At 65.5% G+C, this 57,138-nt stretch carries 56 protein-coding genes (1 of these 56 only partly in view); 24 read left to right on the forward strand and 32 right to left on the reverse strand.

Features of this window, described 5'->3' with window-relative positions; all coding sequences use genetic code 11:
- Positions 1–316: 316 nt before the first annotated feature.
- Together lpdA and HQ354_RS21820 are read right to left on the reverse strand one after the other, a co-directional pair.
- Complete coding sequence (gene lpdA / locus HQ354_RS21815) at positions 317–1,720, reverse strand: dihydrolipoyl dehydrogenase (RefSeq protein ID WP_068422197.1); 1,404 nt, start codon at positions 1,718–1,720, stop codon at positions 317–319.
- Positions 1,721–1,794: 74 nt separating this feature from the next.
- Positions 1,795–2,439, reverse strand: a complete 645-nt coding sequence (locus HQ354_RS21820; protein ID WP_222635583.1) for a GAP family protein — start codon at positions 2,437–2,439, stop codon at positions 1,795–1,797.
- A 36-nt stretch (positions 2,440–2,475) separates the two neighbouring features.
- On the opposite strand from HQ354_RS21820, the gene HQ354_RS21825 reads away from it, so the two are divergent.
- Positions 2,476–4,506, forward strand: a complete 2,031-nt coding sequence (locus tag HQ354_RS21825; protein ID WP_222635582.1) for a prolyl oligopeptidase family protein — start codon at positions 2,476–2,478, stop codon at positions 4,504–4,506.
- Here the strand turns inward: HQ354_RS21825 and HQ354_RS21830 are convergent.
- The 3 genes from HQ354_RS21830 to HQ354_RS21840 form a co-directional block, all read right to left on the reverse strand.
- Positions 4,496–5,335, reverse strand: a complete 840-nt coding sequence (locus HQ354_RS21830) for an alpha/beta fold hydrolase (RefSeq protein ID WP_068422314.1) — start codon at positions 5,333–5,335, stop codon at positions 4,496–4,498. The genes HQ354_RS21825 and HQ354_RS21830 overlap by 11 nt on opposite strands.
- 697 nt (positions 5,336–6,032) lie before the next feature.
- On the reverse strand, positions 6,033–6,944 hold the full coding sequence (gene ppk2 / locus HQ354_RS21835; protein WP_068422188.1) for a polyphosphate kinase 2: 912 nt from the start codon (positions 6,942–6,944) through the stop codon (positions 6,033–6,035).
- A 107-nt stretch (positions 6,945–7,051) separates the two neighbouring features.
- Complete coding sequence (locus HQ354_RS21840; RefSeq protein WP_167678528.1) at positions 7,052–7,192, reverse strand: hypothetical protein; 141 nt, start codon at positions 7,190–7,192, stop codon at positions 7,052–7,054.
- 204 nt (positions 7,193–7,396) lie between these two features.
- Between HQ354_RS21840 and HQ354_RS21845 the strand changes: the two genes are divergently transcribed.
- The 3 genes from HQ354_RS21845 to HQ354_RS21855 all read left to right on the forward strand — a co-directional run bounded on the left by HQ354_RS21845 (position 7,397) and on the right by HQ354_RS21855 (position 12,457).
- On the forward strand, positions 7,397–7,600 hold the full coding sequence (locus HQ354_RS21845) for a PspC domain-containing protein (protein ID WP_068422182.1): 204 nt from the start codon (positions 7,397–7,399) through the stop codon (positions 7,598–7,600).
- 60 nt (positions 7,601–7,660) lie between these two features.
- Positions 7,661–10,930, forward strand: coding sequence for a BTAD domain-containing putative transcriptional regulator (locus HQ354_RS21850; protein ID WP_222635581.1), 3,270 nt, complete (start codon positions 7,661–7,663; stop codon positions 10,928–10,930).
- Between the two features lie 162 nt (positions 10,931–11,092).
- Entirely contained in the window at positions 11,093–12,457 is a 1,365-nt protein-coding gene (locus HQ354_RS21855) for an FAD-binding oxidoreductase (protein WP_222635580.1), read from the forward strand.
- 63 nt (positions 12,458–12,520) lie between these two features.
- On the opposite strand, the gene HQ354_RS21860 is transcribed toward HQ354_RS21855, so the two are convergent.
- Positions 12,521–13,912 carry a glucose-6-phosphate dehydrogenase (NADP(+)) gene (locus tag HQ354_RS21860; RefSeq protein ID WP_374107353.1) on the reverse strand — a complete coding sequence of 464 codons (1,392 nt, stop codon included), beginning with the start codon at positions 13,910–13,912 and terminating at the stop codon, positions 12,521–12,523.
- Between the two features lie 48 nt (positions 13,913–13,960).
- Here HQ354_RS21860 and HQ354_RS21865 point away from each other — a divergent pair, with 48 nt between their 5' ends.
- Positions 13,961–14,545, forward strand: coding sequence for a hypothetical protein (locus HQ354_RS21865; protein ID WP_068422308.1), 585 nt, complete (start codon positions 13,961–13,963; stop codon positions 14,543–14,545).
- Here HQ354_RS21865 and HQ354_RS21870 read toward each other — a convergent pair.
- The 4 genes from HQ354_RS21870 to aspA all read right to left on the reverse strand — a co-directional run bounded on the left by HQ354_RS21870 (position 14,542) and on the right by aspA (position 18,948).
- Entirely contained in the window at positions 14,542–15,114 is a 573-nt protein-coding gene (locus tag HQ354_RS21870) for an isochorismatase family protein (protein WP_222635578.1), read from the reverse strand. The genes HQ354_RS21865 and HQ354_RS21870 overlap by 4 nt on opposite strands.
- A 96-nt stretch (positions 15,115–15,210) precedes the next feature.
- Positions 15,211–16,071, reverse strand: a complete 861-nt coding sequence (locus tag HQ354_RS21875; protein ID WP_084423562.1) for an asparaginase — start codon at positions 16,069–16,071, stop codon at positions 15,211–15,213.
- A gap of 4 nt (positions 16,072–16,075) precedes the next feature.
- Entirely contained in the window at positions 16,076–17,503 is a 1,428-nt protein-coding gene (locus tag HQ354_RS21880; RefSeq protein WP_222635577.1) for an amino acid permease, read from the reverse strand.
- 5 nt (positions 17,504–17,508) lie between these two features.
- Positions 17,509–18,948, reverse strand: coding sequence for an aspartate ammonia-lyase (gene aspA / locus HQ354_RS21885; RefSeq protein ID WP_222635576.1), 1,440 nt, complete (start codon positions 18,946–18,948; stop codon positions 17,509–17,511).
- A 153-nt stretch (positions 18,949–19,101) separates the two neighbouring features.
- Between aspA and HQ354_RS21890 the strand changes: the two genes are divergently transcribed.
- Positions 19,102–19,797, forward strand: a complete 696-nt coding sequence (locus tag HQ354_RS21890; protein WP_068422168.1) for a FadR/GntR family transcriptional regulator — start codon at positions 19,102–19,104, stop codon at positions 19,795–19,797.
- A 3-nt stretch (positions 19,798–19,800) separates the two neighbouring features.
- Here the strand turns inward: HQ354_RS21890 and ligD are convergent, their stop codons facing one another.
- From ligD to HQ354_RS21905, 3 genes are all read right to left on the reverse strand, one after another.
- Positions 19,801–20,748 (reverse strand): non-homologous end-joining DNA ligase, encoded by a 948-nt coding sequence (ligD, locus tag HQ354_RS21895; RefSeq protein WP_167678518.1) that lies wholly within the window; start codon positions 20,746–20,748, stop codon positions 19,801–19,803.
- A gap of 181 nt (positions 20,749–20,929) precedes the next feature.
- A complete protein-coding gene (gene groL, locus HQ354_RS21900) occupies positions 20,930–22,555 on the reverse strand; it encodes a chaperonin GroEL (protein ID WP_068422162.1) in 1,626 nt (541 codons plus the stop codon).
- A 225-nt stretch (positions 22,556–22,780) separates the two neighbouring features.
- Entirely contained in the window at positions 22,781–23,656 is an 876-nt protein-coding gene (locus HQ354_RS21905; protein ID WP_068422159.1) for a DMT family transporter, read from the reverse strand.
- Between the two features lie 182 nt (positions 23,657–23,838).
- Here HQ354_RS21905 and HQ354_RS21910 point away from each other — a divergent pair, with 182 nt between their 5' ends.
- Complete coding sequence (locus tag HQ354_RS21910; protein ID WP_222635575.1) at positions 23,839–25,710, forward strand: BCCT family transporter; 1,872 nt, start codon at positions 23,839–23,841, stop codon at positions 25,708–25,710.
- An 80-nt stretch (positions 25,711–25,790) separates the two neighbouring features.
- Here HQ354_RS21910 and HQ354_RS21915 read toward each other — a convergent pair whose 3' ends face one another.
- The 5 genes from HQ354_RS21915 to HQ354_RS21935 are packed head-to-tail and all read right to left on the reverse strand — an operon-like array spanning position 25,791 to position 30,318.
- Positions 25,791–26,465 (reverse strand): GPP34 family phosphoprotein, encoded by a 675-nt coding sequence (locus HQ354_RS21915; RefSeq protein WP_068422156.1) that lies wholly within the window; start codon positions 26,463–26,465, stop codon positions 25,791–25,793.
- Entirely contained in the window at positions 26,462–26,881 is a 420-nt protein-coding gene (locus tag HQ354_RS21920; RefSeq protein ID WP_068422154.1) for a DUF1801 domain-containing protein, read from the reverse strand. The genes HQ354_RS21915 and HQ354_RS21920 overlap by 4 nt, the downstream gene beginning before the upstream one ends.
- A 1-nt stretch (position 26,882) precedes the next feature.
- Entirely contained in the window at positions 26,883–27,233 is a 351-nt protein-coding gene (locus tag HQ354_RS21925; RefSeq protein WP_068422151.1) for a UBP-type zinc finger domain-containing protein, read from the reverse strand.
- Positions 27,230–28,666 carry an ATP-binding protein gene (locus HQ354_RS21930; protein ID WP_068422146.1) on the reverse strand — a complete coding sequence of 479 codons (1,437 nt, stop codon included), beginning with the start codon at positions 28,664–28,666 and terminating at the stop codon, positions 27,230–27,232. The genes HQ354_RS21925 and HQ354_RS21930 overlap by 4 nt, the downstream gene beginning before the upstream one ends.
- On the reverse strand, positions 28,663–30,318 hold the full coding sequence (locus HQ354_RS21935; RefSeq protein WP_068422143.1) for an FAD-dependent oxidoreductase: 1,656 nt from the start codon (positions 30,316–30,318) through the stop codon (positions 28,663–28,665). The genes HQ354_RS21930 and HQ354_RS21935 overlap by 4 nt, the downstream gene beginning before the upstream one ends.
- Positions 30,319–30,704: 386 nt before the next feature.
- Here HQ354_RS21935 and HQ354_RS21940 point away from each other — a divergent pair, with 386 nt between their 5' ends.
- The 7 genes from HQ354_RS21940 to HQ354_RS21970 all read left to right on the forward strand — a co-directional run bounded on the left by HQ354_RS21940 (position 30,705) and on the right by HQ354_RS21970 (position 36,843).
- A complete protein-coding gene (locus tag HQ354_RS21940) occupies positions 30,705–31,502 on the forward strand; it encodes a DUF1206 domain-containing protein (RefSeq protein ID WP_068422137.1) in 798 nt (265 codons plus the stop codon).
- A 64-nt stretch (positions 31,503–31,566) separates the two neighbouring features.
- Entirely contained in the window at positions 31,567–32,079 is a 513-nt protein-coding gene (locus HQ354_RS21945) for a hypothetical protein (protein ID WP_068422134.1), read from the forward strand.
- Between the two features lie 138 nt (positions 32,080–32,217).
- The gene (locus HQ354_RS21950) at positions 32,218–32,673 is read left to right on the forward strand and encodes an SRPBCC family protein (RefSeq protein WP_068422298.1); all 456 of its coding nucleotides are present in this window, start codon (positions 32,218–32,220) and stop codon (positions 32,671–32,673) included.
- Positions 32,674–32,749: 76 nt separating this feature from the next.
- Positions 32,750–33,019: a GlsB/YeaQ/YmgE family stress response membrane protein gene (locus HQ354_RS21955; RefSeq protein ID WP_068422131.1), complete on the forward strand. Its 270-nt coding sequence runs from the start codon at positions 32,750–32,752 to the stop codon at positions 33,017–33,019.
- A gap of 103 nt (positions 33,020–33,122) precedes the next feature.
- Entirely contained in the window at positions 33,123–33,839 is a 717-nt protein-coding gene (locus HQ354_RS21960; RefSeq protein WP_068422127.1) for a phosphatidylserine decarboxylase, read from the forward strand.
- Positions 33,840–33,847: 8 nt separating this feature from the next.
- Positions 33,848–34,708: a CDP-diacylglycerol--serine O-phosphatidyltransferase gene (gene pssA / locus HQ354_RS21965; RefSeq protein WP_068422124.1), complete on the forward strand. Its 861-nt coding sequence runs from the start codon at positions 33,848–33,850 to the stop codon at positions 34,706–34,708.
- Complete coding sequence (locus tag HQ354_RS21970; RefSeq protein WP_068422122.1) at positions 34,705–36,843, forward strand: AAA family ATPase; 2,139 nt, start codon at positions 34,705–34,707, stop codon at positions 36,841–36,843. Before pssA ends, HQ354_RS21970 begins: the two co-directional genes overlap by 4 nt.
- A 44-nt stretch (positions 36,844–36,887) precedes the next feature.
- Here the strand turns inward: HQ354_RS21970 and HQ354_RS21975 are convergent, their stop codons facing one another.
- The 4 genes from HQ354_RS21975 to HQ354_RS21990 are packed head-to-tail and all read right to left on the reverse strand — an operon-like array spanning position 36,888 to position 38,888.
- Positions 36,888–37,640: an isocitrate lyase/phosphoenolpyruvate mutase family protein gene (locus HQ354_RS21975; RefSeq protein ID WP_167678511.1), complete on the reverse strand. Its 753-nt coding sequence runs from the start codon at positions 37,638–37,640 to the stop codon at positions 36,888–36,890.
- Between the two features lie 51 nt (positions 37,641–37,691).
- Complete coding sequence (locus HQ354_RS21980; protein WP_346764459.1) at positions 37,692–38,087, reverse strand: NUDIX domain-containing protein; 396 nt, start codon at positions 38,085–38,087, stop codon at positions 37,692–37,694.
- Positions 38,084–38,554 carry an SRPBCC family protein gene (locus tag HQ354_RS21985; RefSeq protein WP_068422116.1) on the reverse strand — a complete coding sequence of 157 codons (471 nt, stop codon included), beginning with the start codon at positions 38,552–38,554 and terminating at the stop codon, positions 38,084–38,086. The genes HQ354_RS21980 and HQ354_RS21985 overlap by 4 nt, the downstream gene beginning before the upstream one ends.
- On the reverse strand, positions 38,547–38,888 hold the full coding sequence (locus HQ354_RS21990) for a helix-turn-helix transcriptional regulator (protein WP_068422113.1): 342 nt from the start codon (positions 38,886–38,888) through the stop codon (positions 38,547–38,549). The genes HQ354_RS21985 and HQ354_RS21990 overlap by 8 nt, the downstream gene beginning before the upstream one ends.
- A 257-nt stretch (positions 38,889–39,145) precedes the next feature.
- Between HQ354_RS21990 and HQ354_RS21995 the strand changes: the two genes are divergently transcribed.
- Genes HQ354_RS21995 through mnhG form a run of 6 tightly spaced genes read left to right on the forward strand, consistent with a single transcriptional unit; the run spans position 39,146 to position 45,491 of the window.
- Positions 39,146–41,989, forward strand: a complete 2,844-nt coding sequence (locus HQ354_RS21995) for a Na+/H+ antiporter subunit A (protein WP_068422110.1) — start codon at positions 39,146–39,148, stop codon at positions 41,987–41,989.
- Positions 41,986–42,627 (forward strand): Na(+)/H(+) antiporter subunit C, encoded by a 642-nt coding sequence (locus tag HQ354_RS22000; RefSeq protein ID WP_222635574.1) that lies wholly within the window; start codon positions 41,986–41,988, stop codon positions 42,625–42,627. The genes HQ354_RS21995 and HQ354_RS22000 overlap by 4 nt, the downstream gene beginning before the upstream one ends.
- The gene (locus tag HQ354_RS22005) at positions 42,624–44,264 is read left to right on the forward strand and encodes a Na+/H+ antiporter subunit D (protein WP_068422105.1); all 1,641 of its coding nucleotides are present in this window, start codon (positions 42,624–42,626) and stop codon (positions 44,262–44,264) included. The genes HQ354_RS22000 and HQ354_RS22005 overlap by 4 nt, the downstream gene beginning before the upstream one ends.
- Positions 44,261–44,905, forward strand: coding sequence for a Na+/H+ antiporter subunit E (locus HQ354_RS22010; RefSeq protein WP_068422102.1), 645 nt, complete (start codon positions 44,261–44,263; stop codon positions 44,903–44,905). Before HQ354_RS22005 ends, HQ354_RS22010 begins: the two co-directional genes overlap by 4 nt.
- Complete coding sequence (locus HQ354_RS22015; protein ID WP_068422099.1) at positions 44,902–45,159, forward strand: monovalent cation/H+ antiporter complex subunit F; 258 nt, start codon at positions 44,902–44,904, stop codon at positions 45,157–45,159. Before HQ354_RS22010 ends, HQ354_RS22015 begins: the two co-directional genes overlap by 4 nt.
- The gene (gene mnhG, locus HQ354_RS22020) at positions 45,156–45,491 is read left to right on the forward strand and encodes a monovalent cation/H(+) antiporter subunit G (protein ID WP_114328016.1); all 336 of its coding nucleotides are present in this window, start codon (positions 45,156–45,158) and stop codon (positions 45,489–45,491) included. The genes HQ354_RS22015 and mnhG overlap by 4 nt, the downstream gene beginning before the upstream one ends.
- On the opposite strand, the gene HQ354_RS22025 is transcribed toward mnhG, so the two are convergent.
- The 5 genes from HQ354_RS22025 to HQ354_RS22045 all read right to left on the reverse strand — a co-directional run bounded on the left by HQ354_RS22025 (position 45,463) and on the right by HQ354_RS22045 (position 49,674).
- Positions 45,463–46,743, reverse strand: a complete 1,281-nt coding sequence (locus HQ354_RS22025) for a phosphatase PAP2 family protein (protein WP_261769007.1) — start codon at positions 46,741–46,743, stop codon at positions 45,463–45,465. The genes mnhG and HQ354_RS22025 overlap by 29 nt on opposite strands.
- 86 nt (positions 46,744–46,829) lie before the next feature.
- Positions 46,830–47,969 carry a glutamate--cysteine ligase gene (locus tag HQ354_RS22030; protein WP_254303399.1) on the reverse strand — a complete coding sequence of 380 codons (1,140 nt, stop codon included), beginning with the start codon at positions 47,967–47,969 and terminating at the stop codon, positions 46,830–46,832.
- 15 nt (positions 47,970–47,984) lie between these two features.
- On the reverse strand, positions 47,985–48,677 hold the full coding sequence (locus HQ354_RS22035) for a superoxide dismutase family protein (protein WP_068422090.1): 693 nt from the start codon (positions 48,675–48,677) through the stop codon (positions 47,985–47,987).
- An 88-nt stretch (positions 48,678–48,765) separates the two neighbouring features.
- The gene (locus HQ354_RS22040) at positions 48,766–49,302 is read right to left on the reverse strand and encodes a LytR C-terminal domain-containing protein (protein ID WP_174551357.1); all 537 of its coding nucleotides are present in this window, start codon (positions 49,300–49,302) and stop codon (positions 48,766–48,768) included.
- A gap of 42 nt (positions 49,303–49,344) precedes the next feature.
- Positions 49,345–49,674: a DUF3263 domain-containing protein gene (locus HQ354_RS22045; RefSeq protein ID WP_068422084.1), complete on the reverse strand. Its 330-nt coding sequence runs from the start codon at positions 49,672–49,674 to the stop codon at positions 49,345–49,347.
- Positions 49,675–49,886: 212 nt separating this feature from the next.
- Between HQ354_RS22045 and HQ354_RS22050 the strand changes: the two genes are divergently transcribed.
- Genes HQ354_RS22050 through HQ354_RS22060 form a run of 3 tightly spaced genes read left to right on the forward strand, consistent with a single transcriptional unit; the run spans position 49,887 to position 52,263 of the window.
- Positions 49,887–50,477 carry a peptide deformylase gene (locus HQ354_RS22050; RefSeq protein WP_068422291.1) on the forward strand — a complete coding sequence of 197 codons (591 nt, stop codon included), beginning with the start codon at positions 49,887–49,889 and terminating at the stop codon, positions 50,475–50,477.
- A gap of 4 nt (positions 50,478–50,481) precedes the next feature.
- Positions 50,482–51,414: a GNAT family N-acetyltransferase gene (locus tag HQ354_RS22055; protein ID WP_068422081.1), complete on the forward strand. Its 933-nt coding sequence runs from the start codon at positions 50,482–50,484 to the stop codon at positions 51,412–51,414.
- Positions 51,415–51,462: 48 nt separating this feature from the next.
- Positions 51,463–52,263: an exodeoxyribonuclease III gene (locus HQ354_RS22060; protein WP_068422281.1), complete on the forward strand. Its 801-nt coding sequence runs from the start codon at positions 51,463–51,465 to the stop codon at positions 52,261–52,263.
- A gap of 88 nt (positions 52,264–52,351) precedes the next feature.
- Here the strand turns inward: HQ354_RS22060 and HQ354_RS22065 are convergent, their stop codons facing one another.
- Both HQ354_RS22065 and HQ354_RS22070 read right to left on the reverse strand, forming a co-directional pair.
- Positions 52,352–52,675 (reverse strand): GNAT family N-acetyltransferase, encoded by a 324-nt coding sequence (locus tag HQ354_RS22065; RefSeq protein ID WP_068422078.1) that lies wholly within the window; start codon positions 52,673–52,675, stop codon positions 52,352–52,354.
- Between the two features lie 74 nt (positions 52,676–52,749).
- On the reverse strand, positions 52,750–53,082 hold the full coding sequence (locus HQ354_RS22070; protein WP_068422076.1) for a GNAT family N-acetyltransferase: 333 nt from the start codon (positions 53,080–53,082) through the stop codon (positions 52,750–52,752).
- 267 nt (positions 53,083–53,349) lie between these two features.
- On the opposite strand from HQ354_RS22070, the gene thiD reads away from it, so the two are divergent.
- Positions 53,350–54,204 (forward strand): bifunctional hydroxymethylpyrimidine kinase/phosphomethylpyrimidine kinase, encoded by an 855-nt coding sequence (gene thiD / locus HQ354_RS22075; RefSeq protein ID WP_068422075.1) that lies wholly within the window; start codon positions 53,350–53,352, stop codon positions 54,202–54,204.
- On the opposite strand, the gene HQ354_RS22080 is transcribed toward thiD, so the two are convergent.
- The 3 genes in view from HQ354_RS22080 to HQ354_RS22090 are tightly spaced (at most 32 nt apart) and all read right to left on the reverse strand, a layout consistent with a single transcriptional unit that may run on beyond the window.
- On the reverse strand, positions 54,166–54,972 hold the full coding sequence (locus HQ354_RS22080) for an adenylate/guanylate cyclase domain-containing protein (protein ID WP_068422074.1): 807 nt from the start codon (positions 54,970–54,972) through the stop codon (positions 54,166–54,168). The genes thiD and HQ354_RS22080 overlap by 39 nt on opposite strands.
- A gap of 32 nt (positions 54,973–55,004) precedes the next feature.
- Positions 55,005–56,483, reverse strand: a complete 1,479-nt coding sequence (locus HQ354_RS22085; protein WP_222635572.1) for a M28 family peptidase — start codon at positions 56,481–56,483, stop codon at positions 55,005–55,007.
- Between the two features lie 25 nt (positions 56,484–56,508).
- Positions 56,509–57,138, reverse strand: partial view of an ABC transporter permease gene (locus HQ354_RS22090; RefSeq protein WP_222635571.1) — the 3' portion only. It continues 168 nt past the right edge of the window; the window shows 630 of its 798 coding nt (coding positions 169–798); its start codon lies beyond the right edge, outside the window; it ends in the stop codon at positions 56,509–56,511.

Genomic DNA, 57,138 nt, shown 5'->3' on the forward strand with positions numbered 1-57,138 from the left:
ACGACACCCCCTCCGCCTCCGCATCGGACACATACCACTCCGGCACCGACGGCACCTCCGACGACCAATCAACGCCCCCACCAACAGCATTCACCGAAACCGCCCCCATCGACTCGTCCCCCACGACTATGAGCCACACCATAGCCGCACCCACCGACAAGATGTAGAACACCAGTTCGAGTGACCGTAACCAGCAGCGCCACAATCGGTTACGGATTCAACTGTCGGAACACTGCCCATGCGTTTCGGACGCCCCCAGAAAACACGAACGGCGGCAACCACCGAAGTGGTTGCCGCCGTTCGCAGAAGAGCTTGATCAGAAGTTGATCATGTGTCCCGCGAGACCGTGGATCGCTTCCTGCAGAGCCTCCGACAACGTCGGGTGCGTGTGGACGTTGCGCGCCAACTCGTTGACCGTCAGGTCCCACTTCTGCGCCAACGTGAGCTCGGGCAGCAACTCGGAGACATCGGGACCGATGAGGTGTCCGCCGATCAGCTCGCCGTACTGGTTGTCCGAGATCAGCTTGACGAAGCCGGTGGCGTCACCGAGTCCGTGTGCCTTGCCGTTCGCGGCGAACGGGAAGTTCGCGACCTTGATGTCACGACCCTCGGCGCGAGCCTGTTCCTCGGTCAGACCGAAGCTGGCGACCTGCGGCTGGCAGAACGTCGCGCGCGGCATCATGCGGTAATCGTCGATCGGCAGCGTCTCGGCTCCACCGATCGTCTCCGCTGCGACGACGCCCTGCGCCTCCGCGACATGCGCGAGCTGCAGCTTGGCCGTCACGTCGCCGATGGCGTAGATGTGCGGCACGTTGGTCTGCATGGTCGAGGTGATGCCGATGGCACCGCGGTCGGTCAACGCGACGCCGGTGTTCTCGAGACCGTAACCCTCCACGCGCGGCGCGAAGCCGACGGACTGCATGACCTTGTCGACGGTGACGGTCTCGACGTCACCGGACTTGTTGTTCTTGATCGACACGGTCACCTTGGAGCCGTCGTCGTCGATCGACTGCACGGCAGCGCCGGTCATCACCTTCACGCCGAGCTTCTTGTACTGCTTCTCGATTTCCTTCGAGACGTCGGCGTCCTCGTTGGGGAGCGCGCGATCGAGAAACTCGACGATGGTGACGTCGACTCCGTAGTTCTTCAGGACGTAGCCGAACTCCATGCCGATGGCGCCCGCACCGACGATGAGGATCGATCCGGGCAGGTCCCGGGTCATGATCTGCTCTTCGTAGGTGACGACGTTCTTGCTCAGCTCGGTGCCGGGCAGCAGCTTGGTGGTGCTACCGGTGGCGATGATCGCGTTGTCGAACGTGACCGTCTCCGTGCCGCCCTTGCTGAGCTCGACCTCGATCGTGTTGGCGTCGGTGAACTTACCGAGGCCGTCGTACTCGGGGATCTTGTTCTTCTTCATCAAGAAGTGGATGCCCTTGACGCGTCCCTCGGCCACCTTGCGGCTGCGGTCGAATGCGGCACCGAAGTCGAAGCTCGCCTCTCCCGAGATACCGAAGAGCTTGGCCTCTTTGGTGAAGAGGTGCGCCAGCTCGGCGTTACGGAGAAGAGCCTTCGACGGGATGCAGCCGACGTTCAGGCACACACCACCCCAGTACTTCTTCTCGATGATGGCGGTGCTCAGGCCCAGTTGTGCCGCGCGGATAGCAGCGACGTACCCACCGGGGCCGGCTCCGAGGACAACGACGTCATAGTGTGAGGTCACGAGTCCCCAGGGTAGTCCCGTCGCGTATCACTGTCTCGAGATGGTCCCGTTACTCACGGGTAGCCCCCACGACCTCATACCGACATTCCACCTTTGACGATCAACACCACCGACACCGTACCGAGCACCACGGAGATGATCGTCGAACTGTGCTTGACAAGCCATTCCCGCCAGGACCGTTGCATCGCTTCGGCTTTCGCGCCTGCCATCGCGAGCACGACCAGCGGTGCGACGACTCCGAGCGTCGCGACCAGCACCCAGAGGACGGCGGCACCGACCGCTTCGGGTCCGTGCAGTTCGAGCAGCGTCAACTCCGCGACCGCCACGGTCACCAGCGCGTAGTTCGGCACCCACAACCCGAGCAGGAACGCCGCGACGACGCCGACGCGGTCGAGCCCGCTGAGCCATTTCGGTGTCGTCGGTTCGTGTCGTCGCCGACGAATCCAGAACACGAGTACGAACAGCGCAAGCAGGATCCCGACGACCAGTTCGATCCATGCCACGAGATGTCCGGTGGACTTCGCTCGCGGACCGGGAGGCAGCAACGTCGCGGCGAGAATCATGACGACGGCCAAGGCGAGAACGTAACCGGCCGCATACGCGGCGACTTTCACCGGGCCGCGATCGGTGGCCGCGAGAAGGAACGCGGGCACGAGGGACCACGGCCACACCATGACGACCAGACCCACGAGTGCGAACGTCAGCGCATGGCCCGTCATCTTCGGAGACAGTACCCGCGCAGGTAGAAATGACGCATGAGCAACACCGAAGACCCGTACCTGTGGCTCGAGAAGGTCACCGACGACGCGGCCCTGGACTGGGTGCGCACCCGCAACGCGGCAACCACCGAGTTCATGAAGAGCGACGAGTTCGACGCCATCCAGGCGCGCGTTCGCGAAATCCTCGACACGGACGCCCGCATTCCGTACGCGCGTCGCCGCGGCGACTACCTCTACAACTTCTGGCGCGACGCGACCCACGTGCGCGGGCTGTGGCGTCGGACCACGATGGAGGAGTACCGCAAGGACTCCCCCGAATGGGACGTCCTGCTCGACCTCGATGCCGTCGCCGACGCCGAAGGCGAGAACTGGGTCTGGAGCGGCGCACAGGTTCTGCGCCCGGACCAGAAGATCGCGCTGGTGACGCTGTCCCGCGGCGGCGCCGACGCGACCGTCGTGCGTGAATTCGACCTGGAGACAAGGACTTTCCGCAATGCGGACGACGGCGGCTTCTACGTCGCCGAAGCGAAGACCGACATCGGTTACATCGATTCCGACGCCGTCTACATCGGTACCGATTTCGGCGACGGCTCGCTCACCGACTCCGGCTACCCGCGGATCGCGAAGCGGTGGCAGCGCGGCACCGAACTGTCCGAGGCGACGACCGTGTTCGAGGGCAAGCCGTCGGACATCTCGATCTCTGCATGGCACGACCGGACTCCCGGATTCGAACGCGACTTCGTCCAGCGCGCCACCGACTTCTACAACGCCGAGCTCTATGTGCTGGAGAGCGACGAACTCGTCCTCGTCGACGTGCCGACGGACGCGACGGCGTCGGTCCACAAGGATTGGCTGCTCGTGCGCACGATGACGGACTGGACCGTCGGCGGCACGACGTACCCGGCCGGCGCGCTGCTCGCCACGAACTTCGACGCGTTCGTGCGCGGTGAGCGTGATCTGACGGTCCTGTTCGCGCCGGACGAGCACCGCTCGCTGCATCAGTGGGCGTGGACCGAGAATCACCTGCTTGTCGTCACGCTGTTCGACGTCGCCACCGAGGTACGGGTCTACACACCGGGCGACGACGGCTGGAGCGACCGACCGATGACCGGTCTGCCCGAGCTGACGTCGATCGAGATCGTCGGCACGGATTCGGAGGAGAACGGCGACGAGTTCTTCCTGTCGTCGAGCGGCTACCTCACGCCCGCGACGCTGCTGTACGGCACGGTCGGGGGAGAAATCGAGGCGCTGAAGCAGGCGCCGTCGTTCTTCGACACCACCGGTTTGGCCGTCGCCCAGCATTTCGCGACGTCCGACGACGGCACGAAAATTCCATACTTCGTCGTGCGCCGCGACAATGCAGAGCCAGGACCTACCCTGCTCTACGGCTACGGCGGCTTCGAGATCTCGATGACGCCGTCGTACAGCGGCGCGACGGGCCTCGCATGGCTGGAACGAGGCGGCACGTACGTCGTCGCCAATATCCGCGGTGGCGGTGAGTACGGCCCCGAGTGGCACACACAGGTCCTGCGCGCCGGTCGGCACAAGGTCCACGAGGACTTCGCGGCTGTCGCCCGGGATCTCGTCGAACGTGGCATCACGACGCATCGGCAGCTCGGCGCCCAGGGCGGCAGCAACGGCGGTCTGCTGATGGGCATCATGCTGACGAAGTACCCCGAGCTGTTCGGAGCCATCGTCTGCCAGGTGCCGCTACTGGACATGAAGCGCTACCACCTGCTGCTGGCCGGAGCCTCGTGGGTGGCCGAGTACGGCAACCCCGACGATCCCGACGAGTGGGCGTTCATCTCCGAATACTCGCCCTACCAGAACGTCGTCGGACCCGCGGACAAGGAATATCCGCCGATCCTGATCGCGACGTCGACGCGGGACGACCGGGTCCATCCCGGCCACGCCCGCAAGATGGCCGCACGCCTCGAAGAGCTGGGCCAGGACGTTCGCTACTTCGAGAACATCGAGGGCGGCCACGGCGGTGCCGCAGACAACGCCCAGATGGCGTTCAAGACGACACTCGCGTTTCAGTTCCTGTGGACGACCCTCAACGCTTGAACCACTCGACCACCTCGGCGACGACCGAGCCCGGCTGACGGATCCATTCGATATGACCACGCGGTGACTCCAGATGCCGTGTGGTGATATCGGCGCGCGGAAACTTCTGCAGCAGGTTGTCCATGGAACTCCGGGGGGCCATGTCGTCGCCGGCCAGCGTGACGGCGAGGATCGGCAGCTTCAGCCTGCCGATCCTCTCCTCGTAGTCGATGTCGGCGCCCGACGGCTCGATCCTGCCGGTGCGTGCGAATCGCGACCAGTCGTCGATCAACACCTTCGACTGACGGCCGAAACCGCCGATGTCGATACGATCCCCTGGCCAGAAACCCGCGATGCTGCTGGTCAGCGACATGGCCGCCGCACCGACGAACAGCGAAGCACCTCGCGCGACGCCGAAACCGCGGTGGTACGGCGATCCCGATGCCACCAGGATCAACCCGCCGAGGCGGCCACGGATGCGCGACGCGTACAGCGACGCGAGTTGACCGCCCATGCTGTGGCCGAGCGCGTACGGCGTCGCGTCGGGAAATCGCTCCCGGACCACTTCGAAGACCGCGGGGAAGTCGACCGAGACGAGTTCCTGATAGCCGTACCTGCTGGCGCTGCTGGGCTTGGGCCTACTGTCACCCTGGCCACGCAGATCGGCGAGCGCGACGTGCATGCCCTCGTCCGCCAGCCGCTCGGCGAACAGCTGGTAGTAGCCGGCCGGGATACCGAGACCCGGCAGCACGACGACGACGGGAACATCCCACTTGGGAGGGACAGCGGACTCGAACAGCCTTACCGGGACGACGTCGCCGCCGGGCATCTGAATCGGAACGGTCTCCACGACCGCCAAGACTAAGGCCTACACGAACGAACGTCGGCCGGGGCCAACCTGTGCGGTTGGCCCCGGCCGACGTAGGAGGCTTGAAGCAGACGTTGACTCAGCCCGCTGGCGTCTCGGGTGCCTCTGCGCTGCCGGAGAACAGCAATGCGAGCAGGGCGAGCAGGCCGGAGGTGTCGAGTTCGCTGGACATGAAATGAGCTCCTTCTATTCGAGGGTTCTATTCCGATGGAGTGACGATCACGAAACAATCACTGCCACTTACGTTTCTATCAAGCGAATCGAAACTCCGCCAGGGGCTCGGCGATAAAAGTCCAAAAGCAGCAAAGCGTCGACCAAACCAGAATACAGCTTTTACAAAAGCGAACGAGGCGCCGCGACTCGAGTGAGTCGCGGCGCCTCGTTCGAACCTGGCCGGAGCCCTATCAGGCAGCGCTGCCCGAGGTCAGAGCACCGACGATCTGGTCGACGATTGCGTCGACGATTCCGTCGTAGACGCCGGAAACGATGTCACCAAGGAAGGTTGCTGCGGAACCCATGAATTACTCCTCCAGTTGAACTGCTCGGCCGCCACGTCACGACCCGCCTCCTTCTTACCTCATATGCATCGACGAGGTAACAGCGGGACCATGAAATCGGGAAATAAACCTGATTTGCCGACATTTCGACGACGGATTCGCGGCGACCGGTTAGGAGAGGATCATTCTCCGATCACGTCACGCGCACGTCCGACCAACAACGGGTCTGTTTCTCCGACGACTTCCTGATCCTTGTTTGCGTAATCGAACTTGTTCAGAACGAAGCGCATCGCGTTGAGCCGGGCGCGCTTCTTGTCGTTGCTCTTCACGATGGTCCAGGGCGCGACGTCGGTATCGGTGGCACGGAAGTTCTCCTCCTTCGCCGCCGTGTAGGCATCCCACTTGTCCAGCGAGGCCAGGTCCATCGGCGACAGCTTCCACTGCCGGACCGGGTCGACCTGACGGATGGCGAAGCGCGTGCGCTGCTCGAGCTGGGACACCGAGAACCAGAACTTGGTGAGGCTGATCCCGTCGTCGACGAGCATTTGTTCGAAGAGCGGCGCCTGCCGAACGAATCGCGCGTGCTGGTCTTCGTCGCAGAATCCCATCACACGCTCGACGCCTGCGCGGTTGTACCAGGAGCGGTCGAACATGACTATCTCGCCGGCAGCGGGGAGGTGCTGAATGTAGCGCTGGAAGTACCACTCCGTGGACTCGCGCGCCGACGGCTTCTCCAGCGCGACGACGCGTGCGCCGCGCGGGTTCATGTGTTCCATGAAGCGCTTGATGGTGCCGCCTTTGCCTGCGGCGTCGCGGCCTTCGAACACGATGACGTGGCGTCGGCCGGTCTCTTTCGTCCACATCTGGAGCTTGAGCAGTTCGATCTGAAGCAACCGCTTCTGCATTTCGTACTCGGCGCGGGACATGCGCTCGTCGTAGGGATATCCCTCGCGCCAGGTGTCGACGACTCGCCCGTCGGGGACCGTCAGCAGGATGGGATCGTCGTCGTCGCTGTCGTCGACGACGAAACCGCTGGTATCCGTGAGGTCCACGGCTGCGTCGAGATTGCCGACCGAGCTGAAATCGTGAGTCATGGGCCGAAAGCTAGCCCCCGGCGGCAACAAGATGGTGACAAGAAGGTGAACTCGGTCGTGCGCCCTCTGCGGTTTCGTCGGTCACGCAGAAGGCGCACGGAGAGCAACTACGAGCTGGATCCGGCGCTTCCGGTTCCGTCTCCGAGGAGGCCGCTGAGGATAGCGCCCAGGCCTGCGCCTGCAGCAGCGTCGTCGCCCGTGCCGCCGAGAATTCCGCCGAGCACTGCGCCGAGGAGGGTTCCGAGCATGAGAAAAGTCCTTTCGAGGGGTGATGAGCAGTCGAACGAGCACACACTATCCGGCGAAACCCGCTGTGTCCTAGCTGGTTTCGAAAAAAGGCCGTACGGGTGTTTCGGGCCGGATTCCATGCTTACGGTCGGTGAAGACTTCGGGGTCGAGATGGGGGAAATTCCCGATGTGCCGGGAGGTCTCCGCCGAGCAGACTCTTTCTCATGACATACACCAACGCCCCGAAAGAGTTCGTCCGCTCCGATTCGCAGAAGATGGTCGCCGGTGTCTGCGGCGGCGTCGCCGAGTACTTCGGCATCGACGTCAATCTCGTTCGCGTCCTGACGGTGATCGGCGCCTTCGTGTCCTTCGGCACCGTCGCCCTCGTCTACCTCGCGGCCTGGATGCTCATGCCCGAGCGATCCTGAGGTGTAGGCGGGCGTACTGCTGGGCGCCCCGGGATGGATGCCGTTAACCTACCGATCATCATGATTCAGCCAGCAGTGACGATTCGCGCCTTCGGGCCGATCCGTGCGGACGTCGACGGGCGGCCCGTCTCGTTGGGCAGCCGCGGCCAGCGCACCGTGCTCACGCGCCTCGTACTGGCGCGTCGGCGCGTCGTCAGCACGGACCTGTTGATCGAGGATCTGTGGGCGGGCGATCCGCCGCCGAGGGCGCTCGGTGCGCTGCAGGTGCACGTCTCGAATCTGCGGCGCGTGCTCGAACCGAACCGTCCACCGCGCTCGCCCGCGACCGTGCTGATCAGCGCGCCTCCGGGATACGCGCTGACCCTGCCCGACGAGGCCGTCGACGTCTGGCAGTTCGAGCATCTCGTCGACCGGACCGACCGCTACACCGACGCGTTGGCTCTGTGGACCGACGGCCCGTACCGGGAGGTTTCCGACGCCGCATGGGCCGCGTCGGAAGTCACCCGGCTCGAGGATCTCCGTCGCACCGCGGTCGAACGCCGAGCCGCCGACATGATCGCCCGCGGCAACCACGCTGCCGTCGTCAGCGATCTCGAATCCGTGATCGCCCTCGCGCCCGACCGCGAGGAATCCGTCCGACTCCTCGCCCTCGCGCTCTACCGCGGCGGCAGGCAATCCGACGCGCTCGCCGTGCTCCGGCGTTCCCGCGACTATCTGGCCGACGAGTTCGGGATCGATCCCGACCCGACACTTCGCACCCTGGAATCGGACATCCTGGCGCACAGCGTGGACGAGGTGCAGGTCGAGGAGGTTCACGCCGTCGTCGCGCCGGTCGTTCCCGCTGAACGCTCGACCGCGCAGGCCGATCCTGAGGTCGCCAACGGTCGACCGGACGATCTCGCGGCGCTCGTCGCGGCAGCAGACACGGCGGCCGCGTCGGGACTCGGGATCGCGTGGATCGGCGGCGAGGCAGGCGAGGGCAAGAGCACGTTGGCGTCGATGCTGAGTGCCGAACTGCGGCAACGACAGTGGAACATCGGGTGGGGTCGCTGCCCCGAGGTCGACGGCGCCCCTCCCGGGTGGGCGTGGAGCGAGGTCCTGCAGTCGCTCGCGAACGTCGCGGGCATGGACGACGACGTCCGCGACAAGCTGGCCCCGATCCTTCCACGATCATCGGAAATCGATACAGCACAACCATTCTGGCTCGGCAAATGGGTTGCGGACTACCTCTGCCGGCTCGCCGAGTCGTCGCCCATCCTCGTGGTCCTCGACGACGTCCACCGCGGCGACGCGTTGACGCTCTCGGTGCTGCGGCAACTCGCGACGGACGCACGCGGGGCGCACATCCTGGTCGTCGCAACGTTCCGATCGTCGGAAATCACCGAGGATCTCACGTCCGCGTGGGCGACGCTGCTCGACGTGCCGAGCACACGACTCGAACTCGCGGGCTTGCCGCCGGATCGAATGGCCGCCGTCGCAGCTGATTTCGGTCTTGTCGATCCGAGTCCGGACACACTGGCACTGCTCGCGACGCGCACCGAAGGCAACCCGCTGTTCCTGCGCGAGCTCGTCCGCCTCATCGTGTCCGAAGGCGCGCCTGCCGCGCGCGAAGCGATCCCGACCGGTATCGGAGAAGTACTGCGCCGCAGACTTTCCCGACTTCCCGAGCACACGGTCACCACCCTGCGACGGCTGTCCGTCCTCGGCCGCGAATCCGACCTCGACACGCTGCTCGAGATGACCAAGGCCGACGAAGACCAACTGCTCGACGATCTCGAACCCGCGGTGCTTGCAGGCTTGTTGACCGAACGAGCTGCCGACCGACTGCAGTTCACCCACGCGCTCGTCCGCGACACGCTGTACCTCGACCTGCCCAAGTTGCGACGCAGGCGACTGCACGCGCAGGCGTATGCGGTGCTGCGCGATCGCGCGCCCGAGGACCTCGCACTCCTCGCGCATCACGCCGCACTCGGCGCGACCTCGACGACAGCCATCGAGTCGACGCACGTGATCGCCGCCGCCGCGCACCGAGCGGAGTCTCTGTCGTCGCACAAAGATGCTCTCGCCCTGTGGAATTCCGCACTGGAGACGCTCGATCTCGACCCGATGGCACCGGCCACCGAACGACTCGCCCTGCTGATCAGGGTCGTCGCATCGCTCGCACGGGCGGCGAACACCCGGGAAGCACGGGTGCGTCGGCAGGAGGCGATCGACATCGCGTGGGCACTCGACGACCGTCGCGCGCTGCTCGACGCCGTGACGTCGTGGCGCGCACCCGTCATCTGGCACATCCGCGAAGGCATCGCCGACGAGGGAATTCTGCGCCACGTGAACGCGCTCCTCGCCGATCCCGATGTGGGAGAAGCCGATCGGACTCGTCTCCTGGTCACGTCGGTGTTCGAGATCGAGGGTCTCGACTCCGCGACCGCAAGCAAACAGGCCGTCGACGCGGTCGCACTGGCCGAGCGGCTGGGGGACCCCGAACTGCTGTGCCTGGCCTTGAATGCGTTCGGCTACATTGCATTCGGACCCGATCACGACGACGAACGCGTCGCACGTGCCGAGCAGCTGCTCGCCGTCGCCACCGACATCGGTTCGGCCGAATACCAAGCGCTCGCCCACTTCCAGCTGTTCCTCGCGTGCAACGCCGTCGTCGACCTCGAAGGGGCCCGGTCGCACGTGCGTGACGCCATCCAACTCGCCAGTGGTGCTGCACTGACGCAGTTGCTCGGCGTGTTGACGATCTTCGGTGGCCTCGTCGATGTGCTCGCCGGTCGATACGGCGTCGCCGCCGCCCGCTACGAAGCCGTCGCCGACTACATGGACGAGCAGGGCACGTCGCACGGATTCGAGATCCGCTACATCGGACGCCTGGCGACCGCCATCGCGACCGACTCGTACGACGGCATCCTCGACGACTTCCCGACGCTCGACGGCGACCTCCCCGTCCGGATTCACAACCCGTGGGTGCTGGCGCTGGCACGCAGCGGCAACATGAGCCGTGCACGAGAGATCTGGGCTCGAACCGAGCCGTACCAGCGGGACTACTACTGGCGCGGGATGACGGCCGTGCGAGCGCTCGCTGCCGCCGCCCTGGGCGACATCGACGTGTGCCGCGAGTGCTACGACGAATTGCTGCCGTTCGCAGGCACCTTCGCGGGCGTCGACAGCGGGTCCCTGTACTGCGGTGCCGTCGACTCTGCACTCGCCGCCACCGCCGACGTTCTCGGGATGCACGACGCGGCCGCCGACCATCGCGCCGCCGCCGAGCGTCTCGTTGCGTCGACGAAGGATCTACTGGCCGATCCTCAGTGGATGGACGCTCGCTGATCGCTGTTCATCCGAACGGGTGAATTTGCGCTTTTCCGCTGGTCCGGCCCGGCGTCGACCCCGATGATCGACTCGGTCCAAGAGTTCTCCAAGTCGACTGCAATCCCCCGGTGGTCAGCTGTGCTCACACCACACCAGCCCAGAGAAGGACGAGCGAACACGATGACCACCACCGAATCCAACGCCGTACCCACCGAACTGAACCTCGCGACCCGCGGCCTCGTGCTGGAGCCCGGCTCGGCCGACTACGTCGTCGAGGTATCCGGCTTCAACGTCGCCGTCGACCACCAACCGGCCGCGGTCCTCGTCGCAGCCGATGCCGACGACGTCGCCGCAGCAGTGCGCGTCGCCGCGCGGGCCGGGATGAAGATCGCGGTCAAGTGCACCGGCCACAGCGCCGTTGCCGCAGGTCCGGACACGATTCTGATCAGCACCCGCGCGCTCGAGACGCTGACGATCGACCACCACGGGCGAACCGCCACGATCGGCGCGGGCGTCGTCTGGCAGCAGGTTCTCGACGCGGCCGCGCCCTACGGCCTCGCCGGACTCGCCGGCTCCTCGACGACCGTCGGCGCCGTCGGATACACCCTCGGAGGCGGACTCAGCCCGATCGCTCGGACATACGGTTTCGCCGCAGATCACGTCCGCAGCATCGAGGTCGTCACCGCCGACGGAGTCGTGCGCCGAGCGGACGAGCACCAGAACGCCGACCTGTTCTGGGCGTTGCGCGGCGGGGGTGCCGCGTTCGGCATCGTGACCGAGATCGTCGTCGACCTGTTCCCGATTCAGACCGTCCTCGGCGGCGGGATCTTCTTCGACATTGCCGACGCGCGTGCCGTCGTCCAGGCGTGGCGGTCGTGGGTTCCGACGCTCCCCGATTCCGTGACGACGTCCGTCGCCGTCCTGCATCTGCCACCCGTCCCGGAACTGCCGGAACCGTTGCGCGGCCGGACCGTCCTGCATCTGCGGTATGCGCACGTCAGCTCGACCGAGGACGGGTACGCGCTGCTGGCCCCGATGCGAGGCGTCGCTCAGCCGGTCATGGACACCGTCGGCGAGATCCCGTTCGCTGCGATCGCCGCCGTGCACATGGACCCGACCGATCCGATGCCCGCGATGGAACGCGGGCTGCTGCTGACCGAACTCACCGACGACGCGGCCGAAGTCTTCCTCGGCGCAGCCGAACTACCGCTCGCCGTCGCCGAACTGCGTGCGATGGGCGGTGCGCTGGGTCGTCGGCCGGCGAGTGCGAATGCCGTCGCCGGACGCGACGCCGCGTTCAACCTGTTCGCCGTCGGCGTCCTCGTCCCGCCGATCGCCGACGCCGTCCCCGCCGCTCTCGACGGGTTCGTCGATCGGTTCGAGCCGTGGACCTGCGGCGCATTCGTCAACATGGCAGGTGCAGCCACCGGCGTCCCGGCCGACCGGGTGCGCAGCGCATGGTCCGCCGACACCCGGGACCGTCTGGAGTCGATCCGAGCCGAGGTCGATCCGCAGGGAGTCTTCTCGGCGGCCTCGCGCTGGTAGGGCGGCTACGCCGCCCGTGCGCGGAACGTTGGCCCAGGGTGCAACTTTCCGCGTACGGGTGCGTCAGCGCACCAGCCACCCACACGGCGACGCCAGGTCGTCCGCGCTGTCGGGGCCCATCGTCCCGGGAGCGTAGTTCTCGACGCGCGGCGGGTTGTCCAGCAGCGGCGCCGCGACCTTCCAGACCTGCGCGAGACCGTCGGGACGGGTGAACAACGACCGGTCGCCGTTCAGCACGTCCAGGATGAGACGCGAGTACGGCGACAGTGGTTCCGCGTCGGGAACGCATTTGAGCGGCAACGACAGATGCCCGACCGACAGGTCGAAGTCCGGGCCCGGTTCCTTCACCGTCATCGACATGTCGATCGCTCCGTTGCCGGACAGGTCGAACGACAGGACGGTGCCGTCGTCGGGGATCCCGGTCAGCGGGCTGTTCGGGGGCTTACGGAACACCAGCGACACACGTTGTGCACTGACACCCAACATCTTTCCGGTGCGGAGCAGGAACGGCACGCCGCGCCAGCGATCGGTGTCGACCCACAGCTTGGCCGCGACGAACGTGTCGACGGTGGAATCGTCCGCGACGCCCTCGACGTCGCGATAGCCGTCGTACTGGCCGAGGACGACCTCCGAGGTGTCGATCGGCCGGAACGACCCGATCACGCTCTCGCGCGCCGATTGAAGATCCTCGGCACTCATCGACGCGGGCGGCTCTATCGCGACCTCCGCTGCGACCTGGAACAGATGCGTCACCAGCATGTCCAGCACGGCGCCGGTCTCGTCGTAGAACTCGGCGCGATCGTCGATGTTCAGCGTCTCGGGGACGTCGATCTGCACCTGCTCGACATGCCGGGAATTCCAGATGCCGTCGACCATGCCGTTCGCGAACCGCAGAACGTGCAGATTCTGCGTCGCTTCCTTACCGAGGAAGTGGTCGATCCGGTAGACCTGCTTCTCGTCGAGCACGCCGTGGACGACCTTGTCGAGCTCCTCGAAATTCTTCTGCGACGTCCCGAACGGCTTCTCGTAGACGACGCGCGCGCCCTCGGCCAGGCCGTGCGCGCCGAGCGCCTTCGTGTAGTCCTCGAACGTGGTCGGGGGCAGGGCGATGTAATGCACCAGCTGGGCGTCGTCGCCGACGTCCTTGCGGGCGGCCTCGATCACGTCGGGCAGCGCGCCCGGATCGTCGACGGTGAATCCTTTGCCTGCGAACCGAATTCGTTCGGAGAACGCATCCCAGTGATCGGTGCCGGACCCGAACTCGTCCAACGCGTCGTGCACGTGGTCGCGGAACTCCTCGTCGGACGTGTCGTGCCGGCCGTTGCCGATCAGCACCCATTTCTCGGGAAGCAGGCCCCCGGCATGCAGCTCGTAGAACGACGGCAGCACCATCCGCTTGGCAAGGTCACCGGTCGCACCGAACAGGACGAAGATCGTGGGTTGCACAGACGCCATGTGGTCCATCATGCACCCGTCGGCGAAAACGTGGTTACAGTCGGGCCGATGGAAAGATCACGGTTTCACGGGGAAATCTACGGGGTAGGTACCGAATCCGGTGTGCGGATCGTCGTCGGCCACTGGACGGATTCGCCACTGGGAGAGTTCACGGACATCATGGTCGAGTTTCCCGACGGCCGCAGACTTCTCCTGGCACCGTCGGACGCCGTGCGCGAATTCGTCACGTCCACCTACACGTTCGACGACACACTCATCACGCCGGTGACGTTCGGACCGGAGATCACGGCCGGGCCCTTGACGCTGCGCGTGGTTGTCGGTGGCGTCACGCCCCTCGGACGATTGTTGCGCGTGATCCCGTCGACGGTGTCGACGGCACCGTGGTTCTGCGCCCTGACCGACCCGATCGCCCGCGTCGTTCTGCGTGGTGTGCGTACCCGCGGCAGCGCAGGCAACGGTCGACGCGAGTACTACGGTGCCCGCGATCAACACCGCATCACCGCGGCATCCGCGTCGTGGGACGGAGAGGACCTGGGCGCACTGACGCCCGTCGATCCTCCCGTCACCTTCGGCTTCGGCAGCACACCCACCTCGCCGTCCGTCACCACCATCACGACGACGATCGACTCCTAGGCGAGTTCCACCCCTGCCGCGGCCAATTCCTCCAAAGAGGCCTTCGAGGACTGGGCGGCCACCCCCGCCACGTACTCGGTCAGCACGCGCACCGACAGCCCCGCCTCGATCGCGTCGAGCGCCGACGCCCGCACGCAGTAGTCCGTCGCGATGCCCACGACGTCGATGTCGGAGACCTCGTTCTGCTTCAGAATGTCCGTCAGCGACGTACCGTTCTCGGCCACACCCTCGAACGCGGAATACGACGGCTTCCCCTGCCCCTTGAACACGTGAAAGTCCACCGACCCCGTGGACAGATCGGGGTGGTACTCGGCGCCTTCCGTACCCGCGACACAGTGCACCGGCCAAGTCGTCGTGAAGTTCGGGGCCTCGTCCGTCGCGAAGTGTCCCCCGTTGTCGCTGTCGGCGTCGTGCCAGTCGCGCGAAGCCACGATGACGTCGTACTCGTCGCCTTCCCGGGCGAGGAGCGTGCTCACCTTTCGGGCGACGTGCGCACCGCCGTCGACACCGAGCGCGCTGCCCTCGGTGAAATCGTTCTGAACGTCGACGATCAACAAAGCTCGAGTCATGGTGTCCAGTATCCCCGCGGACGGAGAGGGGTGCATGGTGCTCCCCAACTCCACGAAATCCGCGGGATCCCGCATATTTCCTGGAATCAGGGAGCGTTATACCCGGGTAGCGATCTGCGCCGCCAGCAGTACCCGCGCCTGACCGGCCCGGAGCACCGGCGAGAACACGGCACCCGCGTCGACGAGGTCTGCCCCGCCTCCCCCGCCGCCGTAGCTCGGCTCGATCTCGCCGACGGGCACGCGCGTGGTCACGACGACCGGAACACCCTCGGCCGTACAGGCTTTCACCGCCGCGACCACATCCGCATTCGTGTTCCCCGAGCCGAGTGCCTGCAGCACGATGCCCTGGGTGCCCGCGGCGCGGTACGCGTCGATCGCCACCGCGTCGACACCCGGGTAGAGCGCGACGATGTCGACGCGGACGCCGGCAATCGCACTGCGCGGCAGCACGGTTCGGGGTTCGGCCGAACTGGCGAACGCGTCGAGCTCGGACGTGTGGCACTTCCACAACCCCCGCGCAGGCAGCGTGCGTCCGCCGAACACCACGAGAACCCCACGGCCTCGGTTCGCCGAATCCGTCACAGCACGCACAGCTGCATCGACATTCGCCGGCCCGTCGGGGTCGGAATGATCGGATGTACGCTGAGCCCCGGTGAACACGACCGGGCGAGGGTCGTCGTGGAACAGATCAACGAGAAGCGAGCTCTCCTCCATGGTGTCCGTGCCGTGCAGAACGACGACGCCGTCGCACTCCGTGTCCTCCAGCGCCTCGGCAACCGCGTCGACGATGCGGTCCATGTCCGCGAAGTCGAAACTCGAGCTGTCCTTGGACATCAGGTCGACGACCTTCACCTCGGCGGCGAGGTCGAACCGCGCTGCGCCGGGGCGGCTGACGCCGTTCTCGTCACGGCTGCTGGCGATCGTGCCACCCGTGGTCAGGAGGGCGATGTAAGACAAGCGGTCATACCTCTCGATCTTCTGCAAGTGTGCGAATCCGATTGCGGCACAGGAACCAGCCGGCAACGAAAAGAGGTGCGATGAACAGGATGGACGCGATGGTCCACGTGCCCACCGGCTTGTCGAACGCCATCAGAATCAGCACGGCGAGCAGGAAGCCCAGTGTTGCGATGCCCGTGTAGGGCGCACCGAACATGCGGAACTTCGGCCGCTCCAGAGTCCCGCGGCGCGCGAGCCACCACAGTTTCAGCTGGCACATGACGATGACACCCCACGCGCTGATGATACCGAGAGCAGCCAAGTTCAAGACGATCTCGAACGCCTGCGCAGGCACGGCCGCGTTCAGTCCGACGCCGGCGAGCGCGACGAGTGCCGTCAACGCGATGCCGCCGTACGGCACACCTGCCTTGTTCATTCGTGCGGCGAACTTCGGCGCCGACCCGGCGACCGCCATCGAATGCAGAATGCGGCCCGTCGAATACAGTCCGGCGTTCAGCGAGGACAGCGCCGCCGTGAGGACGACGAGGTTCATGATCGCGTCGGCACCCTGCACGTCGATCGCACCGAAGAACGTGACGAAGGGACTCTCCCCCGCGTGATATGCGGTGTAGGGCAACAGAAGCGACAGCAACAGAACCGATCCGACGTAGAACACGAGAATGCGCACGATGACCGTGTTGATGGCCTTCGGGATGACCTTCTCCGGCTCGGCCGTCTCACCTGCTGCGGTTCCGACCAATTCGATCGACGCGTACGCGAACACGACACCCTGGATGACGACGATCGCAGGAAGCAACCCGTTGGGAATCAATCCACCGTTGTCGGTGATGACGCTCAGGCCGGGTGACTGCCCGTCGATCGGCGTTCCGAACAGCACGTAGTACACACCGACGGCCAAGAACGTCACCAGGGCAATGACTTTGACCAGTGCGAACCAGAATTCGAGCTCACCGAACACCTTGACCGACACCAGGTTCAAGCCGAGCACGAGCACCAGCCCGATCAGCGCGAACACCCACTGATCGACGTGTCCGAGCGGTGCCCAGTACTTCTTGAAGAAGTTCATGTACAGCGCGACGGCGGTGACGTCGACGACCGCTGTCATCGCCCAGTTCATCCAGTACAGCCAGCCGGCCGCGAACGCCATCTTCTCACCGAAGAATTCGCGTGCGTACGACACGAAGCTGCCCGACGACGGCCTGTGCATGACGAGTTCGCCGAGCGCCCGCAGGATCAGGAACGCGAAGAATCCACACAGGGCGTACACGAGGACCAGCGCGGGGCCTGCATCGTGCAGGCGTCCACCGGCGCCCATGAACAGACCGGTGCCGATGGCGCCACCGATCGCGATCATCTGAATCTGGCGTGGTGCCAGCGACTTTCGATAACCGAGATCTTCCTCGACTATCGGTCTCGTGTTGTCGACGGTCATGGGTCCTACCTTGTCGAGGTTGCTGGGGCGTCGGCGTGCTCGGTCGGCACGACGCGGAGGTTGGCGAGATGTTCGGGGCTGAGCAGGCGATCGAGTTCGTCGCGGGCGAGCAGTTTCTTCTCGAGCACGAGGTCGACGACATTGCGCCCGGTCAGCAGGGCTTCCTTGGCGATTGCCGTCGACTCGACGTACCCGAGGTACGGGCTGAGTGCGGTCACGAGTCCGATGGAGTTCTCGACGCGGTCACGCAGCAGGTCGGCGTTGGCGGTGATGCCGTCGACGCATCGCGTGGCGACGGTGCGGCACGCCGCACCGAGGTGGGCCATGCCCTCCGACAACGACTTCACGATGATCGGCTCGAATGCGTTGAGCTGCAACTGTCCTGCCTCGGCGGCCATCGTGATGGTGACGTCGTGACCGATCACCTCGTAGGCGACCTGATTGAGAACCTCCGGGATCACCGGGTTCACCTTGCCGGGCATGATCGACGAACCGGCTTGCATCGCAGGAAGATTGATCTCGTTGAGCCCGGCGCGCGGACCCGACGACAGCAGACGCAGGTCGTTGCAGATCTTCGACAGCTTCACCGCGACGCGCTTCAGCACGCCGGACAGGTGCACGAACTGGCCGACGTCCTGCGTCGCCTCGATCAGATCGGTCGCCGTGACGAGCGGAAGCCCGGTCTTGCGTCGCAGATGCTCGCAGGCCGACGCCGTGTATCCGACGGGCGCGTTCAGCCCGGTTCCGATGGCCGTCGCACCGAGGTTGATCTCGCCGACGAGCAGCGCGGCTTCCTCCAGCCGCGAGCAGTCCTCGTCGATCATGATCGCGTAGGTGCCGAACTCCTGGCCGAGCGTCATCGGTACTGCGTCCTGCAGCTGCGTCCGTCCCATCTTCACGACGGTGGCGAACTCGACGGCCTTGCGCTGGAACGCGTCGCGCAGGAAATTCAGCGACTCGATCAGTTCGTGGACCGCGTAGATGGTCGCGATGTTGACGGCCGTCGGATAGACGTCGTTGGTGGACTGACTGGCGTTGACGTGCTCGTTCGGGTGCAGATGGGAGTAGTCGCCGCGGGCATACCCGAGGATTTCGAGGGCGCGGTTGGCGATCACCTCGTTGGCGTTCATGTTGGTCGACGTGCCCGCGCCGCCCTGGATGACGTCGACGACGAACTGCTCGTGCAGCTTGCCGTCGAGAATTTCCTGGCACGCCTGACGGATGGCATTGCCGCGAGTGGCGTCGAGGATGCCGAGTTCTTCGTTGGCGGCCGCCGCTGCCCATTTGACGGCAGCGAGACCCCGGATGAGGTGGCCGTTCGTGTTGATGGCGCGCCCGGTGATCGCGAAGTTCTCCAGCGCTCGCAGGGTGTGGATGCCCCAGTAGCTCTCGTCGGGTATCTCGCGCTCGCCGAGAAGGTCCTTCTCGACACGGGTGACCGCCACTGCATGCTCCTTGGTTTGTCCGGCTGTCCGGCTGTCTGACAGGTTAGAGTGTGAACCAAGCCACGCAACGCGTCAACCCAGGTTCTATGGTCATTCCGGAGGCTCCACTCCCGCCGTTTGACTCCCGATCAGCGAGAAGGGGACTATTCAGACATGAGCCTGTCGGACAGCTGGGCGGTCAGTCAGCCGACCGCAACGAGGATGAGCGCCGCCGAAGCAGTGTTCGCAGATCTGCGCGACGCCATCGTGTCGGGCCAACTCGAGATCGGCGACAAACTCCCCGCCGAATCCGCACTGGCCGCGCGCCACGGCGTCAGCCGGTCGGTCATCCGTGAGGCGCTGCGATCCTGCACCGCACTCGGATTGACCGAAACCAAAACGGGCAGAGGCACTTTCGTCGTACGCGACCGTGTCACCGGAGACCTCGACATCGGCAACTACGAAGCACGGGAACTCATGGAGGCTCGGCCGCACGTCGAGATTCCGTCCGCGGGCTGGGCCGCCGAAAGGCGTACCGACGAGGACCTGCAGATCCTCACCGACCTGACCGACCGCATGCGGCGCGAGGACAACCACCAGGCCTGGGTCTCGCTAGACGGCCAATTTCACACCGCCATCGCCCGCGCAGGGAAGAACCGCGTCTTCGAGGCCATCATCGTCGACATCCGCGGCGCGCTGACCCGGCAGTCCGAGACTCTCAACCTCGTTGCCCGACGGCGGGAGATGTCCAACATCGAGCACGACGCCATCGTCGCCGGCATCCGTTCCGGCAACTACCAGGAGGCAGCCGACGCCATGGCCGCGCATCTCGACGCCGTTCGGGGAGCGGTCCAATCGCTGGGCTCCTAGGTCTCAGTCTTCGGGTTCCGACAGCCCCTCCCGCTCGTCACGCTCCGCCCATTCGATCAACGGGTCGAGCGAGAAGACCGCGTCGTCGATGCCCGCGTGCAGGTCCCCGAGCTTCTCGAAGCGCTTCGGAACCGTGAAGATCGTGAACTCGCGCGGATCGACGTCGGGAATCTCGTCCCACTCGATCGGCGTCGACACCGTCGCCTGCTGATTGCCCCGAACCGAGTACGCGCTGGCGATCGTGTGATCGCGTGCGTTCTGGTTGTAGTCCACGAAAAGCTTTGCGGGGTCACGATCCTTACGCCACCACACCGTCGTCACGTCGTCGGGAGCGCGACGCTCGACTTCCCGCGCGAAAGCCAGTGCGGCCCTGCGCACATCCTTGAATCCGTAGTCCGGCCGAATGCGTACGTAGATGTGCAGCCCATGTCCCCCAGAGGTTTTCGGCCATCCGACGGCGCCGATCTCGTCCAACACCTCGTGCACGACGCCCGCGACTCGTCGAACCCGGTCGAACGGGCAGTCCGGCATGGGATCGAGGTCGATGCGCCACTCGTCGGGGCTCTCCACGTCGGCTCGACGGCTGTTCCACGGGTGGAACTCGACGGTCGACATCTGAACCGCCCACGCGACGTGCGCTAGTTCGGTGACGCACAGTTCGTCGGCAGTTCGGTTGTAGCGAGGGAACTTCACGCGCACGGTCTCGAGCCACGGCGGCGCACCGTTCGGCACCCGCTTCTGGTGCACCTTGTCCCCGGCGAGTCCCTTCGGGAAGCGGTGCATCATGCACGGCCGCTCTCGGAGTGCGCGGACGATTCCGTCGCCGACGCTCAGGTAGTACTCGACCAGATCGAGCTTCGTCGCCCCGCTCTCCGGGAAGTACACCCGGTCGGGGTTCGAGACGCGGACAGTCCGCTCGCCCACCTCGAGTTCGATAGCGTCCGATGCCATACCGCGAGCCTAGGTGCGTTCGGCCGAGTTTCGCGCACCTTCCAGCCCACGCGCAGGTTGCAAACCCGCGCATTCGCTGAAACCTGCGCAACCCAGCACCCAGCGCCTGCACCCAGCACCCAGGCACGAAAAAGCCCGGCCCCTCCGAAGAGGAACCGGGCTTGTCGGCGAGGGAACGGACTCAGAAGTCCATGCCGCCCATGCCACCGGTCGGGTCGCCGACGGGCGCTCCGGCCTTCTCGGGCTTGTCGGCGACGACGGCCTCGGTCGTCAGGAACAGAGCCGCGATGGACGCTGCGTTCTGCAGTGCCGAGCGGGTGACCTTGACCGGGTCGTTGATGCCTGCAGCGAGCAGGTCCTCGTACTCGTTGGTCGCGGCGTTGAGGCCGTGGCCGGACGGGAGGTTGCGGACCTTCTCTGCGACGACGCCGGGCTCGAGGCCTGCGTTGAACGCGATCTGCTTCAGCGGTGCTTCGAGGGCGACGCGAACGATGTTCACGCCGGTTGCCTCGTCGCCGTCCAGCTTGAGCGAGTCGACTGCGGGCGAAGCCTGCAGCAGTGCGACGCCACCACCGGCGACGATGCCCTCTTCGACGGCTGCCTTCGCGTTGCGCACTGCGTCTTCGATGCGGTGCTTGCGCTCCTTGAGCTCGACCTCGGTCGCAGCTCCGGCCTTGATGACTGCAACGCCACCGGCCAGCTTGGCCAGGCGCTCCTGCAGCTTCTCGCGGTCGTAGTCGGAGTCGGAGTTCTCGATCTCGGCGCGGATCTGGCTGACGCGTCCGGCGATGGCGTCGGAGTCGCCCGCGCCTTCGACGATGGTGGTCTCGTCCTTGGTGACGACGACCTTGCGTGCCTGGCCGAGGAGCTCGAGGCCTGCAGTCTCCAGCGAGAGGCCGACCTCTTCGCTGATGACCTCGCCGCCCGTGAGGATGGCGATGTCGGCGAGCTGAGCCTTGCGGCGGTCACCGAAGCCGGGAGCCTTGACGGCAACGGACTTGAAGGTGCCGCGGATCTTGTTGACCACGAGGGTGGAGAGAGCTTCGCCCTCGACGTCCTCGGCGACGATCAGCAGCGGCTTGCCGGACTGGATGACCTTCTCCAGCAGCGGCAGCAGGTCCTTGACCGTGGAAACCTTGGAGCTGACGAGCAGGATGTACGCGTCTTCGAGGACGGCTTCCTGACGCTCAGCATCGGTGGCGAAGTACGCCGAGATGTAGCCCTTGTCGAAGCGCATGCCCTCGGTGAGCTCGAGCTGCAGGCCGAAGGTGTTGGACTCCTCGACCGTGATGACGCCTTCCTTGCCGACCTTGTCCATGGCCTCGGCGATGAGCTCGCCGATGGACGCGTCGCCTGCGGAGATACCAGCGGTAGCAGCGATCTGCTCCTTGGTGTCGATCTCCTTGGCGGAGGACAGCAGCGACTCGGTGACGGCTGCGACAGCCTTCTCGATGCCGCGCTTCAGGCCGAGCGGGTTGGCGCCGGCTGCGACGTTGCGCAGACCTTCGCGAACCAGAGCCTGGGCGAGAACGGTAGCGGTGGTGGTGCCGTCACCTGCGACGTCGTCGGTCTTCTTGGCGACCTCCTTGACGAGCTCGGCACCGATCTTCTCGTAGGGATCTTCGAGCTCGATCTCCTTGGCGATGGAGACACCATCGTTGGTGATCGTGGGAGCTCCCCACTTCTTCTCGAGCACGACGTTGCGACCCTTGGGGCCCAACGTCACCTTTACTGCATCGGCGAGGGCGTTGAGGCCTCGCTCGAGGCCACGGCGTGCCTCTTCGTCGAACGCGATGATCTTGGCCATTGCGAAGTGATCCTCCGGATTGGGGGTGACACGCAGAGCGACCGGGTGCCAGTCGCTCCATCTGCACTTGCTCGGCCGAGTTCGGTGCCCGCGACGGACGACCAGGGGTGTCGATGATTCCCAGCCTCACCGTCCCGACCTGGCACTCACAAGGCGCGAGTGCCAAAGCCATTTCTAGCACTCGACCATGGCGAGTGCAAGGTCGCCGACGCGGGCGAACCGCAGCTACGGCCCGACCGGAACCGACGTCTCTCCCTGCGCCGACGACCTGGCGAGCGCTACCGTCGCGGCGATCATGGCCGACAGCGCCACGACGAGCACGACGGCGACGTCGCGGTCGGCGTCGAGATATTCGCCGAGAACCAGAAACCCGAGCGCCGACGCGACGACGGGTTCCATGACCGTCGTCGCCGGGAGCGATGCCTGCAGCGCCCCCGCTTGGAACGCCGATTGCTGCAACGAGATCGCGCACACGGCCACGACGATCAACGCGTACAACTCGATCGACGTCAGCAACGGGACCACGCCACGCGATAAGAGATGCACGACGCCTTTCGTCAGCACGGCCGCCACACCGAACAGCGCGCCGCCTGCCGATCCGAGAAGTACGGCGCGACGCGATCCCGTACTGCGCTGCGCGGCGAACACGCACAACGCCACGAATGGAATGCCGACGAGACAGATCACCACCCAGTGCCGCGCCTCGGCCCGTTCGATGCCGGGCTTCGGGTCGCCCACGACGACGAGAATTGCGACCGACGCCGTCAGGATCGCGGCCCACAGCCATTCCGCACCCGAGATCGCGCGATGGGAGAATCGGGCGCCGAGCGGTAACGCGAAGAGCAGGGACAGAACCAACAGCGGCTGCACCAACAGCAACGATCCAAGCCCGAGCGCGGCAGCTTGAAGCGCGTAGCCGCCGATGCCGACGACCGTTCCCACCCACCAGACCGGCCGCTTCACCAGCGTCGTGATAGGACCGAGTACGCCGACGTCCTCGAGGGGAACTTCAGCCGCAGTGCGTTGGCGAACGACCGTTCCGATCGCGATGCACAGGGCGGCACCGAGCGCCAGGACCACCACGAGAAGTGTTTGCGGCACGTTACGAAACAGTAGTGCGCGAGCTGTTCGCCTGCATTCCATCGGTCCGTTATGGTGTTTACCGGCACTTGACCCAAATTAGAGATAAGCACGAGAACCCGAGAGTGGTCGGCCCGGCATGGTTGCGACCTCGCATCGGCCGCCGTCCACGATTCGCATACGAAATTGTGAGGACGGAAATCTTGAATTCCCCGAAGAAGCCCAACGCCGTCTCGGAAGCGTGGAACGGACTTCGAAAACCCGTCTTCATCCCGGCTTCCGTCATCATCTTCGTGATGATCGCGTTCACCATCGTCTTCGCCGGCACCGCCGAGGGCGCGTTCGAGTCTCTCAACAAGGCGATCACGGACGGCGTCGGCTGGTGGTACATCCTCGCCGCCACCGGATTCGTCGTGTTCGCGGTGTACTGCGGAGTGAGTCGGGTGGGCAACATTCGCCTCGGCCGCGACGACGAGAAGCCCGAATTCGGTGTGCTGTCGTGGTTCGCGATGTTGTTCAGCGCAGGAATGGGCATCGGCCTCGTCTTCTACGGTGTGGCAGAACCGTTGTCGCACTACGTGGTTCCGCCCGAAGCCGGTGGCATCGCCGGATCGACCGACGCGGCGGCCAATCAAGCCATGGAGTTGACGCTCTTCCACTGGGGTCTCCATGCGTGGGCGATCTACGTCGTGGTCGGTCTCGGACTCGCGTACATGACGTATCGCAAAGGTCGTCCCCTCTCCATCCGGTGGCTCCTCGAGCCTCTGCTCGGCCGCGAACGAATCGAAGGCGTCATCGGTCATGCGATCGACGTCGTCGCCATCGTCGGCACATTGTTCGGCGTCGCCACGTCTCTGGGCTTCGGCGTTCAACAGATCTCCGCCGGGCTCGACTACCTCGGCTGGGTCGAGACCGACAACTGGCTCGTCGTCGGGCTCATCGTCGTCGTCACGGGACTCGCGACGTTCTCCGTGGTGTCCGGCGTGACCAAGGGGCTCAAGTGGCTGTCGAACATCAACATGGGTCTCGCTGCCGGCCTCGCGCTCTTCGTCCTTCTCCTCGGTCCGACTCTGTTCCTGATGAAGTCCTGGGTTCAGAACCTCGGCGGGTACGCGCAGGCGTTGCCCGAACTGATGCTTCGCACATCGCCTTTCGCCGACGACGGTTGGGCAGGAGCATGGACCATCTTCTACTGGGGCTGGTGGATGAGCTGGGCGCCGTTCGTCGGCATGTTCATCGCACGTATCTCACGAGGCCGCACCATCCGTGAGTTCGTGTTCGGCGTGCTCCTGGCACCGACGATCATCGGCTCGCTGTGGTTCACGATCTTCGGAGACGCAGGCATCCTGCGTCAGCGCAACGACGGCGACCTTCTCGTCGACGGTGCAGTCGACACCAACACGACCCTCTTCCAGCTGCTCGGCGGTCTGCCTCTCGGCATCGTGACGAGCGTCTTGGCAATATTCGTCATCGTCTTCTTCTTCGTCACGTCCTCGGACTCCGGATCTCTGGTGATCGACATCCTGTCCACCGGAGGAGATCTCGAAACACCCAAGGTGACCCGCGTGTACTGGTCCGTTCTCGAGGGCATCGTCGCCGCGGTGCTGCTTCTCATCGGCGGAGCAGGTTCGTTGACCGCGTTGCAGACCATGTCGATCGCGACAGCGGTTCCGTTCTCGGTGGTCCTCGTGCTCGCATGTGTGTCGCTGCTCAAGGCATTCCGGTACGACGTCGCCACGACGCCGCGCTACGTGCGTGTGACTCAGACCAACACCGCCTCCGAGAACGGCAACGGCTCCGGTAACGGCGCGGCAGCGAAACGACCTCGTGGAGGCGGCATCTCGTCGACCTTTTCGGGTCTCGTACCGTCGACAGCGGGGCTCGCGACACCGACGAACGGCGCAATGGTCCTTGCCGTGCACGAGGTGCCGACGGAAGCGCTGGAGGTCCACCCCGAGACCGGCGCAGTCGAGTACTCCGGCAACGACGGTCTCGTCGACCCGCTCGGTGGTGAGGTGTTCGATACCCCGGAATTCGCGGAATCGCACGAGGGACAGACCCAGTCGAACTCCTAAGTCCTCGAACCCACGAAGGGGCCCGGCATCAGCCGGGCCCCTTCGTCGTTCGGAGCGAACGGTGACGTGCTCGCCTACAGCTAGGACGACCCCGCCACGACCGCGGGCACGATGATCGCCGTCATGACCGCGGCGTTGACGTCCTGCACCGCTTTGCGGACCGCCGCACCGGCCCAGTCACCCTCGGCAATCTCCTTGGCGCGTTTCTTCGCTGCCTTCTTGTCCACGCCCGGTAGCACCTTGTGTATCGCGTCGACGGCCGACAACAGTGAGATCAATGCCGAAATCGGCGCGGTCGGGGTGGTGCCGTCGACGATCGCGCTGCCGATCCACTGACGAAGCCGGTTCTCGTGCGTCGTATCCCGAGCGGGCCAGGTGGTCGTCGGGAACAGTCCGAGAACGTTCTTGCGTTCTTCGATGACCGAACCCTGCGCTGCGAGACGAGATCCCAGTTCCTTGTTCAGGTTTCGCTGCAGCTTCTCGATGACCTTCTGCGGCTTCGGTGGATTCTTCTGCGTACCCACGAACGCATGTGCGCGGGCGAGCAATTCGTCCTGCGGCGGCGGGCCGGACACGACCAGCCGGCCATCCTTGACCTGCTCGCCCTTGCCGGTGAGACGCACCGCCCCGCTCATCGCGAGCTCGAGCACCACTGCACCGGCGAGCACCCTCGGGAACTTGGTGCTGTCGACGATCGGTCTGCCGGACACATCGTCGACCAGAAGCACGAACACGTCCTCCGCGATGAGCGTCATGTCCCGAGAGTACCGATCACGTAGGGATAGGACACCTCGATCATCTTCTCCAGCACGGCGGTGTCGACGTCGGCGAGCTTGTTGACGTACAGACACCCCGCGCCCGCCTTGTGCTTGCCCAGCTGCTCCAGCATGGCCTTCGCCCTGGGTGCGTACGTGAGGCCGTACAGCGCGAGCGATGTCTTTCGCGGCGAGAAACCGACGGCCAACGAATCTCCCTCGCGCCCACTGGCATACGTGTAGTGATACTCGCCGTAACCGACCATCGACGGCCCCCACATGACAGCAGGCTCGCCGGTGACGCGAGACATCATGTCGTGCAGCGCAAGGCCGTCGGCACGCCGCACGGGATGTTCGACGGCCTGCAGCCATGCGAGCGCGTCGACGTCCGTCGCCGCGGTCTTGTTCTCGCCCATGTCAGTTGAGGTATCGCTGCCAGTCCGACGGCACCAGGTCCGCAGGGCCGGGCGTCGACTGGTCCAGTGGATGATGTTGCGGCGGGGCCAGTTCCGGTCCGTCGTACATCGTCTCGTCGGCGTAGCTGTAGTACCAGGTCTCCCCCGGTTCGTAACTGCGAATGAATTGGTGGCCCGTGCTCTCGGCGTGCTTGCTCGCATGCTGCGACGGCGAGGAGTCGCAGCACCCGATGTGGCCGCACTGCGCGCAGCGCCGCAGGTGAAACCACCATCCGCTCGCTTCGGAACATTCGAGACACCCTGGCCCCGACGGTGCGACCTCGGTGTCGATTCCGGGAATGTGTTCGCTCATCGATCCTCCTCTGGCGCTGCTGCAGGCTCGATCGGGAGCCTGACGACGAATCGGGTGTCACCGGGAACGGACTGCACGGACAGGTCGCCTCGATGTTTCTTGACGACGATGCGCCATGAGATGTCGAGTCCGAGTCCGGTCCCCTCCCCCACGGGTTTCGTGGTGAAGAACGGTTCGAAGATTCGAGACTGAATATCCTCCGGCACACCGGAACCCGTGTCGCACACCTCGACCAGCACCTGATCGTGGTCGCGACGCGTCCGTACCGTCAACGTGCCCTCGCCTGCCATCGCTTGTACCGCGTTGTCGATCAGGTTGGTCCACACCTGGTTCAGCTCGGCGGCGTACGCGGGGATCGGCGGGACCGATGCGTCGTAGTCCTTGACCACGGTGATGTCGTCACCGATCTTGCGCGCCAACATCACCAACGTGCTGTCGAGCAGATCACGAATGTCGACGGTCTGGTACGGCGCCCGATCCATCTGCGAATACTGTTTCGCAGCACCGACCAACGTCGACACACGCGTTGTCGAGTCGGCTATCTCGTTCATCAGCAACTCGGTCTCGACGGTGTAGTTGAGCCATCGAATCGCGCCTTCGAGTAGCTGCGAATCGTCCACGGTCGCAACGACTTTGTCGAGCCACGCCACGTCGAGGCCCGCCTGCACGAACGTCGGCGCGATGTCCCAGCCACCCGAGATGTCGTGATCGTCGAACCAGTCGCCCAGCTCGTCCTCGCGGTCCGACGCCTCGAGCGGCGACAGCTTGGGAGCCTTCGCGACCAGTTCGACGGCTTCCTCCTGCAGTCCGACGAGCGACGTCAACGAGCCGGGGTCCAGCGAACCGTTGGCGATCATCTTCAGCTTCTGCCGCATGTGTGCGACGCGATCGCGCAGCGCCGACGTCGCACGTACGGCCGCCGCGGCCGGGTTGTTCAGCTCGTGCGTCAGTCCCGCGGACAGCGAGCCGAGCGCAAGCAGACGCTCTCGCTGTTCGACGATCTGCTTGGTGTTGCGGCTTCCGAAGAACAGTCCTTCCAGCAGGTGCAAAGCCATCGGAAACCACTCGGAGACGATCTCGGCGAAGCAGTCCGCATCGAGCACGAAGAACCTCGACCGCTCGGTGACCCGCATGGAACCCGGGTACACCTGCGGCACCCGGTCACGGAGATAGGCCTGCCACGCACCCGCGTACACACCGCGCTGCGACGTCCGGTTGATGACAAGATCCTCGCCGCCGGACAGCTTCGACAGCACCAGCGATCCCTCGATCAGTACGTAGAAGCACGTGGCCGGATCGCCTTCGGCGAACACCGGGCCGGGCTCGATGATCTCGACGTGCCCTTCCTGGCACAGTCGCTCCAGCTGGTCGTCGGTCAGATGCTCGAACAGGAACAGCGTCTTCAGCTCGTCCGGAGAGCACTGGGCGGTCATGGGTTCGCCAGATATCTGTGCACGAGCATGACGGCCATCGCTCCTTCTCCTACCGCCGACGCGACGCGTTTCGCCGAATCGGACCGTACGTCGCCCGCCGCGAAGACGCCGGGAACGCTCGTCTCCAGGTGGTGCGGAAGCCGTTCGCGGTCCCACCCGCTCGGGGCTTTGCCGTCGACCACCAGGTCGGGACCCGTCACGACGAAACCGTGTTCGTCACGCTCGACGAAGCCGTCGAGCCAGTCGGTGCGCGGCGCCGCGCCGATGAACAGGAACAGGTACTGCGCGGGAACGGTCTCGTCCGTGTCGGTGACGCGGTCGTGCAGCGTGATCGATTCGAGGTGATCGTCGCCGCCGACGCCGACGACTTCGGTGCACGTGCGCACCGTGATCTTCGGGTTCTCCTCGATCTGCTTGATCAGGTAGTACGACATCGACGCCTCGAGCGACTGCGCGCGAATCAGAATGGTCACCGATTTCGCGCCGCGGGCCAGATACACCGCAGCCTGGCCTGCCGAGTTCGCACCGCCGACGATGTAGACGTCCTGCTCGGCGCAGCGCGTGGCCTCCGTCATCGCCGAACCGTAGAAGACGCCGCGACCCGTGAAATTCTCGATGCCCGGCGTCGTCAACTGCCGATACGCGACGCCCGTCGACAAGATGACCGTCTGCGCATCGATGCTGCTGCCGTCGGCGAAACGAACCGTCCGGGCAGCGCCGTTCGCTTCCAACGAGACGACGTCCTGCGTCGTCACCACCTCGGCGCCGAACTTCAATGCCTGCCGACGCGCCCGCTCGGCCAGTTGAGCGCCGGAAACTCCGTCGGGAAATCCGAGGTAGTTCTCGATGCGCGAGCTCTGGCCGGCCTGACCACCCGTCGCGGTGCGCTCGATGAGCGTCGTGCGCAGTCCTTCCGACGCCCCGTACAGGGCAGCACCCAATCCGGCGGGACCACCACCGATGACGACGAGGTCGTAGAACGCGTTCGACGGTGTGGTCGTCAAGCCGAGGTGATCGCCGAGTTCGGCGTCGGTCGGCGAACAGAGCGCCTTACCTTCGGCTGTGACGACGACCGGACACACCGTGTCGTCGACACCCGCCGACGTCAACAGGCGGGCACCTTCGGGTTCGTCGGCCATGTACCAGCGATACGGCAGCTGATTGCGAGCCAGGAATTCGCGAACCTCCGACGACCGTGCCGACCAGCGATGGCCGATGATCCTGGTCTCTTCCACCGGCCGGTGGTTCGACGACGCCCATGCCTCCAGCTGGGCGTCGAGCACCGGGTAGAGCTTCTCCTCGGGCGGATCCCACGGCTTGAGCAGGTAGTAGTCGAGGTCGATGACGTTGATCGCCTCGATGGCCGCGTCCGTGTCGGCATACGCCGTGAGCAGCACGCGGCGCGCATAGGGGTACAGGTCCATCGCCTGTTCGAGGAACTCCATGCCGTTCATCTGCGGCATGCGATAGTCGGCCAAGAGCACCGCGACGGGCTGACCGCGCAGCTTCAGTTCCTTCAATGCATCGAGCGCCTGCGCTCCGGACTCGGCCCGGATGATGCGGTACTTCTCGCCGTAGTGACGGCGCAGATCGCGTGCGACGGATCGAGAGACCCCCGGGTCGTCGTCCACGCTGAGAATTGCAGGCTTCATGACCCTCCAGAACAGCCGGTTCGTTACGCACCGATTATGCCGTTCCGGAGTGGTCAGCGCCGAGGACTTACACCAGCCCTCGTCTGACCATGTCGATCTCGCGAGGAGTCAAGAGGCGTTCGAGCTTCTCACTCGGCCACGTACGGGGACTTCCGGTCATACGCGCGGACTCCAGAAGCGGCACTCCCGCCCTGGAACGACGCAAGATCGTTGGAAAGTTCACGATCGATCACTCCGAACAACTTCTGATTGGCCTGAATTTCTCGTTCGTTCTATCGACCAGTGTTCGCCTCGTGTTACCGGAAAGCTCGTAGGCGCGCGGAGCGTGTTTGAACATGTCGTCGGCAGGGGTACGCCGCGCACCACACGGATTCGGGGGCTGAAATATGAACACGAACGCAAGTAACGCGGCCGAGCGCGTACAACAGAACAGCGCATTCGAAAAGGCTGCTCGCTGCGGCCACTTCGTCAGCGGCTTACTGCACATTCTCATCGGTTACATCGCGATCCGACTCGCGTTCGGGCAGGGAGGCAACGCCGACCAGTCCGGTGCACTCGCCGAGCTCGGCAGCAAACCCGGCGGGTCCATCGCACTGTGGATCGCGTTCGTCGCGTTCGTCGCGCTCGCGTTGTGGCGGATCGTCGAGGCGATCGTCGGCAAGAAGTCGGACGCCGACGAGGGCAGCGCGATGGACCGCTTCAAGGCCGCGTCGCTCGCCGTCGTCTACATCGCTTTCGCATGGTCCACGTTCGGCTTCGCGCGCGGATCCGGCAAATCGAGCGGCGAACAGAACGCGTCGACCACCGCACGACTGATGGAGAACGGCTTCGGAAAGTTCGTGCTGATCGTCGTCGGACTCGTGATCATCGGCGTCGGTGGTTACCACGTCTACAAGGGAGTGTCGAAGAACTTCCTCGACGACCTAGAGGGCCACACCGGCAAAGGCGTCGAACGTCTCGGGATCGCCGGATACGCGGCGAAGGGAATCGCGCTCGTCGGAACGGGTGCGCTCGTGATCGTCGCCGTCTTCACCTCCGATCCCAGCAAGGCGACCGGCGTCGACGGTGCCGTCAAGACTCTGGGTGAACAGCCCTTCGGCCAGGTTCTGTTGGTCCTCGCCGGCGTCGGCATCGCGCTGTACGGGTTGTACGCATTCGTGCTCGCACGGCACGCGAAGATGTAGCCTCCAAGTCGATTCCAAGCCTCACCGGTCATCGTGTTCTCACACGAGATACGAGGAGACCACAGTGGGTTTGTTCGACATGTTCACCGGCACGAAGCGTCCGTCCGCAGACATTCCGGCCCGCAGACCTGACGAGGTGTACGCCGCACTGATGGCCGTCAACCGTCCGAGCGCGCCGTTCGTCATCCGCGACGGATCGGCCGAGGGCGTCGACCTCGTCGCGGAGTGGCGCATCGTCGACGCGCGCTGGTACGAGATCTTCGCCAAGGCGTCACTGTCGAAAGTCTTTCGCATTCTGCTGAAGCTCGACCCGGCCACCGACGAGGTGCGCGGTGTGGACGAGGAGTGGGCCGTCGAATGGCGAGCAGGGGTGCCTTCGTTGACCGCGTCCGCGGAGAAGTTCCGGGGCCAGAAGTCGTCCGTCCAGTTCGGAACGGCCTACGCGTTCACCGAGCAGCTCGAGTACGGGCAGGTGTACAACTACCGCTTCTCGACCGGTGAGCTGAAGAAGCCGATCCAGGACGCCGTCCTCGCGTGCGGTTGGACGTACAAGGGCGTGGCATTCGGGAAGCTCTGACGCCGGGTGGGTGTGGTGTCCCACTTGTCCGGCTGTCAGCAGGTTTTCCTGATCTGCGGCGGACGACTGGGACATCCTGCCCACACTTCGGGGAAGTGTGTGTGACTATAGGTAGCACCAACCCTGATGGAGGAACGCGTGAGCAAAACCCTCGAAGCCAGCATCGACGTCGACGCCAGCCCGGACAAGGTGTGGGCGATCGTCTCGGACCTGAAGCGCATGGGTGAGTGGAGCCCGCAGTGCAAGCTGATGAAGGTGTTCGGCGGCGATGTCCGCAAGGGCACGACCACACTGAACGTCAACAAGAAGGGCCTGCTCGTTTGGCCTACGACGTCGAAGGTCGTCGACTTCGAGCCGAACAAGTCGATCGCGTTCCGCGTCAACGAGAACAAGACCATCTGGTCGTACACCCTGACCCCGAAGGACGGCGGTACCACCGTCGTCGAGAAGCGTGAAGCACCGACGGGAACCAGCGCGGTCTCGACGTTCCTCGTGAAGAACGTGCTCGGCGGAATCGAACAATTCGACGTGGAACTCGTCGACGGCATGAACCGGACCCTGCAGCGCATCAAGACGGAGAGCGAACGAAGCTAAGTCAAGGTTTCAACCGCCGACCACCCGGGCACCCCCTGTGAGCAATACCCACGGCACACACAAGAGGGGGCACCACATGTTGGGCCTAGGAATCATCGGCTGGATCATCATCGGCGGACTCGCCGGCTGGATCGGTAGCAAGATCATGAAGACGGATGCATCGATGGGCATTCTGTTGAACATCGTCGTCGGCATCATCGGCGGCCTGATCGGCGGTTGGCTACTCAAGGCTTTCGGCGTCGACGTCGAAGGCGGCGGACTCATCTTCAGCTTCCTGACCTGCCTGCTCGGAGCAGTGATCCTGCTGTTCCTGGTCAAGCTCGTCACCGGCCGATCGAGGGTCTGACCCACAGCGCACACGCAGCTGCCGGGGCATCTCACGTACTCTGTGAGGCCCCGGCAGCTGTCGTTTCGTCGGGCCCTGAACACGCACGAGAAGAAGGAGCGAAGTGGCACGCCGTCCCACCCCGATCGGTCAGGAACAGCGCACCGGCGCAGCACACTTCGTCGAGTTGATTCGTGACACCGTCCCGCCGATGCACCCCGCAGGACTTCCGTTCGTCGCAGGCCCGCTGGCCGTGGCCGCTCTCGGACGCAGGCACAAGTGGGTGCGTCGCGCAGGCCTGACCGCCGCCGGTGCGTGCGCCACGTTCTTCCGCCACCCCGGCCGCGTCCCACCGAATCGACCGGGCGTCGTAGTGGCCCCTGCCGACGGCTTGATCACGCTCGTCGACACCGCGGTTCCGCCGGCCGAGCTCGATCTCGGCACGACGCCGGTGCCGCGCGTCAGCATCTTCCTGTCCGTCCTCGACGTGCACGTTCAGCGTGTTCCGGTCGGTGGCGAGGTCATCGAGGTCGTGCATCGGCGCGGCCAGTTCAAGTCCGCCGACCTCGCCGAGGCGAGCGAGGTGAACGAGCGCAACAGCATGCACATTCGTACGCCGTCGGGCCACGACGTCGCCGTCGTACAGATCGCCGGTCTGATCGCCCGCCGCATCGTCAACAACGCGAAGGTCGGCGATACGTTGACCATCGGCGACACGTACGGATTGATCCGATTCGGATCTCGCCTCGACACGTACTTCCCCGCGGGCACCGAGTTGCTCGTCGAGCGCGGTCAGCGCGCAGTCGGGGCCGAAACCGTGCTTGCCGAACTCCCCCGATAGTCGGTGCGATGATCACCAGACGAGCGCGACCTCCCGCTGCTGTTCGACTCCTGCCGTCGGTGGTGACGATTCTGGCGTTGTGCGCCGGGTTGTCCGCGCTGAAGTTCGCGCTCGACGGCGAACTCGGTGTCGCGCTGGCGATGATCGGTGCCGCTGCGATTCTCGACGCCCTCGACGGGCGAATCGCCCGCCTGCTCGACGCCACCAGCAAGATCGGCGCCGAACTCGACTCGCTGGCCGACGCCATCTCCTTCGGTGTCGCACCCGCCCTGGTGCTGTACGTGACACTGCTCGAAGGCAGCAGCGCCGGCTGGATCATCGCGCTGATCTACGTCGTCGCGATGGTCCTGCGCCTGGCTCGCTTCAACACCTTGCTCGACGACGACAACACACCGGCCTACGCCCGCGAGTACTTCACCGGCGTGCCGGCTCCCGCGGGCGCCCTCATCGTGTTGGCTCCGATCGCGGCGTTCCAGGAATGGGGCGACGGCTGGTGGGCGTCGTTCTACGTCGTCGTCGGGTGGACGCTCTTCACAGCGGGGCTGGCGGTCAGCCGCATCCCGACGCTCGCGCTCAAGACCGTATCCGTTCCTCCCCGCATGGCCGCCGCGCTGCTCATCCTCGTCGCACTCGCAGCCGCAGCGTTGATCACCTACCCGCTGATCCTGCTGATGGTCCTGGTACTCGTCTACCTGATCCACATTCCGTTCGCCGTGCGCTCGCAGCGATGGGTCGCGGCCCGTCCCTACGCGTGGGAGGCGAAACCCGCCGAGCGTCGCGCCGAGCGTCGCGCGATCCGACGCGCCCCCGGTAACACGCGTCGCTCCGCAGCCCGGTTGGGTCTGCGTCGACCCCGAGGGCCGCAGTGACAGCCCCGGAGCTGGTCCTCACGGCACGACTCAACACATCGGCGGCCGACGCCAGACGCGGCGTCGTTCGGCTGCACCCGGAGGTACTGGCCGCGCTCGGAATCCGCGAATGGGACGCCATCGCGGTGATCGGTGCGCGTCGCACGGCCGCGGTCGCCGGACGCGCGCCGGACGGAACGCCGCCCCGGACGGCCCTGCTCGACGACGTCACCCTGTCGAACGCGGGCATCAAGGAAGACGGTTCCATCGCCGTCGCACCGGTAACGGTCTACGGCGCGAAGACGGTGACGGTCAGCGGTTCGGCGCTGGCGACGGGTTCGATCTCCGAGTCGACGTTGCGCCAAGCGCTGCTCGGCAAGGTGGTCACCGTCGGCGATACGGTTTCGCTCCTGCCCCGCGACCTCGGCCCGGGCACGAGCACCACTGCCGCGACGCTGGCACTCTCTCGAACCTTCGGCTTCACGTGGACGAGCGAACTGCTGACGGTGTCGAGCACGTCGCCGTCGGGTCCGGTCAGCGTGCAACCGAACACGGCGGTCAGCTGGGGCGAAGCACCGGCGTCCACACCCACCACTGCACGCGACACCCCGGCCGCGCTGCCGGTCACCGAACTGGTCGGGGTGTCCGCACAGCAGGCGAAGCTGTCCGAATGGCTGCGTCTGGCGCTCGACGAGTCGGAGCTGCTCGCGCGGCTCGGCGCGTCGGCGCACCTCGGCGTCCTGATCACCGGACCCGCGGGCGTCGGAAAGTCCACACTCGCCCGCGCGGTCCTCGCCGGTCGTACCGTCGCAGAACTCGACGGCCCGTCGATCGGCGCGTTGGACGCATCCGCGCGTGTCGACGCCGTCTCCTCGGCGATCGACGGTCTCGCCGGCTCGGGCGTCCTGCTGATCACCGACATCGATGCCCTGTTGCCCGCCACGGCCGAACCCGCGTCGACCCTCGTGCTCGATCAGCTCCGCCGCGCGGTGGACACTGCAGGCTTGGCGTTCGTCGCCACGACCGCACACCCCGAGGCCACCGATTCTCGGCTCCGCGCGCAGGATCTCTGCGACCGCGAACTGACGCTGTCACTTCCCGACGCCGTTGGACGGTCCGCCCTGCTCGAACACCTGTTGCGCACGGCGCCGACCGACGGACTCTCGCTCGGCGAGATAGCCGCCAGGACACCGGGTTTCGTCGTCGCCGATCTGGCTGCACTGGTCCGAGAAGCTGCGTTGCGGGCCGCGTCGCGGGCGAGCTCCGAGGGGTCGGACCCGCAGCTCGTTCAATCGGATCTGCTGGGCGCCCTCGACGTCATTCGTCCACTGTCTCGTTCCGGCGCAGAGGAATTGGCGATCGGCAGCCTCACCCTCGACGACGTCGGCGACATGGTCGAGACGAAACAGGCACTCACCGAGGCCGTGCTGTGGCCGCTGCGGCATCCGGATTCGTTCTCTCGCTTGGGAATCGAGCCGCCCCGAGGCGTGCTGCTCTACGGCCCTCCCGGCTGCGGCAAGACGTTCCTCGTGCGCGCGCTGGCAAGTTCGGGCCAGCTGAGCGTCCATTCCGTCAAGGGCGCCGAGCTGATGGACAAGTGGGTCGGGTCGTCGGAAAAGGCTGTGCGCGAGCTGTTTCAGCGTGCGCGCGACTCGGCGCCGTCACTGATCTTCCTCGACGAGGTCGACGCACTGGCACCTCGACGCGGGCAGACCAGCGATTCCGGCGTCGGCGATCGCGTCGTCGCGGCACTGCTGACCGAACTGGACGGCGTCGAACCGCTACGTGACGTCGTCGTGCTCGGGGCGACCAATCGACCGGACCTGATCGACCCCGCACTGCTGCGTCCGGGCAGGCTCGAACGCCTCGTGTTCGTCCCGCCGCCCGACGCGGAGGCACGGGCCGACATCCTGCGTGCGTCGAGCAAATCCGTGCCGCTGTCCGACGACGTCGACCTCGATCTGCTCGCCACCGACCTCGACGGCTACTCGGCCGCCGACTGTTCCGCGCTCCTGCGAGAGGCCGCGCTGACGGCCATGCGCCGCTCGTTGGATGCCGCGTTCGTCACGGGCGACGACGTCGAGACCGCGCGAAAAACGGTGCGCCCCTCGCTCGATCCCGAGCAAGTGGCGCACCTGGAGGCCTACGGGTCGTGAGTGCGAATGTACAGCGGGCTGTACATTCGCACGCACGGGGCGCGTCAGCGCCAGCGCGCCAACAACTTCGACGCCTCACCGGCGAGTGCACCCTGGAACAGCGGGCCGAAACTGATGCGCCCCACGCCGAGTGACGCGAAGTGCGAGAGGTCGCCGTCGGCCGGGTTGGCAATTGCGTTGACCGGCAACGGAAGTCCCTCGACGAGACGCTTGTAGTCGTCGTCGCTGTGGAAGCCGACCGGGTACAACGAGTCCGCCCCGGCAGCCGCGGCGAGCTTCATCCGCTCGATGGCGCGCTCGACCCGATCGCTCTCGTCACCGACCTGCTTGACGAACAGATCGGTGCGCGCGTTCAGCACCACGTGCACGTCGGTTGCGTCCGACGCCGCACGCAGGGCACCGACGAAGTCCGCATGCTCCTGCGCCTCACGCAGACGGCCGCCTTCGCTATGCACGGTGTCCTCGATGTTCAGGCCGACTGCACCGGCCGAGACCAAGCCGTCGATCAGACGCTTCGGATCTTCGCCGTATCCCGACTCGATGTCCACGGACAGCGGAACGTCGACGGCCGCGGTGATCTGCGAGATGCGCGCGAGCAACTCGTCGAACGTGATGCCCTCGTTGTCCGGCTTACCGATCGAATCGGACACCGGGTGGCTTCCGACGGTCAGCGCGGTGAATCCCGCATCGACGGCGAGCTTCGCGGACCACGCATCCCACACCGTGGGGAGAACGACCGGGTCACCCGGCTTGTGGAGTTCGAGGAGGGTTGTTGCCTTCTGCGCCAAGCTCGACATTGAAGCTCCTAAAGGTTGGGAGAACGTACGTTCTCCCACACCGTACCTGCTTCAGTCGATCAGATCGAGCTTCTTCATGTGGTCGAACACCATGAGGGAGCCGGGAGCGACGTCGGGCATCGCCGCGTACTCGTCCCGCGTGAAGTATCTGATCTCGGCGATCTCACTGGTCGGCACCGGCTCGGAACCCAGCTCGGCGACGAAGCAATGAATCTCGAGCGGGGTTCCGGACGGATGCCCCCACGCGTCGCAGGCGAAGACGCCGAGGAACCGGGCGTCGACGACGTCGGCATCCAACTCCTCGCGTATCTCCCGATGCAGAGCCTGCTCGGGCGTCTCACCGGGGTCGATCTTCCCGCCTGCCATGTAGAACGCGGTTTTCCCGGTCGAGCGCGCCTGGAGCATTCGACGGTCTCTCACATACGCCAACCCAGCGGTACGAATCACGAAAGCAAGGTATCCAATCTCTCGTACCCCTCGGTGACGCCCTTCTCCATACCGCTCTGGGCCATGCCGTCGCGCGCCTCGATCGACGGGAAGGTGCTCTGCCCTTCGATGCGAGTGCGTCCGTCGCCGAGATCGACGAAGGTGATCGACTCGATACTGACGACGTCGGGAACGTCCTCGTACTCGAACGTCTGAATCACGAAGTCGTTCTCACGCACGACGTGGAAGACACCGTTGAAGGCGAACGTCGCCCCCTCCGGGTCGGTGTGCACGTAGCGGTAACGGCCTCCCGTCGAGAAGTCGTAGGTGTCGAGCTTCATGTCGTAGCCGTTCGGTCCGAGCCACTGCACCACGAGCTCGGGGTCTCGGTAGGCGCGAAAAACTGCGTCGACGGGCGCGTCGAACTCACGCGTGATCGTGATGAACGGGACGCCGTCGGGCACGGTGATGGTCACGGGATTAGTCATTGCCGTAGTCCTTGTCGTTGGCCAGCAGTGCATCGAGCTTCCTGAACTGCTGTTCGTGGATGATGCGGTATTTGTCGATCCATGCGGTCAGCTCCTCGAGGCGCGCCGAGTCCAGATGAACCGGACGACGCTGCGCGTCGCGTGACCGGGTCACGAGCCCTGCCGCCTCGAGAACCTGAATGTGCCGTGAGACGGCTTGCTTGCTGATCTCGAACGGTTCGGCGAGATCGTTCACCGTCAACGGCCCACGACTGAGTCGGGCGACGATGGCACGCCGAACCGGATCGGCGAGCGCCATGAACGCCCCGTCGAGCCTGTCGTCCGTGACGCTCATGATCAACCAACTCCTTTATCAATCCATACGTTGATTACGGTAGGCGCCGACGCCCTCGCCGTCAACAGGTCTGTCCTTTTTGCACCAGTCGAGAGCCGCGCGGCCACGCAAAGTAATATGGGAGCCAACCCATACTCGCCGGCCGAGCACACGGCTCGCGAGCTTGATTTCTCGTTTTGTTCGCCTACTCGACGCCGCCCAACGACCACCGCGTCACCCGTCGAGGGTGACGCGACCCGAGACGACGGAGTACCTTTTTGCTCGCTATTTTGATTGCGCACACGGTCGCGGCCGTGCTCGCTCCGCTTCTGGTTCGCTGGTGGGGCCGTAACGCATTCTTCCCACTCGCGCTCGTTCCGCTCGTCAGTCTGGTCTGGGTCGTCGCGAACTGGAACACCGAACAGTTCCTCAGCATCGAGTGGGCCCCCGGCCTGTCGATGAACGTCGACATGCGCTTCGACTCACTGGCCGCGATCATGTCGGTGCTGGTCCTCGGTATCGGCGCGCTCATTCTGCTCTACTGCGCCCGTTATTTCGAGGACGACGAGCCGCGCCTCGGCATCTTCGCCGCCGAGATGGTCGCGTTCTCCGGTGCCATGTTCGGTCTCATCACCAGCGACAACATGCTGGTCCTGTACACCTTCTGGGAAATCACGACCGTCCTGTCGTTCCTGCTGGTCGGCCACTATGCCGAACGTGCCTCGTCACGCCGTGCCGCGACGCAGGCCCTCCTGGTCACCACCGCCGGTGGCCTCGCGATGCTCGTCGGCATCATCGTCCTGGGTCAGGTCGCCGGCAGCTACAACCTGTCCGACGTCGTCGCCGACGCCCCGTCGGGATGGCTGCCCGGCGTCGCGATCGTCCTGATCCTGATCGGTGCGTTGTCGAAATCGGCCATCGTTCCGATGCACTTCTGGCTGCCGGGCGCGATGGCGGCACCGACGCCCGTCAGTGGCTATCTGCATGCCGCGGCCATGGTCAAGGCCGGTATCTATCTCGTCGCACGGATGGCGCCCGGCTTCGCCGACTCCGGGCCGTGGCGCGCCACGGTCATCTCGCTCGGACTGCTGTCGATGATCCTGGCCGGCTGGCGAGCGCTGCGCGCGTTCGACCTCAAACTGGTCCTCGCGTTCGGCACCGTCAGTCAGCTCGGATTTCTGATGGTCCTCGTCGGGATCGGTACCGAGAAGGCGATGCTGGCGGGTCTGACGATGGTCGTCGCGCACGCGATGTTCAAGGCCACGCTGTTCATGGTCGTCGGCATCATCGACCACACGACCGGCACCCGCGACATCCGTAAGCTCGCCCACCTCGGCAAGAAGGCCCCGTGGTTGGCCGTCATCGCCGCGCTGGCTGCCGCCAGCATGGCGGGTCTGCCGCCGTTCCTCGGATTCGTCGGCAAGGAAGCGGCGCTGTCCGCGGTGATCGAGACGCCGGTTCTGAACCCGACCGTCAGCGTGCTCGTCGTCACCGGCCTGGTCGTCGGTTCCATCCTCACCGTGACCTACAGCATCCGCTTCGTGTGGGGAGCGTTCGGCCGCAAGCAGCTCAAGCGCCCGAGCCCGGCCGTCAAGAACATGCACGCGCCGACGGCCCTCTTCATGGCGGCGCCTGCATTCCTCGCGGTGCTCGGTCTGGTGTCGGGCATCTTCTCGCCGGTCGTCGACACCCTTGTCAGCCCGTACGCGCGCACGCTCGACGCATACGGCCAGGCGTCGTACCACCTGTCGCTGTGGCACGGATTCAACCTGCCGCTGGGTCTGACGGTCATCGTCGTGGTCGGCGGTGTGTCCCTCTTCATCGCGCACCGCATGGTCAACCGCCTGAAATTCGAGCACCCGCCACTCGGCAACGCCGACCGCGTCTACGACTCGGTTCTGAAGTCGATGGACACCATCTCGCTCCGACTGACCGGCACCACGCAGCGTGGTTCGCTCCCTCTGACGCAGGGAACCATCCTGCTCACGCTGGTTCTGCTGCCGATGCTGCTGCTCGCGTTCGGACGCGAACCGGGTCTGAACTTCGTCTGGTTCGACACTCCGCTGCAGGTCATCGTCTCGCTCATCATGATTTCCGGCGCCCTCGGCGCGACGGTGATGCGCAACCGTCTGGCCAGCGTCATCCTCGTCGGACTCACCGGGTACGGCTGCGGCGTCATCTTCGCCGTCCACGGCGCACCCGACCTGGCGCTGACACAGTTCCTCGTCGAGACGCTGACGCTCGTCGTCTTCGTGCTCGTGCTGCGCAAGCTGCCCGCCGAGGTCGACGACCGTGGCTCGGCCGGTTCACGCCTCCCGCGGGCGGCGCTGGCCATCGCCGTCGGCGTCACCGTCACCGTTCTCGGCGCGTTCGCGATGAACGCGCGCAGCGCGGAGCCGATTTCGCTGCAACTCCCCGATGCGGCCTACTACCTCGGCGACGGTAAGAACATCGTCAACGTGCTGCTGGTCGACATTCGTGCGTGGGACACCCTCGGCGAGATCTCGGTGCTCCTCGTCGCCGCGACCGGCGTCGCGAGCCTCGTGTTCCGCAACCGTCGCTTCGGCAGCGCACCGCGGGTGTCCGACGCCCCGGCCACGCAGTCCGACGGCGGCGTCGGCACCGACACGACGTGGCTGCTCGGCGGCGACCTGATCGATCCGCGGCATCGCTCGCTGATCCTCGAGGTCACGACGCGTCTGATCTTCCCGACGATCATGGTGCTGTCGGTGTACTTCTTCTTCTCCGGCCACAACGCGCCGGGAGGCGGATTCGCGGGCGGCCTGACGGCAGGTCTCGCTCTCGTTCTCCGTTACCTCGCCGGTGGTCGGTACGAACTCGGTGAAGCCGTTCCGATCGACGCGGGCAAGATCCTCGGCCTCGGTCTGATCTTCGCGTCGGGCACCGCGATCGCGTCGATGTTCCTGGGCGCGCCCGCGTTGTCGTCGGCGACGATCGAGCTGACGCTTCCGGTGCTCGGTGACATCAAGTTGGTCACCGCGCTGTTCTTCGACCTCGGCGTGTACCTCATCGTGGTCGGTCTCGTACTCGACGTACTCCGAAGTCTCGGTGCACGTCTCGACGCACAGGTGGAGATGCAGAGCCAGGTGAACGCCCGATGACCGCGAACCTCGGAATGCTGATCGTCGTCGGCATCCTCGTCGCGACGGGGGTGTACCTGCTTCTGGAACGCTCGATCACCAAGATGCTGCTCGGACTTCTGTTGTTCGGCAACGGAATCAACATCCTCCTGCTGACGGTGGGAGGCCCGACGGGCACCCCGCCGATCGTCGGGCGCACGACGTCGATTCACGACACGATGGCAGATCCGTTGGCGCAGGCCATGATTCTGACCGCGATCGTCATCACGATGGGTATCGCAGCGTTCGTCCTGGCGCTCGCGTATCGCTCCTTCACGCTCAACACGAAGGACGACGTCGAGAACGACCCCGAGGACACCAAGGTCTCCAAGCGCCGGTCGATGGCCGAGATGCCCGACCGCGACCGGTCCGACGACCCCGTCACCGGCGAGCCGAGTTTCGGCGGCGACGCGTTCGATTCCGACGGCAACCCAATTCCGATCGAGGACCTCAAGAACCTCGAGGATCTCGAATGCTACGAGGATCTGCACGACGGTGACTTCGACGACGACGACGAACCCGAGATGAAAGGCCTCGACGGAATCGACAGCGCAGAAGAAGACCGAACCGCAGAACGCAGCGGTCAGAAGACGAAGCGGAAGAAGGGAGGCGCGAAATGACCATCCCCGTCGGCGCCATCTCCGCCCTCACTCCCCTGCCCGTCCTCATTCCGCTCTTCGCCGCCGCACTGACTCTGATCGCGGGTCGTCGTCCGCGGGTGCAACGATTCATCACCGTCGTCGCGCTGACGGCCGTCGTCGTCGTGTCCGCCCTGCTGCTGTTCCTGGCCGACCGCGACGGCACGTTCGCGCTTCAGGTCGGTGGCTGGGAATCGCCGATCGGCATCTCGCTCGTCGTCGATCGCCTGTCGGCGTTGATGCTGCTGGTCAGCGCGATCGTGCTGCTGGCCGTCATGGTCTACTCGATCGGTCAGGGTATTCGCGACGGCAACGAGAACCAGCCCGTCTCGATCTTCCTGCCGACTTATCTCGCACTGAGCGCGGGCGTCTGCAACGCGTTCCTCGCCGGTGACCTCTTCAACCTGTTCGTCGGATTCGAAGTCCTGCTGGCCGCGTCGTTCGTGCTGCTGACTCTCGGTGCGAGCGCCGACCGCGTGCGAGCCGGAGTCTCGTACGTCATGGTGTCGATGGTGTCGTCGCTGATCTTCCTGTTCGGCATCGCACTGGTCTACGCGGCGACGGGCACGCTGAATCTCGCACACATGGCCACCCGCCTCGACGACGTGCCGTCGGGTACGAAGACGGCGATCTTCGCGGTTCTTCTCGTCGCATTCGGTATCAAGGCCGCGGTCTTCCCTCTGTCGACGTGGCTTCCCGACTCCTACCCCACGGCACCTGCCCCGGTGACCGCGGTGTTCGCCGGTTTGCTCACCAAGGTGGGTGTGTACGCGATCATTCGCGCGCACACGCTGCTCTTCCCGGACGGCAGCCTCGACAACGTGCTGATGGTGTGTGGGCTGTTGACGATGCTCGTCGGCATCTTCGGTTCCATCGCGCAGAGCGACATCAAACGACTGCTGTCCTTCACGCTCGTCAGCCACATCGGCTACATGGTGTTCGGTGTGGCGTTGTCGACGCAGTCGGGTCTGTCCGGTGCGATCTACTACGTCGCCCACCACATCATCGTGCAGACGACGCTGTTCCTGGTGGTCGGTCTGATCGAACGGCAGGCCGGATCGTCGTCGCTGCGACGCCTCGGCAGTCTCGCTGCCGCGAGTCCCGTTCTCGCGATCATCTTCCTGATCCCGGCACTCAACCTCGGCGGCATTCCGCCGTTCTCCGGGTTCATCGGCAAGGTGGCGCTCCTGCAGGCCGGTAGCGCGCAGGGCAGCGTCCTCGCGTGGATTCTCGTCGCAGGCGGCACGGTGACCAGCCTGCTCACGCTCTACGTCATGGCCCGCGTCTGGACGAAGGCGTTCTGGCGTGCGCGTGCGGATGCTCCGGAGGGCGACCTGGCCGACAACAGCCCGTCGGTGCTGCTCGACGATTCGAGCGACATCCAGCTCGCCGACCGGGAGGACGTGGGCCGCATGCCCGCGTTCATGCTGATTCCGACGATCGGGCTCGTCGCGGTCGGGCTGGCGTTGACGGTGTTCGCCGGTCGCATCATCGACATCAGCGATCGTGCGGCCGCGGACCTACGCGATCGCTCGGTGTACATCGACGCGGTGCGAGGCGCCGAGTTCCTCGGGGACAAGACGATGGATCAGGTCGCGGGAGAAGAGGCAGGCCGATGACATTCCTCAACCGCTTCGTACTGCTTCGACTGTGGATCCTCGCGTGGCTGACGGCCGTCTGGGTGTTGTTGTGGGGCAACGTCAGTCCCGCGAACATCCTCGGCGGCATCGCCGTCGGAGTCCTCATCATGGTGCTGCTGCCGCTACCGAAGGTTCCGGTCGAGGGTCGCGTCCACGTGTGGTCCCTGATCAAGCTCACCGCGTGGTTCTTCTACTACGCCGCCGAGTCGAGTGTGAACGTCGCATGGCTCGCGGTGCGGCCGAAGGCACCCCCGGTCACCGGCGTGCTGCGGTGCCGTATCGCGATCAAGTCGGACCTCGTGCTGACACTGTTCGTCGACGCGATGAATCTGGTGCCGGGAACGATGGTGCTCGAGATCGACCAGACCCGCAGGTTGCTGTACGTGCACGTCCTCGACATGGGCAGCCAGAAGGCCGTCGACTCGTTCTACGCGTACGTACGACATCTGGAGAAACTCTTCATCGCCGGTTTCGAGCGTGACTCCGACTGGAAGCCGAGTCCGCTGCACTTCCAGGAGTACGAGCGCTACCACGGCGTTCTCGGCGACGACGTGACGACGTACCGCGAAGGCCGAGACGACAAGAAGACCGACGACGAGCGAAAGGGGAACTGGTCGTGACGATCGTTCTCGCCATCGCCGGCATCCTGCTGGTCGCGGCCGCCGTCGTCACGGCGTACCGCCTGCTCGACGGCCCGAGCACCCTCGACCGACTCGTTGCGATGGACACCATCCTCGCGGTGTCGATGTGCGGACTCGCGGTGTGGTCGGTCTACAGCAAGGACACGACGATCGTCCCCTCGATCGTCGCACTGTCGCTGGTCAGCTTCATCGGCTCGGTCAGCGTCGCACGATTCCGGGTGAGGGACGAATGAACACGTTGTTGGAAGTGATCTCGGCGATCCTGATTCTGCTCGGCGCGACGCTCGCGTTCACCGCTGCAGTCGGCATCGTCCGATTCCCGGACACACTGTCGCGCATGCACGCGGCGACCAAGCCTCAGGTCGTCGGCCTACTGCTCGTGCTGGCGGGTGCCGTCATCGAACTGCGGGGCAACGTCGACATCTGGATGCTCGTGCTCGTCGGCATCTTCACTCTCGTGACCGCACCTGTCATCGCGCACGTCGTCGGCCGCGTCGCCTACCGCGAGCAGCGCGGACGCGACGGGCTGCTCATCGTCAACGAGATGGAGTCGGACGGAGACTAGGCCGGCCGCCCCACGTGGCCAGCGTCGTTCCCGGGGCGGCGAAGAACGTCGCGTAGAACATGCCGACGACGGCGCCCATCAGCACGAGGATCAGCGGACCGAACAGCTCGGGATAGTTGCCGAACTGCACGGCCAGGTAGCGGTAGCTCAGCAGAAGCACGACCATGATCATCGCCCCGAACGCAACGAGCCGCACCCGAGCGCGGTCCCAACCACGTTCCGGGTCGCGCAGGATCGACTCGAGCGTCAGACACAGTACGACGCCTGCAACGAGGTCGACGCCGTAGTGGTAGCCGAATCCGAGCGTCGCCGCGAGGGTGCAGACGAGCCATGCGGTTCCACCGAGCCGCAACCACCACGGGCCGCGTCGGGAATGCACGAAGAGCGCGAGTGCCCACGCGGTGTGCAGGCTCGGCATGCAGTTCCGCGGCGTCTCGCCGTCGAATCCGATGGCCGACGGGGTGCCGTCGAAAGGCACGACCGTCGGCCAGAAGTTGCCGAGTTGGAAGCCGTCGCCATCCGCACCGAACGCGAACACCGGACCGACCACGGGAAACAGAATGTAGAAGATCGGGCCGACGATGCCGATCAGCAGGAACGTGCGAACCAGATAGTGCGACGGCCACGCCCCGGTGGTCACGCCTCGGAGCTGGTAGATCGCGATCGCGATGGCGGCGACGGGCAGCTGGATGTAGACCCAGTGCAGCACCGCGTAGACACCGGGTCCGAGCTCGGCGAGTGCGCTGCCCACGAGCCACGACGGGTTGCCGAGCGCGTGATCGGCGAGCTGGGCGTATTCGTCGAGAACGTAGGGTCGCACGATCGTCGTGATCTGCAGCCACACGTCGCCGATCTTGGTCGCGAGGATCAGCAGACCCCCGAGGCACGCAGCTTTCAGTCCGCGCGGATCACGACGTGCGACGGCGTACAGCGCGAGACCGGTGAGCACGATGACGGCACCATTGCCGACCGAGAACGGCAGTCCCGCGTCGAGTCGTACGACGATCCCGACGAGATCGATGGCCACCGCGCTCGCCAACGCCCACACGCGCACGCGAGCCGCGACCCCGACCAACGCCAGAGCGAGCCCGCCCCACGGGACCGCCATCGATTTGGGGGTGCCGACGAAGTCGTTCACGATGCTCGGCAATGGACCGGAAAAACCGTAGCGCGACGCCACGAGTTGCAGCGACAACAACGACACCGCGACGACGGCAGCACCGATCGCGAAGGGACGCAGGGACCCCGACATCTGCGAGCCCGTGAGGGCGCGCTCTTCTCCCTGGAGCACGCCGTTCATAGTAAACGGTCGATGAACGGCGGATTACGACGAAACCGTCAGGCGTTCAGGTCCGTGACCAGCGACCGGACGACGGCCTTCAGGTCCCCGCCCGCGTCCGACGCGACGCGTCGCTGCCGCTGGTACGACGCGCCGAGACGGGGAATGTCGGCTACCGACGCCAGCTCGTCGGCGCACCCCAGGCGCTTGGCCGTCGGCGCCAACTTTTCGAGAAGGTCGTTCAGGTCGTCGGTGACCAGCCGCTCGTTGCTGTCGGCGTCGAGAATGATCTCGGCGTCGAGCCCGTATCGGGCGGCACGCCACTTGTTCTCCTGCACGTGCCACGGCGGGATGCTCGGAAGGTCTTCTCCCGCCTCGAGTCTGGTGTCGAGGTCGACGATCAGGCAGTGCGTCAGCGCGACGAGAGCGGCCAGCTCGCGCCTGGTGGACACACCGTCACAGACCCTGACCTCGATGGTTCCCCATTTCGGCGCCGGGCGAATGTCCCAGTGCATGCCACCGAGCTGTTCGATGACGCCGGTCTTCATCTGGTCCCGTACGAACCCTTCGAACTGACCCCAGTTCTCGAACTGGAACGGCAGACCGGCCGTCGGCAGCTGCTGGAACATCAGCGCCCTGTTGCTCGCGTATCCGGTGTCCGAACCCGCCCAGATCGGCGACGACGCGGACAACGCCAACAGGTGGGGATACTGCAGCAGCAGCGAATTGAGAATCGGGAAGACCTTGTGCGGAGACGAGACTCCGACGTGGACGTGCACACCCCAGATGAGCATCTGCCGACCCCACCACTGGGTACGTGCGATCAGCTCGTCGTAACTCGGCGAGCGCGTCAGCACCTGGGTCGACCATTCGGCGAACGGGTGCGTCCCCGCGCAGACCAAGTCGATTCCCAGCGGATCTGCCGCTCTCCGAACGAGATTCAGCGATTCGTCCAGATCGTCCATCGCTTCGCCGACGTTGTCACACACTCCGGTGACGAGTTCGACTGTGTTGCGGAGCAATTCCTTCGTGACCCGAGGCGTCTCGGCCCCGGCCAGCTCGGTGACACCGTCCATGACGGCGGCCGCCGAGTTGACCAGGTCCAGAGAGTCCTTGTCCACCAACGCTATTTCCCACTCGACTCCGAGAGTGGGGCGTGCCGAGCTGTTGAACGGAATCGCAGGTGGTGCGCCCGGCACGCTCGGAGAGTTCACCTACTGCAGAACTGCGCAGGCGGCGCGGCCGCCGGCGTCACCGGTCATCAACGTGTTCATGTCGGGAACCGCAGCGCCGTCGGGCAGCGTGTAGCGGGTCGGAATGTTCGCGAAGTTGTCGGCACCTTCGTGGATGATGACCGCGCGGCCACCGTCGGCACGCAGATCGTCGAGCGTGACGGCGTCGGTCGTCGTGACCAGGGTGCCGGTTCCGTCCTGTCCGATCTGCAGCGACGTCAGGTCACCGCTCGCGGGGTGCTCGGTGCGGCCGTCGACCTGAAGGTGACCGCCGGCGGACAGGAAGTTGCCCGGCTCTCCGCCTGTCGGAGCGGTCGAGTTCGGCTCGCACTTGCCGACGGTGTGGATGTGCAGGCCGTGGAAGCCGGGCGTCATGTTCTCGGCTTCGACGGTGACGACCAGATGGTCGCCCTCCTCGACGAAGGACACCGTGCCGACCGTGGTGCCCGACGCGTTCTCGAACTCCGCTTCGACGGTGCTCTCCGGATTGTCGGCAGCGACGCCGTGTCCGCTCGGATCCTCGTGTCCGGTCCACACCGGAGGAGTGGTTCCCGGAACGTCGGAGGGCGTCTCGGGGGCGCTGCAGGCAGTCAGGCCGAATGCCGCGACAGCGACGATCGGGGTAGCGAAACGCCAGGAGCGCATCTTCGATCGAGCTGTACTTGTCGGTGCCATGGGAGAAGCTCCTTCGTGGGGCCGGCGATACGGTTGCGTCGATCTTAACTATGCCCCGTAGTAGTAGCCGACCACGGGTTGTCAGCTGTTACTGCGTCACCATGACGATCACGCCGTCGCCGAATTCGCTGAGTGTCGCCGGGCGTGCTTGCGTGGTTGCGCCGAGTTGTTGGGCGATCTGCTGAGCCGCAGCCTGCTCGCCGGGGCCGGTTCCGTAGTAGACCGTCGTCGAGGGGATCTGAGAGGCGGCGTAGTTGCCGGTTTCGGCAATGGTCCAGCCGTCGGACGTCAGGGTTGCTGCGGTGTCGGCCGCCAGGCCGGACACGTCGCTGTTGTTGAGCACTCGCACATCGACATCGGCCGGGTCCACCGACGTCGTGGCCGACGCCGTCGCGGACGCCGACGTCGATCCAGCCGCAGAAGCCGACGTGGGGGCTGGCGCCGCTGCCGATGTGGGGGCCGCGGCCTGCTCGCTGGTCGTCGGTTCGGACGCTGTGTCGTCGCTGTCGTCCGAACCGGTCAAAGACAGTGCACCGATTGCCGCGAACAGAATCGCGAGCGAGATCAACACCATTGCCAGAGCGCGGAGCGGAGGACCGGACGATTCCGGGTTAGGACTGCTCACACCCGAAGACACTAGTTGATCGCAATCGCGGGCCTACGCACGTCAGATCTCGAAGCCGAGCCTGCGAGCCGCGCGGGCCTTCTGCCTACTTGCCCGCAGACGACGGAGTCGCTTGACCAACATCGGATCCGCGGCAAGAGCTTCCGGACGGTCGACGAGCGCGTTCAGCACCTGGTAGTAGCGGGTGGCGGACATCGAGAACAGTTCCTTGATGGCGTCTTCCTTCGCGCCCGCGTACTTCCACCACTGACGCTCGAAGGACAGGATGTCGTGCTCGCGACGGGTAAGGCCGTCGTCGCCCACCTCGTTGGGGTTCTTCGCATCGCCGGACTGCTGAGACTGGTTCGAGTCACGCGCTGCAGCGCCGTCCATCTCACTCCTCGACTTCTCGGACCCGCATCTGCGGAGTCGTTTCGCGGCCGAACATCCCGGCCCACTCGACCCGCACGAATTACACACGTGTGGTTCGCGATCATTCAACCACGCTGAGCACCGCCTACCGTGCGCGCGGCGCACGCGCGGCGCGTCGTACCCGGTTCACCGCGTGCACGGTCACGACCGGCCCGCCACTATTGTTGGTCAACATGGCAATTCTCCCCATCCGGATCGTCGGCGACCCGGTGCTGCACACCCCGACCGAAAAGGTCACCAAGACTCCCGCCGAACTCGCCGAACTCTTCGCGGACATGTACGAGACGCTCGACGCCGCGAACGGAGTCGGGCTTGCCGCGAACCAGGTCGGCGTACCGCTGAGACTGTTCATCTACGACTGCCCCGACCAGGGCCCGGACGGGAAGATGATCCGCCGGAAGGGCGAGGTCGTCAACCCGGTGCTGGAGACGTCGGCCATTCCCGAGACGATGCCCGATCCCGAGGACGACGACGAGGGCTGCCTCTCGGTTCCCGGCGAGCAGTTCCCGACGGGTCGTGCCGACTGGGCACGGGTCACGGGCACCGACGCCAAGGGCGATCCCGTCGACATCGAAGGCACCGGCTTCTTCGCGCGGATGCTGCAGCACGAGGTCGGCCACCTGGACGGATTCCTGTACGTCGACGTGCTCATCGGCCGCAACGCACGCGCGGCGAAGAAGGCGATCAAACGCGCCGGCTGGGGCAAGCCGGGACTGTCGTGGGTTCCGGGAACCGTCGAGGATCCCTTCGGTCACGAGGACTGAACCCGTGGGTCCACGGGTCGCGCTGCGCTACCTGCTGCCGTCCGGACAGAGTCACCCGATGACGGACGTCATCGGGGAACTCGTGGAGCACGACGAATCCGTCGTCGCGGTGCGGGCGTCGGACGGCCGGGTCGTGCGGGTGACGCCTGACCGCGTCGTCGCGTTAAAGGAGCTGGGCCCTCGACCGATTCGGACGTCGGAGATCAGGGGGCTCGAGCGGGCCGCAGCCGACGGGTGGCCGGGCGTCGAACAGGCGTGGATCGACGGATGGCTGCTGCGGGCCGGGCACGGTTTCACGGGCCGGGCGAACTCGGCGGTACCGGTCGAACCGTCGGCGTCGATGGAATCGCTTCCTCGGATAGTGCAGTGGTTCCACGCCCGCCTGCTGCCTCCGACGCTGCTGCTCCCGGACCGGCTCGGCGCGGTGCCGCCGGGATGGTCGACGCGCGACGAGACGCTCGTCATGGCGGCCGACATCTCGCAGGTGCCGCTTCCCACCGACTCGGTGTCGGTGATCGCGGATGCTCCCGGCGAGGACTGGCTCGGGTTGTATCGGTACCGCGGCCGCCGACTTCCGAGCCGCGCACTCGACGTCATCTCGTCGGTGCGGGACGGCGTGCTCGGCTTCGGCCGTATCGGCTCGGCGGCGAGCACGATGCTCGCCATCGGGCGGGCCGCGGTGACGGATGCTCCCGACGGCAGGCGCTGGGTCGGTCTGACGGCCGTCGAGGTGGCGCCCGCGCATCGACGCAACGGGCTCGGGACGCGGATGTGCGGCGAGCTCGTAGCGTGGGGGCGCGACCATGGTGCCACGCATGCCTACCTGCAGGTTTCCGCCGAGAACACCGGTGCGATCGCGATGTACCAGGGACTCGGATTTCTCGAGCATCACCGGTATCGGTACGCGGCTGCGCCACCCGTGCGCGCGAATGTATAGCGGGCTGCACATTCGCACGCACGGGTGCGAGCGCCTAAGGTGACGGCCGTGCGATTGGCTACCTGGAACGTGAACTCCGTCCGCTCTCGACAGGATCGGATCGTCGACTGGCTCGGCCGGTCCGACGTCGACGTGTTGGCGATGCAGGAAACCAAGTGCAAGGACGCGCAGTTCCCGTACGAGCGGTTCTCCGAGATCGGCTACGAGGTCGCGCACGTCGGGCTCAGCCAATGGAACGGCGTCGCGATCGCGTCGCGCATCGGTCTCGACGACGTGCGGATCGGCTTCGAGGATCAGCCCGGTTTCAGCAAGGATCCCGAGGTCGAGGCAGTCGTCGAGGCACGCGCCATCGGGGCCACGTGTGGCGGCGTTCAGGTGTGGAGCCTCTACGTCCCCAACGGTCGCGAGCTCGCCGACCCGCACTACACCTACAAGCTCGAGTGGCTGGCCAAACTGCGCGCCGACGCCCAGGCCTGGGTCACCGCGGATCCCCAGGCGCAGATTGCCCTCGTCGGTGACTGGAACATCGCGCCCACCGACGACGACGTCTGGGATCCGGCCCTGTTCGAGGGCAAGACGCACACGTCGCAGGCCGAGCGCGACGCCTTCGAGGCATTCACCGAAGCCGGGTTCACCGAAGTCACGCGGCAATTCACGCCCGAACCGAAGACCTTCACCTACTGGGACTACACGCAGCTACGGTTCCCGAAGAAGCAGGGGCTGCGCATCGACATGGCGTTGACCTCGCCTGCGCTCGCGGCTCGCGTCAGCGGCGCCTTCATCGACCGCGAGGAACGCAAGGGCAAGGGCGCCAGCGATCACGCGCCGGTCGTCGTCGACATCTCCTGACGCGTCGGCGCCGAACGGACCGAGGGCGCCCCTGAGTCACTCAACGTGACCGAATGTCACCCTCGGTCCGGAAGCAGCCAATCACAGGTCACTCGGCCACGAGATCCAGGAACTCCGGATTCCGCGCGAGGTAGCGGCGGACGTACGTGCAGATGGGGACTATCCGCCATCCACGGTCTCGCGCAGTGTTCAGCGCGCCGCGCACGAGAACGCCTGCCCAGCCGCGGTCGCCGAACTCCTCTTTGACGACGGTGTGCATGAACGCCACCGCATCGTCGTCCGCGTCGCGATACCCGAGGATACCGACCAACTCGTCGCCGACGAACAGGTCGAAACGGTTGTGCGCGCAGTTGTCCTCGATACGCACTGCCGCGGCGACGGCCGCCTGCGACGTCAAGTCCATGTGATCCATGTCACTACTAGACCAGCAGCTCGACTTCTCGTCGACCGGACGTAGCGATTCGACGCCACGCCGAGTCGCAACCGTTACTTGTCGACAGGAACCATGAGGTCGGAGTACTCGGGATTCGCCGAGACGAATCGCTGCACGTACGTACAGACCGGCTTCACCTTCCAGCCGTAGGACCGCGCGTTGTCGAGCGAACGACGCACGAGGATCGCGGCGAGACCCTGATGCCCGAAATCTTCCGTGACGACGGTATGCATGAACGAGACGACACACGCGCGGGAACCGCGCTTTGCCGGACCTTCGAACTCGTAGAAGCCGACGATCCCTACCAGATCGCCGTTGAGCCTGAGTTCGAAACGGTTTTGATCCCTGTTTATGGAAACGTCAGCGCTGGGACTGCTCGCAAGCACGGGTCACCTCCTTTACCGAGGGTGATGTGTGTGTTGAATTCGTCGTGACCAATATGTGACCTGCACCACTATTAAACAGTGCACCGAGTGCCTTGTCACCCGTTTGTAGGAACAAACCTTCGGTGCCGTAGGTCCGCAACATAGATGCAACGTTCGGGCTGGTAACGCTCATAGCGGTTGACCATCGGCATTGTGATGCAACAACATTCATGCCGACGCATGCATCTGTCGTAGACGGTGAGACCGCGGCCGGTACTGTTTTCACTCGTGAAGTTCCTACCGCTGACCCCCCACGGCGCGACGCCCGTCCGCGCGCTCACGATCGCTGGAACGGACTCGGGCGGAGGCGCGGGAATCCAGGCGGACAGCCGCACGATGGCCATGTGCGGCGTCCATGCGTGCGTCGCCGTCGCCGCGGTGACGGTGCAGAACACGGTCGGCGTCAGCGGCTTCCACGAGATTCCTCCGACGGTCGTCGCCGATCAGATCCGGACCGTCGTGGGCGACATCGGCGTCGGCGCTGCGAAGACGGGAATGCTGGCGTCGTCGGCCATCATCGAAGCAGTGACCGCGACCTGCACCGAGGTCGGCATCGGCAACGCCGGCTCTATCCCGCTCGTCGTCGACCCGGTGTGCGCGTCGATGCACGGCGATCCCCTACTGCACGAAGAAGCCCTCGACGCCGTTCGGCACACCCTCTTCCCGATCGCGACCATCGTGACGCCCAACCTCGACGAAGTCCGATTGATCACCGGCATCGAGGTGGTCGACGACGCGTCGGCCCATCGTGCGGCGGAGGCCTTGCATGCGCTGGGTGCGCGGTATGCCCTCGTGAAGGGCGGACATCTGCGCACGTCCGAGCAGAGCACCGACATCTTGTTCGACGGCAACGAGTTCCTCGAGTTCACGAGCCCGCGCATCGACACCGGAAACGATCACGGGGGCGGCGACACTCTCGCTGCGGCGATCGCGAGCGCGCTGGCCAACGGTTACTCGATTCCCGACGCCGTCGCGTTCGGCAAGGAGTGGGTCACCCGCTGCCTGGCCGCGTCGTACGACCTGGGCGCCGGCCACGGCCCGGTGTCACCGCTCTGGCGTCTGCACGAGTCGCAGGATTCGTAGGTCCTCGGGTACGCCGTTCAGCTTCGGCGCGAAGAACCCGCGACGGTAGGGCCGCGCGGTCAGGCCGAGGTCATCGAGCGTGCCGGGCGGCATGCTGTCGAGCGATCGCTGCGAGATCATCAGATTGCCGTTGCCGCCGGTCTCCATGACGCGGGAGGCGATCGTGACGTCGACGCCGAGCCAGTCCGATCCGATCTGCCGCGGGTTTCCGGTGTGAATGCCTGCCCGCATGATCGGTGTGTAGCCGTCGACGTCGACGTAGGTCAGCGCCCTCCGGGCAGCCGCGACGGCGTACAGCGCTTTCTCGGGTCGGTAGAAGACGGCCATCAAACCATCGCCCATCCGCTTCACGACGCGGCCCTGATGGGTTTCGATCGCCGGCTCGATCGCCTTCGACACCTGCCTCAGCAGCGTCAGCGTGTCGCTGTCCCCTGCGACGAGCGACCACGACGAGAACCCGACGAGGTCGGTGAACACGATGGTGACGTCGTGCTCCCCGCGACCTCGACCTGCTCGTTCGAGGAGAGCCTGCCACAGCTGAAGCGCACCGAGCCCGACCTCACGGGATGCACCGGGCTCGTCGTCCAGAAACCGATCGGCGACGCGTGCGACGGCGAGCGCCGAGCCCGGACCCGCCATCGACAGCGGGTCCCCGAACGACGGGTCCCCGGGCAGCACGTTCCGGATTCGTCGCACCGCGTCGACGATCACGGGACTGCGATCGACCGCGCGAACCCGGTCGATCGTCGACGTCCAGTACGAAGGCACGGATTCGAGCGTAACCGACGGTCACATGTACTTCACTCCCCCGAACGCGCCTCCGTGCGTGCGGCACCGACGGGAACGCCGTCCGGACCCTCGACGGATTGGGCGTAGGTGCCGATGCCGAACGCCACTGCGGACGCGTTCTCGGCGAGCGCCGCGCGATCGACGTTGGCGAGGGTGTCCTCGGCGGTGTGGTAGTTCTGGTCGAACGTCTCGTCGGCGGTACCGCCCCACTTCGCGGCTTGCTCGGGCGTCTTCTTCTCGTCCGCGCCGCTGAACACTCCGCCTGCTGGAATGCCGACCTCGATGAACGGGCCGTAATCCGATCGGCCGTCGAAGTCGGTGCCGTCGGCAGCGATGCCCTCCTGCTCGAGACGCTGCAGGAAGACCCGCTCGATGGCGTCGGATCCGGGTGGTCCGGCGGGCGCGCCGACCTGGTCCGAGTCGTCGCCGTCGTAGGCGAGGTAGCCGGCGTTGTGCGAGCCGATCATGTCGAAGTTGAGGTACAGCGCGATGTTCTGCTTGTCCTCGTCGCTGAGACCCTCGACGTACTTCGTGGATCCGACGAGACCCAGTTCTTCCGCGCCCCAGAACGTGAATCGCACGGCGTTGGTGACGTCGGGTTCGCTGCCCATCCGCAGTGCCGTCTCGAGAACCGCAGCGGTTCCGGATCCGTTGTCGTTGATGCCGGGGCCTTCCGGCACGCTGTCGAGGTGCGCGCCCGCGACGACGACGTTCGCGGTGTCGCCGGTCTTCGTCTGCGCAATGATGTTGCGGCTCTTGGTCGTGGTCGTCTCGGTGTCGAGCGTCAACGTCAGCTCGGGTGCCGACGCGACCGCCGCGCCGTCCTCCTGCCCGACGCCGCCGGCAGGGATGCGCGCGATGTCCGAACCGCCGAGCGTCGCGCCGTCGAGCGGACCCGGCTCGTTGTTGACCACGACGATCGCCGATGCACCGAGATCGGCTGCGACAGTCTGCTTCTGGCCGAACGGACAGACGCCACGATCGACGACGACGACGGCGCCCTTGGGATCGAGGCCGTCGTAATCCGTTGCCTCGCAACCGGGTGAGTCGTCCTTGGGTGCAGCGACGACTCGGGCCGTCACACCGCCGTCCGGCGTCGAGGGTGAGTACTGCAACGCGCTCACCGGGATCTCCTGCCCGCCTGCCGACAGGGTCTGCGCCGTCGCCTCGAATTGGTCGAACTCGAATTCCGGTGTCTCCACCTCGAATCCAGCGGATTCCAACTGGTCGACGACGTAGTCGACGCTCGCGTCGTAACCCGGCGTGCCCGCGGCTCGATTCCCGTTGTTGTCGACGGCAATTCGTTCGAGCTGTTCGAGGTGCGCCACCACCGCGTCACCGGTGACGGCGTCGGCCAGACCTGGACCGTCCGGCGTCGCGACCGGGGTGGGTGCAGAACTGGCCGGTGGCTCGTCCCCCGAGGAGGACGAACAACCGGCCAGTACGAGTGCTCCGACTGCGACGCTTGCGAGTAGGGTCATCCGCTGCATGGATGCACCCTAGCCGCAACCTACGTCACGCGTCTCGGCGATTGGTCACGAACAGTGCGGCGCCGAAGACGATCGCGGTGAACGCGATGAAGTAGATCAGGCTTCCCCACGGTCCCCAGTGATAGTCGACTCCGCCGGACTGGCCGAGGAAGTGATTTGCGTTCCCGAACGGCAGGAAGGGCTGAATTGCCCGGCCGAACGATCCGAACAATCCGAAGAGCGACTCCACGAGCAGCGGCCACAGAAGAAGCAGCGCGATGGCTCCCGCCGACTGGCGAAGCAGCGCACCGACACCGACGGCGACGAACACCTGCAGGAACGCGAGGATCGCGGTTCCGTAGATGACCCGCCACGTTCCGTCGACGTCGAAGCTCAGCAACGCACCGGCGTCGGGACCTGCGACGGCCTTGCCGACGTAGAACGCCAGAATGCCGAGCACGAAGGACAGGACGAATCCGAACACACCGATCAGCGACGCCTTCGCGACGAGCACCGAGGCACGGTTCGGAATGGCCTGGAACGTCGTGCGAATGATGCCGAAGCGGTATTCGCTGGTGACCGTCAACGCCGCAAGGATCATGAGAACCATGACTCCCATACCGCCGACGCCGCTGCCCACCACCTCGAACACGGTGGGCAGGTACGGGTCGAAGTC

It is taken from the genome of Rhodococcus sp. BP-261 (assembly GCF_019835205.1).
Lineage (GTDB): Bacteria > Actinomycetota > Actinomycetes > Mycobacteriales > Mycobacteriaceae > Rhodococcoides > Rhodococcoides kyotonensis_B.

Coding starts and splice junctions, on each gene's coding strand:
- HQ354_RS21820 (WP_222635583.1), bottom strand. CDS start 2,439: ATGACGGGCCATGCGCTGACGTTCGCACTCGTGGGTCTGGTCGTCATG.
- HQ354_RS21825 (WP_222635582.1), top strand. CDS start 2,476: ATGAGCAACACCGAAGACCCGTACCTGTGGCTCGAGAAGGTCACCGAC.
- ppk2 (WP_068422188.1), bottom strand. CDS start 6,944: ATGACTCACGATTTCAGCTCGGTCGGCAATCTCGACGCAGCCGTGGAC.
- HQ354_RS21840 (WP_167678528.1), bottom strand. CDS start 7,192: ATGCTCGGAACCCTCCTCGGCGCAGTGCTCGGCGGAATTCTCGGCGGC.
- HQ354_RS21845 (WP_068422182.1), top strand. CDS start 7,397: ATGACATACACCAACGCCCCGAAAGAGTTCGTCCGCTCCGATTCGCAG.
- HQ354_RS21850 (WP_222635581.1), top strand. CDS start 7,661: ATGATTCAGCCAGCAGTGACGATTCGCGCCTTCGGGCCGATCCGTGCG.
- HQ354_RS21855 (WP_222635580.1), top strand. CDS start 11,093: ATGACCACCACCGAATCCAACGCCGTACCCACCGAACTGAACCTCGCG.
- HQ354_RS21860 (WP_374107353.1), bottom strand. CDS start 13,912: ATGGCGTCTGTGCAACCCACGATCTTCGTCCTGTTCGGTGCGACCGGT.
- HQ354_RS21865 (WP_068422308.1), top strand. CDS start 13,961: ATGGAAAGATCACGGTTTCACGGGGAAATCTACGGGGTAGGTACCGAA.
- HQ354_RS21870 (WP_222635578.1), bottom strand. CDS start 15,114: ATGACTCGAGCTTTGTTGATCGTCGACGTTCAGAACGATTTCACCGAG.
- HQ354_RS21880 (WP_222635577.1), bottom strand. CDS start 17,503: ATGACCGTCGACAACACGAGACCGATAGTCGAGGAAGATCTCGGTTAT.
- HQ354_RS21890 (WP_068422168.1), top strand. CDS start 19,102: ATGAGCCTGTCGGACAGCTGGGCGGTCAGTCAGCCGACCGCAACGAGG.
- ligD (WP_167678518.1), bottom strand. CDS start 20,748: ATGGCATCGGACGCTATCGAACTCGAGGTGGGCGAGCGGACTGTCCGC.
- groL (WP_068422162.1), bottom strand. CDS start 22,555: ATGGCCAAGATCATCGCGTTCGACGAAGAGGCACGCCGTGGCCTCGAG.
- HQ354_RS21915 (WP_068422156.1), bottom strand. CDS start 26,465: ATGACGCTCATCGCGGAGGACGTGTTCGTGCTTCTGGTCGACGATGTG.
- HQ354_RS21920 (WP_068422154.1), bottom strand. CDS start 26,881: ATGGGCGAGAACAAGACCGCGGCGACGGACGTCGACGCGCTCGCATGG.
- HQ354_RS21925 (WP_068422151.1), bottom strand. CDS start 27,233: ATGAGCGAACACATTCCCGGAATCGACACCGAGGTCGCACCGTCGGGG.
- HQ354_RS21930 (WP_068422146.1), bottom strand. CDS start 28,666: ATGACCGCCCAGTGCTCTCCGGACGAGCTGAAGACGCTGTTCCTGTTC.
- HQ354_RS21935 (WP_068422143.1), bottom strand. CDS start 30,318: ATGAAGCCTGCAATTCTCAGCGTGGACGACGACCCGGGGGTCTCTCGA.
- HQ354_RS21940 (WP_068422137.1), top strand. CDS start 30,705: ATGAACACGAACGCAAGTAACGCGGCCGAGCGCGTACAACAGAACAGC.
- HQ354_RS21955 (WP_068422131.1), top strand. CDS start 32,750: ATGTTGGGCCTAGGAATCATCGGCTGGATCATCATCGGCGGACTCGCC.
- pssA (WP_068422124.1), top strand. CDS start 33,848: ATGATCACCAGACGAGCGCGACCTCCCGCTGCTGTTCGACTCCTGCCG.
- HQ354_RS21975 (WP_167678511.1), bottom strand. CDS start 37,640: ATGTCGAGCTTGGCGCAGAAGGCAACAACCCTCCTCGAACTCCACAAG.
- HQ354_RS21985 (WP_068422116.1), bottom strand. CDS start 38,554: ATGACTAATCCCGTGACCATCACCGTGCCCGACGGCGTCCCGTTCATC.
- HQ354_RS21990 (WP_068422113.1), bottom strand. CDS start 38,888: ATGAGCGTCACGGACGACAGGCTCGACGGGGCGTTCATGGCGCTCGCC.
- HQ354_RS22000 (WP_222635574.1), top strand. CDS start 41,986: ATGACCGCGAACCTCGGAATGCTGATCGTCGTCGGCATCCTCGTCGCG.
- HQ354_RS22005 (WP_068422105.1), top strand. CDS start 42,624: ATGACCATCCCCGTCGGCGCCATCTCCGCCCTCACTCCCCTGCCCGTC.
- HQ354_RS22010 (WP_068422102.1), top strand. CDS start 44,261: ATGACATTCCTCAACCGCTTCGTACTGCTTCGACTGTGGATCCTCGCG.
- mnhG (WP_114328016.1), top strand. CDS start 45,156: ATGAACACGTTGTTGGAAGTGATCTCGGCGATCCTGATTCTGCTCGGC.
- HQ354_RS22025 (WP_261769007.1), bottom strand. CDS start 46,743: ATGTCGGGGTCCCTGCGTCCCTTCGCGATCGGTGCTGCCGTCGTCGCG.
- HQ354_RS22035 (WP_068422090.1), bottom strand. CDS start 48,677: ATGGCACCGACAAGTACAGCTCGATCGAAGATGCGCTCCTGGCGTTTC.
- HQ354_RS22045 (WP_068422084.1), bottom strand. CDS start 49,674: ATGGACGGCGCTGCAGCGCGTGACTCGAACCAGTCTCAGCAGTCCGGC.
- HQ354_RS22050 (WP_068422291.1), top strand. CDS start 49,887: ATGGCAATTCTCCCCATCCGGATCGTCGGCGACCCGGTGCTGCACACC.
- HQ354_RS22065 (WP_068422078.1), bottom strand. CDS start 52,675: ATGGATCACATGGACTTGACGTCGCAGGCGGCCGTCGCCGCGGCAGTG.
- HQ354_RS22085 (WP_222635572.1), bottom strand. CDS start 56,483: ATGCAGCGGATGACCCTACTCGCAAGCGTCGCAGTCGGAGCACTCGTA.